Origin of the sequence: Flavobacterium hiemivividum (assembly GCF_004349145.1) — a bacterium.
Classification (GTDB): domain Bacteria; phylum Bacteroidota; class Bacteroidia; order Flavobacteriales; family Flavobacteriaceae; genus Flavobacterium; species Flavobacterium hiemivividum.
Window position 1 is genome coordinate 1 of record NZ_SMFO01000014.1, and the last position, 57671, is coordinate 57671.

Annotated in this window: 59 protein-coding genes (1 of these 59 running past the window's edge); 39 read left to right on the plus strand and 20 right to left on the minus strand. The window is 34.8% G+C overall.

Features of this window, described 5'->3' with window-relative positions:
- The coding region (locus E0F98_RS14155; protein ID WP_165929331.1) for an ATP-binding protein at positions 1–210 on the plus strand (210 nt) is incomplete at its 5' end.
- Between the two features lie 34 nt (positions 211–244).
- On the opposite strand, the gene E0F98_RS14160 is transcribed toward E0F98_RS14155, so the two are convergent.
- Positions 245–550, minus strand: a complete 306-nt coding sequence (locus E0F98_RS14160; RefSeq protein WP_132112603.1) for an alpha/beta hydrolase family protein — start codon at positions 548–550, stop codon at positions 245–247.
- Positions 551–883: 333 nt separating this feature from the next.
- On the opposite strand from E0F98_RS14160, the gene E0F98_RS14165 reads away from it, so the two are divergent.
- Together E0F98_RS14165 and E0F98_RS14170 are read left to right on the plus strand one after the other, a co-directional pair.
- The gene (locus E0F98_RS14165; RefSeq protein WP_132112605.1) at positions 884–1468 is read left to right on the plus strand and encodes a fasciclin domain-containing protein; all 585 of its coding nucleotides are present in this window, start codon (positions 884–886) and stop codon (positions 1466–1468) included.
- Between the two features lie 287 nt (positions 1469–1755).
- Positions 1756–2265, plus strand: a complete 510-nt coding sequence (locus tag E0F98_RS14170) for a GNAT family N-acetyltransferase (RefSeq protein ID WP_132112607.1) — start codon at positions 1756–1758, stop codon at positions 2263–2265.
- A 53-nt stretch (positions 2266–2318) separates the two neighbouring features.
- Here E0F98_RS14170 and E0F98_RS14175 read toward each other — a convergent pair whose 3' ends face one another.
- The 3 genes from E0F98_RS14175 to E0F98_RS14185 all read right to left on the minus strand — a co-directional run bounded on the left by E0F98_RS14175 (position 2319) and on the right by E0F98_RS14185 (position 4422).
- Positions 2319–2702: a DUF3037 domain-containing protein gene (locus E0F98_RS14175; RefSeq protein WP_132112609.1), complete on the minus strand. Its 384-nt coding sequence runs from the start codon at positions 2700–2702 to the stop codon at positions 2319–2321.
- On the minus strand, positions 2680–3474 hold the full coding sequence (locus E0F98_RS14180; RefSeq protein WP_132112611.1) for a HipA family kinase: 795 nt from the start codon (positions 3472–3474) through the stop codon (positions 2680–2682). Before E0F98_RS14180 ends, E0F98_RS14175 begins: the two co-directional genes overlap by 23 nt.
- 75 nt (positions 3475–3549) lie before the next feature.
- Positions 3550–4422, minus strand: coding sequence for an NAD(P)H-hydrate dehydratase (locus E0F98_RS14185; RefSeq protein WP_394345852.1), 873 nt, complete (start codon positions 4420–4422; stop codon positions 3550–3552).
- 152 nt (positions 4423–4574) lie between these two features.
- On the opposite strand from E0F98_RS14185, the gene E0F98_RS14190 reads away from it, so the two are divergent.
- The 22 genes from E0F98_RS14190 to E0F98_RS14300 all read left to right on the plus strand — a co-directional run bounded on the left by E0F98_RS14190 (position 4575) and on the right by E0F98_RS14300 (position 24318).
- Entirely contained in the window at positions 4575–6110 is a 1536-nt protein-coding gene (locus E0F98_RS14190) for a S10 family peptidase (protein ID WP_132112613.1), read from the plus strand.
- A gap of 42 nt (positions 6111–6152) precedes the next feature.
- Positions 6153–7550, plus strand: coding sequence for an alpha/beta hydrolase family protein (locus tag E0F98_RS14195; protein ID WP_132112615.1), 1398 nt, complete (start codon positions 6153–6155; stop codon positions 7548–7550).
- 167 nt (positions 7551–7717) lie between these two features.
- Positions 7718–7963: an AbrB/MazE/SpoVT family DNA-binding domain-containing protein gene (locus E0F98_RS14200; RefSeq protein WP_132112617.1), complete on the plus strand. Its 246-nt coding sequence runs from the start codon at positions 7718–7720 to the stop codon at positions 7961–7963.
- Complete coding sequence (locus E0F98_RS14205) at positions 7954–8277, plus strand: type II toxin-antitoxin system PemK/MazF family toxin (RefSeq protein WP_132112624.1); 324 nt, start codon at positions 7954–7956, stop codon at positions 8275–8277. The genes E0F98_RS14200 and E0F98_RS14205 overlap by 10 nt, the downstream gene beginning before the upstream one ends.
- Before the next feature lie 139 nt (positions 8278–8416).
- On the plus strand, positions 8417–9133 hold the full coding sequence (locus E0F98_RS14210) for an AAA family ATPase (protein ID WP_132112626.1): 717 nt from the start codon (positions 8417–8419) through the stop codon (positions 9131–9133).
- Positions 9134–9445: 312 nt separating this feature from the next.
- Positions 9446–10528, plus strand: a complete 1083-nt coding sequence (gene gcvT, locus E0F98_RS14215) for a glycine cleavage system aminomethyltransferase GcvT (RefSeq protein ID WP_132112628.1) — start codon at positions 9446–9448, stop codon at positions 10526–10528.
- Between the two features lie 233 nt (positions 10529–10761).
- A complete protein-coding gene (locus tag E0F98_RS14220) occupies positions 10762–12795 on the plus strand; it encodes a S41 family peptidase (RefSeq protein WP_132112630.1) in 2034 nt (677 codons plus the stop codon).
- Between the two features lie 105 nt (positions 12796–12900).
- Positions 12901–13614: a YebC/PmpR family DNA-binding transcriptional regulator gene (locus E0F98_RS14225; protein WP_132112632.1), complete on the plus strand. Its 714-nt coding sequence runs from the start codon at positions 12901–12903 to the stop codon at positions 13612–13614.
- A gap of 126 nt (positions 13615–13740) precedes the next feature.
- On the plus strand, positions 13741–14598 hold the full coding sequence (locus E0F98_RS14230) for an EamA family transporter (protein ID WP_132112634.1): 858 nt from the start codon (positions 13741–13743) through the stop codon (positions 14596–14598).
- A gap of 299 nt (positions 14599–14897) precedes the next feature.
- Positions 14898–15428 (plus strand): CIA30 family protein, encoded by a 531-nt coding sequence (locus E0F98_RS14235; RefSeq protein WP_132112636.1) that lies wholly within the window; start codon positions 14898–14900, stop codon positions 15426–15428.
- Positions 15429–16244: 816 nt separating this feature from the next.
- Complete coding sequence (locus E0F98_RS14245) at positions 16245–17924, plus strand: CoA-disulfide reductase (protein WP_132112640.1); 1680 nt, start codon at positions 16245–16247, stop codon at positions 17922–17924.
- Positions 17925–18250: 326 nt separating this feature from the next.
- On the plus strand, positions 18251–18844 hold the full coding sequence (locus tag E0F98_RS14250) for a cysteine hydrolase family protein (protein ID WP_132112642.1): 594 nt from the start codon (positions 18251–18253) through the stop codon (positions 18842–18844).
- 7 nt (positions 18845–18851) lie between these two features.
- On the plus strand, positions 18852–19442 hold the full coding sequence (locus E0F98_RS14255) for a Crp/Fnr family transcriptional regulator (protein ID WP_132112644.1): 591 nt from the start codon (positions 18852–18854) through the stop codon (positions 19440–19442).
- A gap of 116 nt (positions 19443–19558) precedes the next feature.
- Positions 19559–20011, plus strand: coding sequence for a GlcG/HbpS family heme-binding protein (locus tag E0F98_RS14260; protein WP_394345853.1), 453 nt, complete (start codon positions 19559–19561; stop codon positions 20009–20011).
- A gap of 6 nt (positions 20012–20017) precedes the next feature.
- Positions 20018–20431: a hydroxyisourate hydrolase gene (gene uraH / locus E0F98_RS14265; protein WP_132112648.1), complete on the plus strand. Its 414-nt coding sequence runs from the start codon at positions 20018–20020 to the stop codon at positions 20429–20431.
- A gap of 128 nt (positions 20432–20559) precedes the next feature.
- Positions 20560–21036 (plus strand): GlcG/HbpS family heme-binding protein, encoded by a 477-nt coding sequence (locus E0F98_RS14270; protein ID WP_132112650.1) that lies wholly within the window; start codon positions 20560–20562, stop codon positions 21034–21036.
- Positions 21037–21185: 149 nt separating this feature from the next.
- Positions 21186–21548 (plus strand): DoxX family membrane protein, encoded by a 363-nt coding sequence (locus tag E0F98_RS14275; protein WP_132112750.1) that lies wholly within the window; start codon positions 21186–21188, stop codon positions 21546–21548.
- 423 nt (positions 21549–21971) lie between these two features.
- Entirely contained in the window at positions 21972–22205 is a 234-nt protein-coding gene (locus tag E0F98_RS14280) for a thioredoxin family protein (RefSeq protein WP_132112652.1), read from the plus strand.
- 150 nt (positions 22206–22355) lie between these two features.
- On the plus strand, positions 22356–22619 hold the full coding sequence (locus E0F98_RS14285) for a DUF2024 family protein (protein WP_132112654.1): 264 nt from the start codon (positions 22356–22358) through the stop codon (positions 22617–22619).
- A 177-nt stretch (positions 22620–22796) separates the two neighbouring features.
- Positions 22797–23408 carry a MarR family winged helix-turn-helix transcriptional regulator gene (locus tag E0F98_RS14290; protein WP_132112656.1) on the plus strand — a complete coding sequence of 204 codons (612 nt, stop codon included), beginning with the start codon at positions 22797–22799 and terminating at the stop codon, positions 23406–23408.
- Positions 23409–23455: 47 nt separating this feature from the next.
- Complete coding sequence (locus E0F98_RS14295) at positions 23456–23821, plus strand: DUF2200 domain-containing protein (RefSeq protein ID WP_132112658.1); 366 nt, start codon at positions 23456–23458, stop codon at positions 23819–23821.
- Between the two features lie 137 nt (positions 23822–23958).
- Positions 23959–24318 carry a hypothetical protein gene (locus E0F98_RS14300; RefSeq protein WP_132112660.1) on the plus strand — a complete coding sequence of 120 codons (360 nt, stop codon included), beginning with the start codon at positions 23959–23961 and terminating at the stop codon, positions 24316–24318.
- A gap of 54 nt (positions 24319–24372) precedes the next feature.
- Here the strand turns inward: E0F98_RS14300 and E0F98_RS14305 are convergent, their stop codons facing one another.
- Positions 24373–24855, minus strand: coding sequence for a hypothetical protein (locus tag E0F98_RS14305; protein ID WP_132112662.1), 483 nt, complete (start codon positions 24853–24855; stop codon positions 24373–24375).
- Between the two features lie 331 nt (positions 24856–25186).
- On the opposite strand from E0F98_RS14305, the gene E0F98_RS14310 reads away from it, so the two are divergent.
- The 3 genes from E0F98_RS14310 (at position 25187) to E0F98_RS14325 (ending at position 30059) form a co-directional block, all read left to right on the plus strand.
- A complete protein-coding gene (locus E0F98_RS14310) occupies positions 25187–26932 on the plus strand; it encodes an APC family permease (protein WP_132112664.1) in 1746 nt (581 codons plus the stop codon).
- 214 nt (positions 26933–27146) lie between these two features.
- Positions 27147–28046: a mechanosensitive ion channel family protein gene (locus tag E0F98_RS14320; protein ID WP_132112666.1), complete on the plus strand. Its 900-nt coding sequence runs from the start codon at positions 27147–27149 to the stop codon at positions 28044–28046.
- 279 nt (positions 28047–28325) lie between these two features.
- Positions 28326–30059 carry a PAS domain-containing hybrid sensor histidine kinase/response regulator gene (locus E0F98_RS14325; RefSeq protein ID WP_132112668.1) on the plus strand — a complete coding sequence of 578 codons (1734 nt, stop codon included), beginning with the start codon at positions 28326–28328 and terminating at the stop codon, positions 30057–30059.
- Here the strand turns inward: E0F98_RS14325 and E0F98_RS14330 are convergent.
- The 7 genes from E0F98_RS14330 to E0F98_RS14360 form a co-directional block, all read right to left on the minus strand.
- On the minus strand, positions 30043–31098 hold the full coding sequence (locus E0F98_RS14330) for an o-succinylbenzoate synthase (RefSeq protein ID WP_132112670.1): 1056 nt from the start codon (positions 31096–31098) through the stop codon (positions 30043–30045). The genes E0F98_RS14325 and E0F98_RS14330 overlap by 17 nt on opposite strands.
- A 273-nt stretch (positions 31099–31371) precedes the next feature.
- Complete coding sequence (locus E0F98_RS14335; RefSeq protein WP_243699255.1) at positions 31372–32574, minus strand: tetratricopeptide repeat protein; 1203 nt, start codon at positions 32572–32574, stop codon at positions 31372–31374.
- A gap of 116 nt (positions 32575–32690) precedes the next feature.
- Positions 32691–33368: a metal-dependent hydrolase gene (locus tag E0F98_RS14340; protein ID WP_132112672.1), complete on the minus strand. Its 678-nt coding sequence runs from the start codon at positions 33366–33368 to the stop codon at positions 32691–32693.
- A 14-nt stretch (positions 33369–33382) separates the two neighbouring features.
- Positions 33383–34345 carry a 1,4-dihydroxy-2-naphthoate octaprenyltransferase gene (gene menA / locus E0F98_RS14345; RefSeq protein ID WP_132112674.1) on the minus strand — a complete coding sequence of 321 codons (963 nt, stop codon included), beginning with the start codon at positions 34343–34345 and terminating at the stop codon, positions 33383–33385.
- A gap of 55 nt (positions 34346–34400) precedes the next feature.
- Entirely contained in the window at positions 34401–35903 is a 1503-nt protein-coding gene (locus E0F98_RS14350) for a PH domain-containing protein (protein ID WP_132112676.1), read from the minus strand.
- A complete protein-coding gene (locus E0F98_RS14355) occupies positions 35904–36419 on the minus strand; it encodes a PH domain-containing protein (RefSeq protein WP_132112678.1) in 516 nt (171 codons plus the stop codon).
- Positions 36420–36502: 83 nt separating this feature from the next.
- Entirely contained in the window at positions 36503–37333 is an 831-nt protein-coding gene (locus E0F98_RS14360) for a 1,4-dihydroxy-2-naphthoyl-CoA synthase (RefSeq protein WP_074724270.1), read from the minus strand.
- Between the two features lie 256 nt (positions 37334–37589).
- On the opposite strand from E0F98_RS14360, the gene E0F98_RS16260 reads away from it, so the two are divergent.
- Positions 37590–37715 (plus strand): hypothetical protein, encoded by a 126-nt coding sequence (locus tag E0F98_RS16260; RefSeq protein WP_262709003.1) that lies wholly within the window; start codon positions 37590–37592, stop codon positions 37713–37715.
- Positions 37716–38063: 348 nt separating this feature from the next.
- Here E0F98_RS16260 and E0F98_RS14365 read toward each other — a convergent pair whose 3' ends face one another.
- Positions 38064–38918 carry a CvfB family protein gene (locus E0F98_RS14365; RefSeq protein WP_132112680.1) on the minus strand — a complete coding sequence of 285 codons (855 nt, stop codon included), beginning with the start codon at positions 38916–38918 and terminating at the stop codon, positions 38064–38066.
- A 324-nt stretch (positions 38919–39242) separates the two neighbouring features.
- Here E0F98_RS14365 and E0F98_RS14370 point away from each other — a divergent pair, with 324 nt between their 5' ends.
- The 6 genes from E0F98_RS14370 to E0F98_RS14395 all read left to right on the plus strand — a co-directional run bounded on the left by E0F98_RS14370 (position 39243) and on the right by E0F98_RS14395 (position 47792).
- A complete protein-coding gene (locus tag E0F98_RS14370) occupies positions 39243–40595 on the plus strand; it encodes a M20/M25/M40 family metallo-hydrolase (protein ID WP_132112682.1) in 1353 nt (450 codons plus the stop codon).
- A 314-nt stretch (positions 40596–40909) separates the two neighbouring features.
- Entirely contained in the window at positions 40910–41311 is a 402-nt protein-coding gene (locus E0F98_RS14375) for a hypothetical protein (protein ID WP_132112684.1), read from the plus strand.
- Positions 41312–41425: 114 nt separating this feature from the next.
- Positions 41426–42805 carry a TolC family protein gene (locus tag E0F98_RS14380; RefSeq protein WP_132112686.1) on the plus strand — a complete coding sequence of 460 codons (1380 nt, stop codon included), beginning with the start codon at positions 41426–41428 and terminating at the stop codon, positions 42803–42805.
- Positions 42806–42815: 10 nt separating this feature from the next.
- Entirely contained in the window at positions 42816–45974 is a 3159-nt protein-coding gene (locus E0F98_RS14385; RefSeq protein WP_132112688.1) for an efflux RND transporter permease subunit, read from the plus strand.
- Between the two features lie 16 nt (positions 45975–45990).
- Entirely contained in the window at positions 45991–47088 is a 1098-nt protein-coding gene (locus E0F98_RS14390; protein WP_132112690.1) for an efflux RND transporter periplasmic adaptor subunit, read from the plus strand.
- A gap of 83 nt (positions 47089–47171) precedes the next feature.
- Positions 47172–47792 (plus strand): TlpA family protein disulfide reductase, encoded by a 621-nt coding sequence (locus E0F98_RS14395; RefSeq protein WP_132112692.1) that lies wholly within the window; start codon positions 47172–47174, stop codon positions 47790–47792.
- 84 nt (positions 47793–47876) lie between these two features.
- On the opposite strand, the gene E0F98_RS14400 is transcribed toward E0F98_RS14395, so the two are convergent.
- On the minus strand, positions 47877–48218 hold the full coding sequence (locus tag E0F98_RS14400) for a DUF2853 family protein (RefSeq protein WP_132112694.1): 342 nt from the start codon (positions 48216–48218) through the stop codon (positions 47877–47879).
- 129 nt (positions 48219–48347) lie between these two features.
- On the minus strand, positions 48348–50009 hold the full coding sequence (gene menD, locus E0F98_RS14405) for a 2-succinyl-5-enolpyruvyl-6-hydroxy-3-cyclohexene-1-carboxylic-acid synthase (protein WP_132112696.1): 1662 nt from the start codon (positions 50007–50009) through the stop codon (positions 48348–48350).
- Positions 50010–50108: 99 nt separating this feature from the next.
- On the opposite strand from menD, the gene E0F98_RS14410 reads away from it, so the two are divergent.
- Together E0F98_RS14410 and E0F98_RS14415 are read left to right on the plus strand one after the other, a co-directional pair.
- Positions 50109–50606 (plus strand): GNAT family N-acetyltransferase, encoded by a 498-nt coding sequence (locus E0F98_RS14410; RefSeq protein ID WP_132112698.1) that lies wholly within the window; start codon positions 50109–50111, stop codon positions 50604–50606.
- A gap of 15 nt (positions 50607–50621) precedes the next feature.
- Positions 50622–51086, plus strand: coding sequence for a hypothetical protein (locus tag E0F98_RS14415; RefSeq protein ID WP_132112700.1), 465 nt, complete (start codon positions 50622–50624; stop codon positions 51084–51086).
- 42 nt (positions 51087–51128) lie between these two features.
- Here the strand turns inward: E0F98_RS14415 and E0F98_RS14420 are convergent, their stop codons facing one another.
- The 5 genes from E0F98_RS14420 to E0F98_RS14440 form a co-directional block, all read right to left on the minus strand.
- A complete protein-coding gene (locus tag E0F98_RS14420; protein WP_132112702.1) occupies positions 51129–51716 on the minus strand; it encodes a glutathione peroxidase in 588 nt (195 codons plus the stop codon).
- A gap of 161 nt (positions 51717–51877) precedes the next feature.
- On the minus strand, positions 51878–54091 hold the full coding sequence (locus tag E0F98_RS14425; RefSeq protein WP_132112704.1) for a TonB-dependent receptor: 2214 nt from the start codon (positions 54089–54091) through the stop codon (positions 51878–51880).
- Between the two features lie 9 nt (positions 54092–54100).
- Positions 54101–55399, minus strand: a complete 1299-nt coding sequence (locus E0F98_RS14430) for a tetratricopeptide repeat protein (RefSeq protein WP_132112706.1) — start codon at positions 55397–55399, stop codon at positions 54101–54103.
- A 159-nt stretch (positions 55400–55558) separates the two neighbouring features.
- Positions 55559–56158: a DUF4331 family protein gene (locus E0F98_RS14435; protein ID WP_132112708.1), complete on the minus strand. Its 600-nt coding sequence runs from the start codon at positions 56156–56158 to the stop codon at positions 55559–55561.
- Positions 56159–56186: 28 nt separating this feature from the next.
- Positions 56187–56840, minus strand: a complete 654-nt coding sequence (locus E0F98_RS14440; protein WP_132112710.1) for a DUF4331 family protein — start codon at positions 56838–56840, stop codon at positions 56187–56189.
- A gap of 243 nt (positions 56841–57083) precedes the next feature.
- Between E0F98_RS14440 and E0F98_RS14445 the strand changes: the two genes are divergently transcribed.
- Positions 57084–57614, plus strand: a complete 531-nt coding sequence (locus E0F98_RS14445) for an RNA polymerase sigma factor (RefSeq protein ID WP_132112712.1) — start codon at positions 57084–57086, stop codon at positions 57612–57614.
- A protein-coding gene (locus E0F98_RS14450) for an anti-sigma factor (RefSeq protein ID WP_132112714.1) crosses the window boundary here: on the plus strand, positions 57614–57671 show its 5' end (the start). The gene runs 728 nt beyond the window's last position; the window shows 58 of its 786 coding nt (coding positions 1–58); the start codon lies at positions 57614–57616; its stop codon lies beyond the right edge, outside the window. The genes E0F98_RS14445 and E0F98_RS14450 overlap by 1 nt, the downstream gene beginning before the upstream one ends.

The window sequence follows — 57671 nt, forward strand, 5'->3', positions numbered from 1 at the left end:
TTTGATAATCAGTCTAGGGAAGCTTTATTAGATATTGTTGATCAAAGACACAATCAAGGATCAATAATACTATCTTCTCAAATACCGGTATCTGCATACCATGACATAATTGGGAACTGTACTATTGCCGATGCAGTGCTAGATAGGATTGTAAATTCCTCTCATAGAATAGAACTAACAGGTGAGTCTATGAGAAAAGCAAATTTTTAAACTGAACAAACTTTTTGTATTATTGTAATATCTTTCAAAGTGGCACCATTTCAACCGAAATGGGTGGCACGGTCCCACCGAAATACCCATCGAGATCAGTAAATTCGACTGAATCTTCAAGTCCCATTCCGTTATGCGAAAAATTGAACTTTAAAAAGGCAAAACCATTTTTCACAAAATAATCGGCTATCATTGACCAACAACCCCAGTCTTTAAAGCCTTTGAACCCATGACAAAAAATAATTATCCCTTTTTGCTGCGGAGATTCAGAATAACTTAAATCCAATGCAAATTGCTCATCTAACGCCCCTTTGAGGATAAATTTTCTATTTAGTATCATTCTATTTCTTTTAAACTGCAATAAACAAAGATAAGGAGTTGGCGGAATTATAGCTCTCAAAAAATAATAGTAATCTAAAAAAAGAAGTTTTAATCATCTATATCAGTCTATAATATTACTAAATCAGGCTAAACTTTATGAAAATTTTAGAAAAAATTCTACAGGTTCAACCCATGAATAGTACTGCTTATTTCTAGTCATTAAAGAGCTCAATAGCAGTTATTTAAATACCATTAGTAATAAAATGTTTAATTTTTTGTTAATAATGTTAGACAAAAGATATAAAGAACTATATTTGAACCTATTAATTAATTTTAAACTAAAATAGTAACTATGAAATTAGCAAAAACATTTAGTACTCTTGTGCTAGTAGGATTAATCACTGCCTCTTGTGGTAAAAAAGAAAAAGAGGAATCAATGGAAATGACAGATTCAACAACCGTTGTAGTTGATACAATGGCTGTTGCAGAAACACCAAACATTGTAGGTGTCGCATCTGGTAATGCAGACTTTTCCACCCTTGTAACAGCAGTACAAGCAGCTGGATTAGTTGAAACATTAAGCAGCGAAGGTCCTTTTACGGTTTTTGCACCAAATAACGCTGCATTTGCAAAGCTTCCAGCAGGAACTGTAGATAGCTTATTAAAACCAGAAAGTGCTGATAAATTAAAATCCGTTTTGACGTACCATGTTGTGTCAGGAAAATTTGATGCTGCAACGGTAATCGATGCAATAAACAAAAATAACGGAAAATACACTGTTACAACTGTTCAAGGAGGTACCATTACCTTAAGCTTGAAGGATGGAAAAGTGATGTTGACTGATGCAAATGGAGGAACTGCAATAGTTATTCTTGCTGATGTAGCTGCTTCAAACGGAGTTATTCATGCAATTGATACCGTAGTTATGCCTAAATAAGGTTTTAACTCATTTTATTACAAACCGTTACAGCAATGTAGCGGTTTTTTTTTTGCTTCTAAGTTGGAACAAATTCTAATTGATGGTAATGAAATTGAGAAGTGAATTGATTAGTACAGTTTTTAGAATAGCTTTTACTCAATAAGAGCATTAGAATCGTAACAAAAATAGAAGCATCGAAAAAAACACATCACATCATAATAACTACAAAAATTCAAGATAATTAAGCCTTCATTTTTTTATCTTTGAAAATTATATAGCCACAGTACCGAACTTAGAAAACATACATGATTACAAAAGCGAAACCCGAAGATATTTCGAGCTTAAATAAATTAATCAACTCTGCTTACCGCGGCGAATCGTCTAAAAAAGGATGGACCACCGAAGACGAACTTTTGGAAGGCAGCCGTACTACTGAGGTGGAATTAGCAGAAATTATAGCCAATACGAACAACACACTACTAAAATTCACAGAGAAAAACCAGATAGTAGGCTGTGTTTTATTAATCGAAAAAGAGCAGCAATTGTATTTAGGAATGCTCACCGTTTCGCCCGAGATACAAAATAGCGGCATTGGAAAAAAATTACTGCATCAAGCCGAGATTCAAGCAAAAGCATTGGATTTACCCAAAATTGTAATGACGGTTATCTCTCTTCGAGAAGAATTGATTGCTTGGTACAAACGTCACGGTTATTTAGATACAGGAGCAAGAGAACCTTTTCCAGTAAGCGATGTTCATATTCCGATTTTACAAACACCTCTGGAATTTATGGTATTAGAAAAAATTATAATCTAATCAATATGATATCACTAAATTAATTACCAGATTTTCAAGGAGTTTATCTTTAATTATAAAACCATTTCTTTAAATAACCATTCTGTGGTATTTTCTAAATTATCACATAATCCAGGATGCGGTCTAGAGGTTTGAATCGCCGAACTACGCAAAGCCGTTAACCAACGAAAACGAGATGGAATATCAAATTGTGCAATGGGTCCGCCCTCTTTGCTTCCATGTGCTATTTTCTGGAAAGATTCTAGGTTTAACTGCAGCTGCTCTAGGTCTAACTCCCCACAAAACAATTGCATCTTTGCGACGTCAATGGTATAAAGCATTTTGATGAATTTTGCTTTCTTACAAAAAACAACAATCCCTACATTGAGGAACTCTTCACGTTCTACCCTTGGTACAACGCGGATTACCGAGTACTCATATAAGTGTTTCTCTTGCATTTTGGGCTTCTTTAATGAAATTTTGAGAGTGGTTCAGGCGCATAGATAGAAACTGAAGATACACCGCGCGTACTTCCTCAGGACTTTCGTCTGTATCTTGCCAATCAAGCCATTCTACAGGAATAAGGTTTACTATAGATTTCAAGGTTTCGGCTGTTAAAATCGTTTTGAATAAAGCATCTGCTTCTTGCAACATGGAAGCTTGTGGCAACAGCACATGGTCTTTAATCAGTACAAACGGACTTTGCGCATGCTTCTCCCAATTTGTCCACGAATGATGAAAATAGAAACTTGCCCCATGATCGATAAGCCATAATTCTTTATGCCAGATCAACATATTAGTATTTCTAAACGTGCGATCTACATTTGTAATAAATGCATCCAACCATACAATTTGAGAGGCTAGTTTAGCATCTACTACTGTAACAACAGGATCAAAATTGATAGCTCCAGATAGAAAATGCAAGGCAAGATTAAGACCTTGACTTCCTTGTAGTAAATCCTGAATCTCCTCATCGGCTTCAGTGCGTCCAAAAGCTTCGTCGAGATTAGCATACACTAACTCAGGAATCTGTAATTTTAAAACACGTGCAATTTCACCGCCTATCAACTCGGCGATTAGTGCTTTCACACCATGTCCGGCACCCTTAAATTTTAAAACATATTTAAAATCATCGTCGGCTTCCGCCAATGCTGGCAACGAACCACCTTCTCGCAAAGGGGTGATGTACCGCGTAACATTTACGGTTCTAAGATCGGATTTATTTTCCATAATCTATTATTAATTGTGCTAAAAGCAGGGATACAAACGTACGAATAACTACGACGAATTGTAGTACAAGCACAATTATTTATTACTGTTTTCTATCCCCAAAAATGCTTTACCTATATTTTCAATAATATCTGAAGCGATAAAAGCTTGAGTCCCTATTCCTGGCAAAGCAATATCTGCGGTAAATCCATGAAGATAGACCGCGAGAATCGCCGCGTCAATAGGCTCATAAGATTGTGCCAATAAACTGCAAATCATTCCCGTTAGTGCATCGCCGCTTCCGGCTGTAGCCAAGGCGGCATTTCCTGTGGTGTTCCTGTACACCGCTTCGGCATTAATAATATGCGTTGGAGCACCTTTCATAACAACAATCACATCGTACTGCATAGAAAAAGTAATGGTTTTCTCGAACTTTTCTTCCTCTGAATCCCAGGTTCCAATTAGTCGTTCTAATTCCTTAAGATGTGGTGTCAGAATTGTTTTAGATGGTAATAAGGCAAGCCACGACCTATTTTTCGAAAGAATATTAAGTGCGTCGGCATCAACAACTAGCGGAATGTTATTGGTGATTAGAAATTCGTGAAATGCCTTTTGCGTCGCTTCCTCCTGCCCTAATCCAGGACCAATTGCTATCGCTTGCGGTTTAATCTCGAATACAATGTTCGAAATGTATTTTTTTTCCGCATCCGTGATGACCATAACTTCCGGAATCGATATTTGAACAATATTGTAGCCACACTTAGGAATAAAAGCAGTTACAAGGCCACAGCCCGTTTTAAGACAAGCTTTTGAAGCTAAAACGGCAGCGCCAATTTTACCATAACTTCCCGCAATGATTAATGCATGGCCTTGAGCGCCTTTGTGGGTTTGGCTATCAATTGCTTTGTAGCGTTTGCGTATTTCTATTTCGTCAACAGTTATGAGTTTCATCGTGGAATTTGTTTGCATAAAATTACGAATTTTAAAATCAAACTAGTTGCGTCCAATAAAATATGCTATAGATTCTTACAAATATTGTAGTCGGTATTTGTTCTTCATTTAAAATATAATACTTTAGTAACTTCAAATTATACTTACCATTAAACCAGTTTTATAAGCTCATGAAAAAAACATTATTTTTATTAATCTTAGTTGGTTGCATCAGCACTTCGTATGCTCAACAAACTACAGTACAGTCTAAAGAATCAAAAGAACCTAAAAAAGAGAATAATTCATCTTCGAATCTCATTTTTAACCCCGACCAAAGTGTAGTCACTAATCATACTACCACTATAAAAGGTCAAAAAGTGCCTTATAAAGCAACGACGGGTACCATGCCTGTTTGGGATGAAGAAGGGAAAGTAATTGCAGGATTGTTTTATACTTATTATGAACGCTCTGACGTTAAAAATCGTGCCGCACGTCCTTTAGTAATTTCGTTTAATGGTGGCCCTGGATCTGCTTCCGTGTGGATGCATATCGCTTATACTGGTCCTGCCCTATTAAATATTGATGACGAAGGATATCCATTGCAACCCTATGGAATAAAAGAAAATCCATATTCTATTTTAGATGTTGCCGATATAGTTTTTGTAAATCCAGTAAATACCGGCTACTCCAGAATGACAAATAAGGAAACGCCTAAATCTACCTTTTTTGGAGTAAATGCCGACGTAAAATACCTTGCCGATTGGATTAGCGGATTTGTAACCCGCACGGAGCGCTGGGCTTCACCTAAATATTTAATCGGCGAAAGCTACGGAACAACACGTGTTTCTGGACTTGCACTCGAATTGCAAAACAGTGAATGGATGTATCTTAATGGTGTTATATTAGTTTCTCCTACAACCTTAGGAATAACTCGCGGAGTCGCTGCTGATGCTGCTCTTAAATTGCCTTATTTCGCCGCTACAGCATGGTATCACAAAATGCTGCCTGCCGATTTGCAAAGCAAAGACTTAACAGCAATGTTGCCCGAAGTCGAAGACTTTACAATGAATGAGTTACTACCCGCACTTAGTAAAGGTGGATTTCTAGAGGAAGGAAAAAGAAAAGAGATAGCAACAAAAATAGCACGCTACTCTGGACTTTCAGAGAAAGCGGTGCAGCAGAATAACTTAGATGTTCCATTTAATTATTTCTGGAAAGAACTTTTACGTGAGCAAGGATTTACTATAGGGAGACTCGATTCCCGTTACAAAGGAATCGATAGCAAGGACGCTGGAGACCGACCCGATTTTAACGCTGAGCTAACTTCATGGTTACACTCTTTTACTCCCGCCATTAATATTTATCTTCGAAATAATTTGAATTACAAAACCGACTTTAAATACAATATGTTTGGTCCAGTGCATCCTTGGGATAGATCAAATGATCAAACAGGAGAAAATCTTCGTCAGGCGATGGCTCAAAATCCATACTTGCATGTCATGGTGCAAGCCGGATATTATGATGGTGCCTGCGATTATTTTAATTCGAAATACAATTTATGGCAAATGGACCCCAGCGGAAAGTTGAAAGATAGAATGAGCTGGAAAGGCTATGAAAGTGGACATATGATGTATTTAAGAAAACAAGATTTAGAAACTGCTAATGAAGACATTAGAGAGTTCATAAAGCAATCATTGCCTAAAGATGGTCAGGCAGCGAAATATTAAGTTATTTCTTTCTAGGGAAAAAAAAAATTAAATTTAAATTACATGAGAACATTTTCAATTTTACTAATTATACTTTTATCCACATTTACAGTTAAAGCACAAGATATTACTGGACAATGGAATGGTGTATTAAAAGTGCAAGGAACACAGTTAAGACTTGTTTTTAATGTAACCAAATCAGACAATACGTTTAGCGCGTCAATGGACAGCCCTGATCAAGGCGCAAAAGGTATTCCTGTAACCAAAACAACTTTTGAAAACTCAAGAATTAAATTTGAAATTGCAAACGCCGGAATTGCCTACGAAGGAGAATTAAGCGAAAACGAAATCATTGGAACTTTTAAACAAGCAGGCCAAGAATTCCCAATGAATTTATCTAGAAAAGCCATCGATAAGGAAGTCGTAAAAAGACCACAAGAGCCTTCAAAACCGTACTCCTATTATTCTGAAGATATAACATTTGAGAATCCAAAAGCAAGCATCTCCTTAGCAGGAACCTTAACGCTTCCTAAAAAAGAAGGTGTCTTTCCTGTAGTGATTTTAATTTCTGGAAGTGGTCCTCAAAACAGAGATGAAGAATTATTAGGACACAAACCATTTCTAGTACTCTCTGATTATTTAACCAAAAACGGAATTGCAGTGCTACGATATGACGATAGAGGTGTGGGAAAATCCAAAGGAAATTTTAAAACCGCTACTTCTGCCGACTTTGCCACTGATGTTGAAAGCGCTATTAGTTATTTGAAAACCAGAAAAGAAATCAACAAAAAGCAAATTGGCTTAATCGGTCATAGTGAAGGTGGTTTAATTGCCCCTATGGTTGCTTCAAAATCAAAAGACGTTAGTTTTATTGTGCTTTTAGCAGGAACAGGAATTCAAGGAGACCAATTGTTATTACTACAACAAGCACTAATTGCAAGCGCAAACGGCGCAACAGAAACCGACATAAAAAAAACAATTCAGAACAACAAAGTACTTTTTGAAATGGTCGTAAATTCAAATGACAATCAAAAGCTAAAAACAGCACTGACAAACCAAATAAATGAACTTCTAAAAAATGATACTACTGCTAAAATTCCAAACGGAATGACAAAAAAGACCTATGTTTCGTTACAAGTAGATCAAATTACAAGTCCGTGGATGCAATACTTTTTAAAATACAATCCAGCGCCAGCACTAGAAAAAGTAAGATGTCCTGTTTTAGCTCTTAACGGCGAAAAAGACTTACAAGTTCCACCAAAAGAAAATCTCACGGCAATAAAAAATGCTTTGACAAAAGGAGGAAATAAAAACGCAACCACAATCGAGTTAGCTGGCTTGAACCACTTATTTCAAGAATCTAAAACGGGTTCTCCCGCTGATTATGCAACAATCGAACAAACATTTTCGCCTACAGCATTAGAAGAAATTACAAAATGGATAAAAGTACAAACGAAATAAATGTTTTGTGATTGGTGATTGTTTAGCTGAACTTAAAATATTAATATCAAGTCATTTAAAGAATAGATGAAATAATGATTATTATAATTACTATCAATACAAAATCAACTTATTAAATAGGATTTACAAATAAATGTAATAACTTTGTAACTACAAAATAAAGCATTATGGATATTTCTGTTGTTCAAATTGGAAATTCTAAAGGAATTCGTCTATCGAAAACTATTTTAGAAAAATATAACATCACCGATAAAGTGGAACTTATTCTTGAAAAAGGATATATCATTCTAAAACCGAAATTAGAACCAAGAAGCGGCTGGGAAAGTGCATTTAAAAAAATGCATGAAAATGGCGAAGATGGTTTGTTAATTGATGATTTTTTTGAAGATGAAAATTTAGAAGAATGGAGTTAAAACAGTACCAAATCGTTTTAGTAAATCTGGACCCAACAATTGGCAGTGAAATGAAAAAAACACGTCCTTCTATAATAATTTCGCCAAACGAAATGAATAAATTTTTACAAACAATTGTCATCGCTCCAATGAGGAGTAGTTCAAAAATGTATCCCACAAGAGTCGAAATTAACCACAATCATACCAAGGGTTGGATTGTTTTAGACCAAATTAGAACTGTTGATAGACAAAGAATAATAAAAATCTTGGGGGATTTGAATGAAAAAGAAATAGAGAAAGTAAAAAGTATTTTGAAAGAGACTTACGTAGATTAGATTCTATATTCGTCAATAGCTAACCTTTGCTATACATACAAAATAGCTACTACTTTTAGTCAAATTTTTAGATAGCTAAATAAATAATTCTGTTTGTTAATATTGTTTAAATTTGCAGCCAAAACACAGCATTACCACAATGGAGCTATTTAATCTTATCATCAACGACAAAGAAATTGTTTCTTTGGATGACGTTTTCCTTAACGAATACAACCAAAAGCAAATTCAGCAACTTGTCAAAGAGCATAAATATGTTGACGCCCTTACTAAATACGGCTTGCCTGTTAACAACAAGATACTACTAGAAGGAAACTCTGGCTGCGGAAAAACAACTACTGCTAAAGCAATTGCAAACGCGCTTGGCAAACCTATTCTCAGCTTGAATTTAAGTAATATCGTTTGTTCTCGAATTGGTGAAACATCGCAAAACATCAAGCAAGTATTTGATAAAGCTGGAAGAGAAAAAACAGTACTTTTCTTGGATGAGTTTGACCAAATAGGAAAAGCAAGAGGAAACGATGATAATGATGTGGGCGAAATGCGTCGATTAGTAAATACCATTATCCAATTAATCGATTATTTCCCTAAAAACGCCCTGTTAATTTGCGCGACAAATCACCCCGAAATTATTGATATTGCGCTAATGCGAAGGTTTCAATTGCGCATCAATTTTGAAATGCCTTCGGCTACAATATTAGACACATATTACGATAAATTGCTGGCTTCCTTTCCTATCGAAATGCAAAACATCGAACGCAAATATGCAATTTCCTTTGCAGAGGCAAGAGATTATGCTTTTACAATAGTTAAAGCTGCATTGATAGAAAAATTAGAAAAAGAGGAATCTTTCGAATAATTCATCATCGATAGAATTTTATTGTAAACTTTTTCAATTTTCGCAAATTCGCAATAGGAAATCCTGAGTTCAACTGAGCACCACTGCCCTAGCCCAGATAGAAATGGAAAGCCCACAGTCTCGTGGCGCCCTTTGGCGTGACGAGACGCGGACTTGCAATGGATAGCTGGAATAGCTCCAAAAAACAATTATATTGAAAAATTACTGCTGGTTTTCGAAAACGATTGAATCTTTCAACTTTGCTCCTGCTCTCCTTTGCCACTCCATAAAAAAGCAATAAATTAGCGACTTCAAATTTTATACAAACACACAATGAAAAATACTGCGATTACGCACATACACGAAAGTTTAGGAGCTAAAATGCTTCCGTTTGCTGGATACAATATGCCAATTACTTACGAAGGAGTGAATGCTGAGCACGAAACAGTGCGAAATGCTGTGGGAGTTTTTGATGTTTCTCACATGGGGGAATTCTTGCTTACTGGTCCAAATGCATTAGCTTTGATCCAAAAAGTTTGTTCTAATGACGCATCGACTTTGACAATTGGTAAAGCGCAATATTCTTGCTTGCCAAACAATGATGGCGGAATTGTAGATGATTTGATTATCTATAAAATGAAAGAAGAAGAGTATTTGTTAGTGGTAAATGCTTCGAATATTGAAAAAGATTGGGAATGGATTTCGGCTAGAAATGATGTAGGTGCTGACATGAAAAACCTTTCAGATGACTATTCTTTGTTTGCTATTCAAGGGCCAAAAGCAGTTGAAGCACTGCAACCTTTATCATCATTAGATTTAGCTGCAATTCCTTATTACCATTTTGAAGTGGGTGATTTTGCTGGTTTTGATAATGTAATCATTTCGGCGACTGGATATACTGGTTCTGGAGGTTTTGAAATTTACTGTAAAAATGACCAAGCAGAAGCAATTTGGAATAAAGTTTTTGAAGCTGGAGCAGCGTTCGGAATCAAACCAATTGGTTTAGCGGCACGTGATACTTTGCGTCTTGAGATGGGTTTCTGTTTGTACGGGAACGACATTAGCGATACGACTTCTCCATTAGAAGCTGGATTGGGTTGGATTACTAAATTCAACAAAGAATTTACCAATTCTGAGAACTTGAAAAAACAAAAAGAAGAAGGTGTTTCTAGAAAAATTGTTGCTTTTGAAATGCAAGAACGTGCAGTGCCAAGACATGACTACGAAATCGTAGACGCAACTGGAGCTGTAATCGGTATTGTAACTTCAGGAACAATGTCTCCATCTATGAATAAAGGAATAGGATTGGGTTATGTAACCGTAGCTAATAGTGCCGTGGATAGCGAAATCTTTATTAGAATTCGCAAAAACGATGTTCCTGCTAAAGTGGTAAAATTACCTTTCTACAAGAAATAAACCAGTACTTAATTCTAAACCGCTACTTCGTTATTTTTTCATTACATCTACAAAGGTGTCTTAGAAATTGACGAATTGGTGGTTTTTTTTATGTTCTTTCTTCACTTAATTTATATCTATATTTTTAATTAAATAAGACTTTAAAATTAGTTCTTGTCTAGCACTTTATGTAACTTTAGGTATAATCAAAATTATTTAGCTGCTTAGCTGTTTTTGAAATTAATAAAGTGAAGATGAAAAAAATAACTCTAGTCTTCTTCCTCGCTGCATTTTCGCTTTTTGGCCAGAATGATAGGGACGCATGTATTTTACTTTCGAAAATAAATACACTAATTCAGAATTACCATATACAGCCAAAACCGATAGACGATAGTTTGTCAACCTATGTATTTGATTCCTTCATCGACGGCCTTGATCCTTCTCGAACTGTTTTCCTAAAATCAGAATACGAGTCGCTTGCTCATAAATACCGCTTGCAGTTAGACGATTTAATTAAGGGAAACGATTGCTCCTTTAGCTCAGATATTGTCTCACTTTATAAAACTGGCCTTTTGAGAAACAGAACCATTTTAGAAAAAATGAAAACCGATGTGATTGATTATAGCCAAAAGGATACGATTCGGTTTTACAAAAAAGCATTTCCATTTTATCTGGAAGCAGACAAAGTTGAAACCGTTTGGAGAAAAAAAATTAAGTATGAGATTCTGGAAGAAATTGTTTCTCAAAACATCAAATTAGATTCAATTGAAGCTAACTTTTCCACATTAGAAAAAAAAACTAAATTTCTAATTATCGAAAATGAGATTTGTAAAATAAATGCGATACTCCAAAGAAAACCAGGATTAGAAGCTGGTGTATTTGATCACTTTTGCAGCTATTTTGATCCGCATACTAACTATTTTAACTTGGATACTAAATCCAGTTTTATGGCTTCGTTGTCCAAAGAACATTTATCATTAGGACTAAACGTAAGTTTGAACAGTCGCAACGAAATTATAGTTATCAAATTAGATCCCAACGGTCCTGCTTTTCAAACTGGAGCAATAAAAAAAGGGGATCAGATTATTGCGATTTCTAACCTCAAAGAAACATTGCAAGTTTCCTGTTCCAGTATTGAATCAATTTCGAATATGATTCTATCTGATGCTAATAAAAAAATAGTGTTGACGCTGAGAAGAAGCACAGGTAAAAACTTTGATGTACTAGTAGAGAAAAAACTCTTAAAAGATAAGGAAAATGCAGTTTATAGTTTTCTAATAACTCATAAAAATCGCAGCTATGGCTATGTTAAAATCCCCGCTTTTTATGCTGATTTTGAAGGAAACACCGGCAAAGGAAGTGCCGAAGATGTAGCGCTAGAAGTTCTAAAACTTCAAAAAGACAGTATTGAAGGTGTAATCATTGATTTAATAGACAATGGTGGTGGCTCGATGGAAGAAGCTATAAAACTTGCCGGAATGTTTCTCGATACTGGAGCTATTTCAGTTATTTTGGACAATAAAAAAGCGCAGATGATAATCAATGATCCCTATCCAGGAATGATTTATGAAGACCCAATTGTAATACTCGTAAATGGAAATTCGGCTTCAGCAAGTGAGTTTTTTGCCTCTGCAATTCAAGATTACAATCGGGCAGTATTGTTAGGTAGTGCGACAATTGGTAAAGCGACAATGCAGTCCATCGTTCCTTTAGACGATGATGAAGAGGAAAACTTTTTGAAAATTAGCATTAATAAATTTTATAGAATAACTGGAAAAAGTGTGCAAGCTATTGGCACAATTCCCAATGTCCTAGTCCCTGAAATTTATGAAACTATATATGACAAAGAGCGCAACTATCCTACTGCTTTTAAAAATGACAGCATAGTAACTTCTATAAGGTTTAATAAATTCCAAGAAAATAGCGTTATAGAAAAAATTGCTAAAAAAAGTAGCGATAGAATCGCTGCCAACTCGTATTTCAACGAAATAAAAGAACTCAATACTAAAATTAATAATTTAATGAACACGCCAAAAATCTCAAGACCGCTTACCCTAGCGAGCATCATTAATGACAAGGCTGAAATCAATGAATTATGGCAGGAAATAAATGCTTTCGATACAAAAACTAACAAATTGATTATCCATAATTGCCGACTTAATACTTACCTGTTAACTATTAATCCCACTGAAAAAGCAAATAATGAATTTCAATTACAGGACTTGAGAAAAAACCACTATTTGAATGAAGCCATTGCGATAATAGATGAATTGAAGTCAACAAAATGATAAAAAAAGGAAAAAAATATCCAAAATACATAAAAAGAACAGAACAGGTTTTTGGTATAAATACGGAATAACTGTATTTTTGCAACTCAATATAATAAATAAGAAATGGGAAGAGCTTTTGAATTTAGAAAAGGGAGAAAAATGAAACGTTGGTCAGCAATGGCTAAAGCTTTTACTAGAATTGGAAAAGACATAGTAATGGCCGTTAAGGAAGGCGGACCAAATCCTGAAGCTAATTCACGATTAAGAGCCGTTATTCAGAACTCTAAGGCAGCAAATATGCCGAAAGAGAACGTAGAACGTGCCATTAAAAAAGCAACCGATAAAGACACAGCCAACTATAAAGAAGTTTTATTTGAAGGTTATGCTCCACACGGAATTGCGATCTTAGTTGAAACTGCTACTGACAACAACAATAGAACCGTTGCTAATGTGAGAAGTTATTTCAATAAATGCAATGGAAATATGGGGACGCAAGGCTCTGTTGAGTTTATGTTTGACCATACTTGTAACTTTAGAATCCCGGCTGAAGGACTTGATCCAGAAGAATTAGAACTAGAATTAATTGATTTTGGTGCTGAAGAAGTTTTTGAAGACGAAGATGGAATCTTAATTTATGCGCCTTTCAACAGTTTTGGAACTATCCAAAAAGAACTTGAAAACCGCAATCTTGAAATCCTTTCGTCTGGTTTTGAAAGAATTCCTCAAATCACTAAAAAACTAACAGAAGCTGAAATGGCTGATGTAGAAAAATTGATTGAAAAAATGGAAGAAGATGATGACGTCATGAACGTTTATCACACCATGGAAGAAGCGTAATTCGTTTCTTCTTATACCTATAAAACTCCAGTACTGCTGGAGTTTTTTTTAGTTCTAAATTGACTATTTTATAAAACAAAAGAGCATTAATAGCAATTCACTTTTATAGCCACTAATTTTCAGTCTATGTTATTTCTTCTATTAAGTATTTTATGTAGCGTCACGGTAGGTGTAATTTTTAAATTATCCCGCAAATACAATATCAGCGTGATCCAAATTGTAAGTTGGAATTACCTGTTTGCAATAGGACTTTGTTTTCTGGTATTTAGTCCTGATTTAAGCGCCATAGATCACACAGCGCCATGGTCTATCTATGTTACGCTTGGAATTCTACTGCCTTCAATATTTATCTTTTTAGCCGCCTCTATAAAACACATGGGAATCGTAAAAACAGATGCTGCCCAAAGGCTTTCACTTTTTATACCGCTACTTGCAGCCTGGCTTATATTTAACGAAGAATTCAATCTATTAAAGATTACGGCCTTTTTGATAGGCTTTCCTGCCCTACTACTCATCCTTTCTAAACCAGCTGCCAATACCAGCAATAAATGGATTTATCCTGCTACAGTACTACTTGGATTTGGACTCATAGACATCCTTTTCAAGCAAATCGCTTTATCGACTGGTCTTCCCTTTACGAGTTCGTTATTAGTAATTTTTGCAATAGCGTTGACACTAATGATTGGAGCTGTTTTATATGATGTAATTGTTCAAAAAGCACGATTAACAGCCATCAATATTCTTTTTGGTGGACTTGTAGGCGCATTTAATTTTGGGAATATCCTTTTTTATCTAAAATCCCATAAAGCCTTTGCTGACAATCCTTCGACCGTATTTGCGGCAATGAATATGGGAGTAATTATTCTTGGGAGCATTATAGGAATTCTTGTGTTTAGAGAAAAAATGAGTGCCAGAAACTATGTAGGACTAGCATTGGCGTTAGTTTCTATTGTATTGATTGCGCTTTCGCAAATTTACATTTAGAATGCTGTTTTTATGGCTTTGGCCAAAATAGATTGCGAAGTCTCTTTTTCAATTATGACGATTTCTGTGTTTATATCACTTTAAGAATTGGCACACGGATGAAACGGATTTTGACCGATTTTCACTGATTAAAATAAAGCTTCCATCAGCAACTAAATACGAATACAATTAGCAATATTTAAATTACTTCCTGCGTTTTCTTCGCAAAAACACCTATCTTAGTTGGAGAAACCTAACTACAACGTCCGGAACTGAAGTTTTGCTTCCAAGTTTGGCTATTAATCAAAAGCCGCGTTATTATGAAACACTTAATTTGTATGATACTTTTATTTTCTTCCATCAGCCCAAAAGTAATTTTTGACTTCAACAAAAATTCAGATATTAACGACTGGACAATTGTAGATGATGCAGTTATGGGCGGCGTATCGTCCGGCATTTTTAAATTAAATTCAGATGGTTTTGGTGTTTTCCAAGGTAGTATTTCATTAGACAATAATGGCGGATTCTCTTCAGTGCGTTATAGATTCCCTAAAACGAAAGTAAAGGATTATACCCGCATTATTTTGAAAATTAAAGCAGATGGTAAAAATTATCAGTTTAGGATAAAATCTAATTCGGGAGATTATTACTCCTACATAGCACCCTTTTCTACCTCAGGGGACTGGCAAGAAATCGAAATTCCCCTAAAAGACATGTATCCATCTTTCAGAGGACGAAAGCTTGACCAAGCTAATTTTTCAAAAGATTATATTGAAGAAATCACATTTTTAATTGGCAATAAAAAAAGGGAAAACTTCAAGCTCATGATAGATAAAATAGAGTTAAAATAGCTCATTTAGATCCAACAATAAAAAACTCAGCTCGTACAAGAGCCTTTTAGTATACGAATTGGAATTTCTAATTAGCACGATAACGGATATCAAAATTGTAATTTTTAGTGAAAAGTAAAATGTAGAGAACGGGAATACAACTATTTTTACTAATTTAGATAGCCCTTATCAAGAGAAAGCTGTCTTAACAAATGATCTAATCCTTATATCCGCATGACACACTGTCCAAACTGTAATGAGAAAATTGAAGAAGGATTTGAGGTTTGCTGGAAATGCAATTACAGTCTGACCGAGCAAAAAATAATTGAATTTCCAGATGAGGATGCGAGCTCACGCAATCTTAATTGTTTAAGATGTTGTGTTTCTATGTTATATTCGGGAAAATTTAAGTTCCATGAAGGCGTGAATCCTGGGGTTTTCGGAAATATTTTTGAAATCTTCTTAAACCGTGAATCCTTTGATTTGTATAGTTGCCCCAAATGTGGCAAGATAGAGTTTTTTAGACCGCTTAATAAATAAAACCAAGAGTACTGAACCCATTACTCTAGGAATCTGAGTTTCTATTTTTCGATAGTTACTCCTGTTAACACTAAAGTTAGCTGAATTTATTCAAGGGATAATTAAAAAATTAGATCATTCTCCAATTCATAAAAACGCCCTATCATGCGTTGTACCAATTAAATCAGCTGAATCAATTTTTCTTCGATTGGAAAATTACAAAAAATAATTTTGCACAAAAAATAATTTCCTTATGTGACATTTCTCATACTTTACTCAAAGTAACTCCGCTAAATTTGTTTACTAAATTCGATAACAATGAAATACATTATTATAGGAGCAGTAGCCGGAGGCGCAAGTACTGCCGCAAGACTTAGACGATTAGACGAACATTCCGAAATTATAATGTTCGAAAAAGGAGAACATGTTTCCTATGCTAATTGCGGTTTACCATATTATATAGGTAACGTAATCAAGGAGAGGAATAAATTGTTAATTCAAACCGCGGCATCGTTTAAGGAACGATTCAATATCGACGTCAGAACGATGACAGAGGTTATAAACATTGATCCAAAATTAAAAACGATAACTGCCTTGAATCATATTACAGGCAATAAATATGTAGAAAACTACGACAAATTAGTTTTGTCTCCTGGTGCTGAGCCTTTGCGACCGCCTTTAGCTGGGATAAACAATACTGGTATTTTTACTTTACGCAATGTAAACGACACTGATCACATTAAAGATTTTATAAAGCAAAAGGAAGCCAAGAAAGCAGTAATTATTGGTGCTGGTTTTATAGGACTCGAAATGGCTGAAAATCTTTTTGATCTTGGCATGGAAGTAAGCATAATCGAAATGGGGAATCAAATTTTAGCTCCCTTAGATTATCCAATGGCGGCTATTGCTCAGCAACACATCCGTTATAAGGGAGTTCAATTGTTGCTCAATTCTGCTGTTACGGCTTTCGAAAAAAACAACAATTCGATAAAAGTACTATTAAAAAATGGCGATACTCTCGATGCCGATATTGTCATTTTGTCTATTGGTGTCAAACCAGACACTAGATTAGTGACTAATTCAGGCCTCAAAATTGGGGATGTTAAAGGAATTTGGGTCAATGAATATTTACAAACCTCAGACCCTGATATTTATGCAGTTGGTGACGCCATCGAATTTGCAAACCCGATCACAAATCAATCGATGAATACTTATTTAGCGGGTCCAGCAAACAAGCAAGGGCGAATTTGCGCTAATAATATTGTACTGGGAAATGTACAAAAATATCATGGAGCGATAAACACAGCCATCGTGAAAGTGTTTGACATGATCATTGCTACAGCAGGAATGGCATCAAAACATATAACTAAAGCAAACATTAAGCATATCGTTTCCACCATTCCTGGTGGTTCGCACGCCGGTTACTATCCCGGTGCCGAACAAATGAATATTCAAATTGTATTCTCTCCAGAGAACGGACAGCTGCTAGGTGCTCAGGTCGCTGGCTATAAAGGTGTTGATAAAAGAATCGATATTTTATCGTCAATCATACAAAATAAAGGGACAGTCTATGATCTATCCGAGTTTGAACATGCCTATGCCCCGCCCTATTCCTCCGCTAAAGACCCAGTGAATATGTCTGGCTTTGTAGCCGAGAATATCTTGCAGGATAGATTGCGCATATTCTATTGGGACCAGTTTTCACAGATTTCAGATGATGACATTCTACTTGATGTGCGATCTGAAACGGAATTTAATGCGGGTGCAATTCCAAATGCTATCAATATTCCAATAGATAATTTAAGAGATAGAATGACCGAATTAGATTTAAATAAAAATATTTATACCTATTGCCAGGCTGGGTTAAGAGGTTATTTAGCCCAACGAATACTAAGACAAAATAATTATAAATCAGTTTTAAATCTATCTGGTGGCTATCAATTATGGGAGACTTGTACCAAAGAAATGGAAACTAGTCAGGAAGCTGTACTTCTATAAAGCTAATATAAAAAACATCTTTCTGATTATTTTTTTAATTAACTCAAACCCGAACGGAATTTTCCTTTCGGATTTGTTTATTTTTTGGCATAACTCAACTATACAAGCAGAAACTGCAACTTTATTGAACTGCCATTTCACATTTTTGTTATAAAATTTTGCTTTTGTTGAACTAGTTCAACAAATTATAAACTACCTTTGTTTTATCTTTGTCAATAAATGTTAAACAAAATGTTAGGGCGGGAAAAAAATCTAGTACTATTTTTATTTTCCAGCCTTAAACACATCTTAATCAAACGAATACTAACAGTAAAAACAAAAATCGAATGGGACAAGAGACGACAAATACATTAAAAATTTCTGAAATAGGAAAAGCAGCATTACTAATTATAGATATTCAAAATGATTATTTTCCTGGAGGAACCATGGAATTAGTTTCGGCAGAGGAAACGGCAAACAATGCTGCCGCTATTTTATCTTACTTTAGAGAATTTGATATGCCAGTGATACACGTCCAGCATATCGCATTACAGGAAGGTGCAACCTTCTTTTTGCCAAATACAAAAGGTGCCGAAATCCATAATAGCGTGACACCTCTAGAAGGAGAAAAGGTAATAACTAAAAACTATCCAAATAGTTTTAGAGATACGGATTTATTAAATTATTTAAAGGCAAATAATATTACTAAATTAGTACTTTGCGGAATGATGACCGATGTTTGTGTCGCTTCTACAACTCGGGCTGCTATGGATTATGGTTTTGAAAACACTATAATTACTGATGCTGTTACGACTAGAAATCGAGATTTCGACGGCAAAGTAATTCCGGCAAAGCAAGTAACGGAATCCTTTTTGGCAGGGCTAAATGCCTTAGGTGGTCTTTATGCAAAAATAGAAACAAGCGAGAATTATGTAAAATAATAGATTTATGATCGAACATCCGTCTTTTCAAAATAACATTTTGAATTATGTTGATTTATCAAACGATGAATGGGCGCAGTTCAGCTCGTGTTATACTCTTGAAAAAGTGGATAAAAACACGGTTATCTTAAAAGAAGGAGACGTTTGTGAATATGAATCCTATGTTCTTGAAGGCTGTTTTAAGATTTTCTACCAAGACGAAAATCTTCGTGAATACATCCTTTATTTTGCCATTGAAGATTGGTGGGTGCTCGATATTGGGAGTTTTGTTTCAGGAAGTCCTTCTAAACTAAACATTCAAGCCTTAGAAGACTCGGTCATTCTAACAATAAATAGAGCTAAAAAAGAAGAACTTTATCGTACTATTCCTAAAGTCGAAAAACTATTCAGAATCATGAATCAAAAAACATTGGCAGCGACGCAGTTGCGAATGATAAGTATGCTTCATAAAACTGCCGATAGACGTTATTTAGATTTCAATGAACGATATCCCACGCTAGGGCAAAGAATTCCGCAACATCAAATTGCTGCTTATTTGGGAATATCACATGAGTTTCTAAGTAAAGTGAGAAAGAGAGTATTAAGAGATAAAAAATAAGGTGTACGTGTTAAAAATTTAATTCAACTCGGCTGCAGTCGTTTTGTAAAATAAGAGTGAAATTTAAAAAAAATATGAAAACAAGAAACGGTGTAATGACTGCATTACTAGTATTTATGAGCTACAGCATGTCAGCGCAATATATAGAAAAATCAAGCAGTCTAAATCAGGCGGGCGCGCTAAAATTAGCAGAACAAGCGAACCTACAAGCTCAAAAAATAGATAAAAATGTATCGATCGCAGTACTTAATTCCTCGGGCGTAACATTATTGTTACTAAAAGCTGATAATGTAGGGCCACATAATACAGAGGCTTCAAGACGAAAAGCTTTTACCTCCTTATCGACTAAAACTCCCAGTTTACAACTGATGCAAAACGCAGCAAGCAGCGAAAGTGCTAAAAACTTAAATACACTTCCTGAGCTTTTATTATTAGGCGGCGGAGTTCCCATCTGGAAAAACGGTGAACTTATAGGAAGTTTAGGCGTTTCTGGTGGTGGTAGCGGAGAAAATGATCACAACATTGCAGTACAAGCTGTAGAAAATTTAGAATTTAAAATCAATAAATAATTTACAATGAAAACAAAGAATTTTTTAATCGTGTTAATGCTTGCTTTTGCAAGTGTAAGTTTTGCACAAGAAGCAAAATACCAATTATCTAGTCATATCCTAGATGTTACGCAGGGAGAGCCGGCTCCAAATGTTAAAATAAGTTTGTCCAAACAAAAAGATAACGGAAAATGGACGACCATTGATGAGAAATATACAGATAGCAACGGACGTATAAAAGACTTTTTAAAAGAAGAAAAAGGTGAAGATAATAAAGGAATCTACAAACTAACGTATTATGTAGAACCTTATTTTACAAAATTAAATCAAAGCTCTTTTTATCCTTTTATCGAAGTGGTTTTTGAGATTAAAGACGAAAAACATTATCATGTTCCAATAACTTTATCTCCTTTTGGATATTCTACTTATAGAGGTAACTAATATATGCTCAAAAATAATAGTACGCAGTTACTATAAATTATAGTTTTTTTGTAAACGTTCAAGGTGTAAATAACATTTTGAACGTTTATATTTTGAATACTATTCTAATGCAGTAAAAAACATATTCGATGAAGAAAATAATCTTTATTATACTTACAAGTCTATCAGCTATGACATACGCTCAAAAAAATATCCCAAATGAACCTATCCTCACGGGAAATATGGCGGCAAAAATGATTCAAGCTGCCTTTTCAGAAGCCGAAAAAGACCAGCTCTATGTGACGATTAGCGTGGTTGATAAATCAGGGCAAACGCTTGCAGTTCTCAGACATCACAATGCTGGTGTACACACCATTAGAGCGAGTTATAAAAAAGCATTTACTGCCTGTTCTCAAAAACGAGAAACAGCTGAGATTGCTAAAGGTATTAAAGATGGTACTATCCCTGAGGATATTCGTTTTTTGGATGAAAATATTTTAGCTCTTGACGGCGGTATACCCATTTTCATTAATGGTAAAATTGTTGGAGGCATCGGCGTTGGTGGTGCCCATGGCAACGAAGACGTTAGAATCGCTAGAGCAGGCCTCAAGGCTATACAAGAGTAGTATCATTTTTAGAGCCAAAAATTTTCAGCTTTATTTAAATCGAATCAAACTTAAATAATTTTCTGATTTATAAAAGTTTGTCTTAAAATAAAAACATAAAATTAATTCTATAAGGTAACAAAAAAAGCAAATACACGAATTCAAAATTAATTTTAGTCCTTCGTATATTATTCAGTGCGTTTCTACTCTTTTTTGGGCTGGATCACTTCTTCAATTACATTCCTTTCCCAGAAAAGGCTCCGGAAGCCAATGCATACTTTGCTATACTTTTATCTACTTATGCCATGCAGCTTGTAGGTGTAGTCGAAATTGTTACAGGTCTATCATTCCTTTTCAACAGATTTGCTGCCTTGATGGCACTAATATTAATGAGTGTATCAATCAATGCGGTCCTTTTTCACTTATTCCTAGATCAACAGAAAATTTATGGCGCTTTACTCCTATTGATTTTAAACATTATTTTCCTCTTTCATAACAAAGAAAAATACGCCTCATTATTAAAGCAAGTCTAACTATTACCGTTATTGTGAATTAACGTACTTCAATTAGTTTCGAATAGCACTTTGTTACTTTGATTAATAAATAACTAAAAGCCTACAAAACATCGATTTGTAGGCTTTTATGATTTGTCTATAATCGACCCGCCTGGAGATAAACCGATACTATAAAACTCGTTTTATGGAACTAAAGATAAATTTTAGAATAGTATAAAATGAATACAACGATTGCTATGCTGCTGCTTCTACTCCAAGCGTTATTTACAAGATAGAAGAAAAAAAATTAGCTTAACAAAGACACTGCAACATTTTACAGCTACCTAAAACCTACATTTTCAGCTTATTATAAAAAAATAATGTTAATTATCTTTATTTAGTTCGTTATCCTAATTATATTTACACTAGCACTATTGCTATAACAATTTAATTTATAACAAGATGAACAAGTCAATTTTTTATCACGCTGGTTGTCCTGTATGTTTAAGTGCAGAACACGACATTATTAACTTACTTGGAGAATCAAATGTTGAGGTAGTACACTTTGGGAAAGACAAATCTAGAATTCCAGAAGCTGAAAAAGCAGGAGTAAAATCAGTTCCAGCTTTAGTGACTCCAACTGGAAACGTATTACATATCAATTATGGAGCATCGATAGCAGATGTAAAAGGTTAAAAAAAAACGCCTCACATGGTTAGGAAAACTACCGTTGTGAGGTGTTTTTCTATTTCATAATATAAACTACCTTGTATCTATCTGCTTTATATTCTGTTTTTCAATTTGGCAACACCTAAAAATAACTTTAAACTATAAATTACTAAAATAATGCAAGTATCAGTTTGGGACACCTATGTAACAAAAAAAGATGGTAGTACGATGCATTTTGATATAATTGTGCAATCTGAAGTAAAAGACACAACGGCTATTTACAACTATGGCAAAATATATCTAGAATCGAAGGGACAAGAGAACCAACCACTAAGCGCCAAAGAATGCAGCTTTTGTCACATTGAAGCAGTTAGTCCTAATTGGGAAGACGAGATCAATAAAAATGGTTGTTTTATTATCGAAATGGAAAATTGTAAATAAGAAAATCAGACAGTCCTTTCTAAGTATAGATAATACTATCAACAAAACTTTTATGACCTGAAAAATAAAAACAACTTCTTTTGTAATTACTATAGTTTAGCTATTTTTAGTAAAAACTGTAAGTAAAATCAAGAGCAGGAAATGGAGCTCCTTTAATGCAGTACAAAATGAAATACCATGAACAAATCTCCTTTTAACCTATCCCATCAAAATCAAAGTACCGAAAGCAAAATTATAGCCTCGCTGGAAAGAATTTCGCAAGTATTTAGAGTTTTGCTTTGGAATGAAAGTAAAGAACATTCTTTAAGTCCCATACAAATTCAGGTATTGATTTTTTTACTGCATCACTCTGATGAGAAACGCAAAGTAAGCTATTTGGCACAAGAGTTTAATATGACGAAAGCTACCATAAGCGACACTATTAAAACTTTAGAACTAAAAGGACTGATTGAGAAAGAATATGAACCTCAGGACAGCAGGAGCTATATTATTCAACTTAGTCCAACGGGGAAAATCATGGCAGAACAAACTTCTATGTTTACGGAACAGTTACAAATTCCTATTGACAATCTGAGTTCTGACGACAAGGAGAACTTACTCCTAAGTTTATTTAATATTATTCAGCACTTAAATCATTCAGGCGTTATTACGATTCAAAGAATGTGTGTAACTTGTACACACTATAAAAAACCAGAAAAGGGAGAACCGCATTTTTGTAACTTACTCAACCAGAATTTAGCAACCAAAGACTTGCGAATTGACTGTCCTGAACACCTTTTACTAGTATAAAAGAGTTTTTGTAAAAATCAAATCAAATTAGTGCTAAAAAATAAGATATGAACAACAGCAGCAATCACGATGAGCGTATAGCAAAAATGACATTTGCTTCGGTATATCCACACTACCTGACTAAAGTAGAGAAAAAAGGCAGAACAAAAGAAGAATTGCAAAGCGTAATTGAGTGGCTGACATCTTTCGATGAAAAAAAACTACAAGAACTGATTGAAGAAAAAGTAACTTTTGAAAAATTCTTCGAATATGCGACATTAAACCCGAATGCCTCATTAATTAGTGGTATCATCTGTGGTTATCGAGTGGAAGCAATCGAAAATACGCTAACACAAAAAGTTCGCTATTTGGACAAACTAGTAGATGAATTGGCAAAAGGACGTAAAATGGAAAAGATTTTGCGAGTTTCGTAGAAAGGCTATTTGGCTGTAAAGCGGCAATTATTACACTACATTTATTCTAAAATTAGATTGTAAATTTGCAGAGTAAAAAAAAAATATACTGTTACAATGTACTATTCATGTAGGAAATAAAATAATTTTAATAGAATATGAACATCGAAGACTTAATTGGTAACTTTCAAATTATAGGCAGCAATCAAGATGCTGAAGAAAACAATTATAAAGGAATACTCACTATAGCTATTGACAGCAATAATAGAATCAAAGCCAAATGGCTTATTAATAATGAGCAGGAACAACTAGGCACTGGTTTTTTTAAAGACGATATTCTTGTCATCAATTTTAATTACCAAGGAGAAGATCTCAAAATATATAAAGGAGTTGCAGTTTATCGATGTCTCTCTAAGGACTTGCTAGATGGCTTTTGGTCTGAAAAGCACGGAAACCCGCTCTATCTTGGTACCGAGCGTTGTTTTAGAATTATAGAAAAAAAGGAATGGCTTAATTAAACATTTTCTGTAAATCCCATAAAAAAAGGGAGATTGCTCTCCCCTATTAAATTCTTATTTTTCAACGCAGTCTACAGCGTTAAATTTATATTTCACACGATCAAATTCTATTGGCTCACCTTTTATAAAGTGAGTAGCTCCTAAGGTAGTTTGCAATTTACCGTTACCTAAAATAAGCTGGTCCCCACGTTTCAGCAAAGCCAATGGGTTTTTATATGTCTTTTTGGTATAACCGCCTTGCACAAATGTATAGCTAACAAATATGGTATCGCCATGAATTTCTCCGGCTAGTTCTCCAACTTTTTTTGGCATATCAGCAATTGCCATCTCCAAATCACCCGTTATTTTTCCATCTTCAAAAGTATTAATTTTCAAATCAAGTGTATCTGCCTCATAGATAGATTGATAACACACTACGCTTATCGATTTCGCAGCTTCGACTTTCTTAGTTTTAGTAGTTTTTTCAGTCTGATCATTTTTACAACTTCCGAATCCAATACAAGCAAATAGCACACAAATAAGACCTGAATTTTTCATAATGTTACGATTTCGTTAATAATTTGGCAATAGCCATTGCTAATTTACGCAAATACACTGTATTATTAAAGTTAATGTCTATATTTTTTTGGTTCGAAATTTCGAAATAAAACAACCGTATTGTCGTTAATTTTCTTAACAGCGCTTCGCTTTTGAGTCAATAATTCACAATTATACTGCCGCACACTTAAATCTCCATTTTTAAATTAACTATCACTTGATGTAGATTTTGAGTCTCATTCGAAAGAAAGGAATTCGTTTACTTAATTGGCATTTTAGCACAAATGCTTATATTGCAGTATAAATAGAAATTTTCCCAAATACTCTATCGATGAAAAAAGTACTGCATAAGAAGTTAAATGAGTTACAAGCAACAGCAATTTGTGGAAATGATATTAGTTCTTCTTGTTTGTACGTTTCGGCTCTTACCATTATGTATGCTGGACAATATGCATGGATTTCTTTACTATTTGTAGCTGTTGTTTTATTTTTATTTCGAAAGATATATGGAGAAGTTGTAGGAGCAATTCCGCTTAATGGTGGTGCGTATAATGTGTTATTAAATACTTCTACCAAGAAGATGGCTTCCCTTGCGGCAACATTAACGGTGTTATCTTATATGGCAACTGCAGTAATCTCAGCATCCGAAGGAATGCATTATCTCCATAGTATTATTCCAGGTATAAATATAACAATCACAACGGTTATCGTATTATTAACCTTTACCGGTTTAGTAATTCTAGGAATTGGAGAATCAGCATTTGTTGCGGTAATTATTTTTATTATCCACATAGCTACACTTTGTTTATTAGTTATTGCTTCAGGATGGTTTCTAGTCAATCATGGCTTACAGACTTTTCATATCAACTGGAACCTGCCAGTTTCGTCAGGAGGTATTGTTAATGCACTGTTTTTAGGTTTTTCGGCTGCGATGTTAGGGATTTCTGGTTTCGAAAGTTCTGCAAATTTTGTTGAGGAGCAAGAAAATGGGGTGTTTCCAAAAACACTTCGCAACATGTGGGCCATCGTCAGTTTTTTTAATCCAATGATCGCTTTCCTATTAATATGTATTATCCCTCTAGCAGAAGTGGGCGAACATCAACAATCCTTATTAGCCTTCCTTGGTAAAACAACAGGCGGTACTTGGCTTGCTTATATAATTTCCATTGACGCAGTTTTAGTTTTATGTGGAGCTGTTTTAACCTCTTTTGTAGGGGTGTCCGGTTTATTGAACCGTATGACATTAGACAGGATTTTACCAAATTACTTTTTAAAACAAAACAAACGAGGTGCACATTATCGAATAATTATTAGTTTTTTAATATTATGTCTTTCAGTTTTATTTGTTACTGGAGGTAATATTCTAACATTAGCTGGCGTATATACTTTCTCCTTCCTTGCCGTTATGGGATTATTTGGCATTGGAAATTTATTATTGAAGTTCAAGCGCAAAAAATTACCCCGACCAGAGAAAGCAAGAGGAATAGCGGTGGTAGCAGCCGTCGCTATGGTGGTTGTGGCTTTTATAGGCAATATTAAGTTGAATGTGGACTCCTTCTATACTTTTATAAATTATCTCGTTCCTTCGTTACTGTTTGTAGGAATCATGTTAAACAGGTCGTTTCTCATTCAACTAACTATAGACGCTTTAGAATACTTCTACAAACCAATGCGAAAAATGGTCATCTTCAGTAATCGCTATTTAATGAAATTGAATTTAAAAATAAACTCACAGGAGTTTGTGTTTTTTACTAAAGGAGATGACGTTGCTATTTTGAATAAAGTGATGCAGTACGTTCAAAATAATGAATCTACTAAAAAGTTAAAAATAGTAAACGTAAAATTGGAGGGAGCACCTTCTAACGAATCACTAATTATGGATCTTAAAGTTTTAGACCGCGCCTACCCAGATATTGATATTGAATTCATCGAACTTGAAGGCGTTTTTGGCCCGGAAATTATCGATGAGCTTTCAGAAAAATGGAAAATTCCAAAGAACTTTATGTTCATTGGTTCTCCCGGAGATCGCTTTTCTTATCGCGTTGCTGAATTAGGCGGAGTTCGCTTAATTATGTAACCTTAAGTTGTGGGAAATTAAAAACTAAGATTATCAAAAAGTAAAAAATAAAGTACATGAAAAAAATAGTCAACTACACACTCTTTAAATATAGTGATTGTTTCGCGTAGAAAACTTAATGAGAGAAATGAGAATTAAAATATTCGAATCTTTTAATGCTAACAATATTACAATTCCTTTCCCACAGCGCGTTGTTCTCATTAATAAATAACAAATGGAAGAGCAAATTCAAGAATACCTCTACAACCCAATAGTGGGTAAAATTGTAAGCTTCTTTATTGGACTAGCTGTTATTTGGATACTTATTAAAGCGATTCAAAAAAATCTGCTTTCTAAAATTGCTGACAATAATAATCGATACAAGGCAAAGAAATTTAGCAGTTTTACAGGTTATTTTTTAACTATAGTTCTTATAACGGTGATATTCAGTGACAAATTAGGGAACCTTACCGTTGCGCTCGGGGTTGCGGGAGCAGGTATTGCTTTTGCGCTTCAAGAAGTGATTGCTTCTTTTGCGGGATGGTTAGCGATCATGTTTGGCGGATTTTACAATACAGGTGATCGCGTACAACTTGGCGGAATCAAAGGTGACGTAATGGATATTGGCGTACTTAGAACCACCATAATGGAAACTGGACAATGGGTTGACGGTGATTTATATAATGGTCGAATTGTGTTGATTGCCAATAGTTATGTTTTTAAGGAGCCGGTCTTTAATTACTCTGGTGATTTTCCTTTCTTATGGGATGAAATTAAAATTCCTATTCAATATGGTAGTGATTATGCGAAAGCTAAAGAAATAATCCTCAAAGCCGGAATTGAAGTGGCTGGAGATTTAACTGTTAGATCAAAGGAAAAATGGAAAACACTACAAAACAAATACCGTTTAGAAGACGCACAAACGGAGCCAATGATTACCTTAGTTACAAATGACAACTGGGCAGAATACACCCTTCGTTACGTAGTAGGCTATAAAAAAAGAAGAAGTACAAAATCTGAATTGTTTACCAAAATATTAACCGAAATTGAAACTACGAATGGAGCTGTAAAAATGGCTTCAGCAACATTTCATTTGGTAGAAGCACCTGATTTTAATATTAATGTTAGAAAATAAAGAATAAAAGCCAAAACTATATCTTCGCACGAATGCTTTTTAGCTTTTAGCAATTGCAAAATATTGGCCCTTTAGAAATAAAAGTAATAGATTACAAACTCCATTATTTATAAACACGCATTGTTGAAAAGAAAATTACAAAAAAACTTACTTTTTAGAGTTTCTTATCTAATTATTATTATATTTATTAGTCCCCAATTTACGATTAACTAGACCTATAAATTTTTAAAAATTATACGGCATACATTTACCTGTATACCTAACTTGAATTTATTAGCGATGGATTATACGAATTTAAATACCACTAAAGTAGCCACCGATTTTTATAAACTACAACAAGATTACAAGGCATTAAAAGATCGATTTGATACCATAGTTGATCAATATCAAACTAATAAAAATCAAATTAATCACATTAATGAAAAACTCACTGTTTCTTTAGAAAACATGTCGGATGCATTTGTTGCCATTGACAATGACTGGAAATATACTTTTGTAAACCAAAAAGCCTGTCAAATGTTTGAAAAACAACCAGAAGACCTCATTGGTAAAAATGCTTGGGTTATATTTCCTGAAGCTGTAGGAAAACCATTCCACAAAGTATATTACAAGGCTATGAGAACCAAAAAGGAAATAATTTTCGAAGACTATTTCGTGCCATGGCATCGTTGGTTTGAAAATCGTGTAATTCCAAGTAAAGAAGGGATTGTTGTTTTTTTTCAGGATATAACAGAACGCAAGTTAGCAGAACAAAAATCGAAAGACCTGAATGCAAAACTCGAGACACGAAATAGAGAGTTGTACGAGAGCATTATACAAATTCAAAAAATCAATACTGAATTAATTCATGCAAAAGAGAAAGCCGAAGAAGGCGACCGATTAAAATCGGCTTTTCTAGCAAATATGAGTCACGAAATTCGCACTCCAATGAACGGTATTTTAGGCTTTACGGCACTTTTAAAGGAGCCTAAACTTTCAGGAGATGAACAACGGGAGTATATTCGTGTGATTGAAAAGAGTGGCGACAGAATGCTTAACATCATAAATGACATCGTTAGTGTCTCAAAAATAGAATCTGGACAAGTGAGTCTATCTTATAAAGAAACTTCAATTAAAGATCAAATTGAATCGATCTATATTATTTTTAAAAATGAAGCCGTACAAAAAAACATTCAGCTTAAAATAAACAATTCTATCGCTGAAAACGAGAATCTAATACGGACAGATCAAGAAAAAGTCCGAATTATACTTTCTCATTTACTAAGCAATGCCTTAAAATTCACTGCATCTGGATCCATTGAAATAGGTTGTTTTAAAAACTTAAACACGATCACTTTTTACGTTAAGGATTCCGGCATCGGAATTAATCCTAGTAAAAAAGATGTTATTTTCGAACGTTTCATACAAGAGGACGATTCTTTAAACAGAAGCTATGAAGGCGCAGGATTGGGTTTATACATTTCTAAATCCTACGTTGATCTTCTGGGTGGTAAAATTTGGGCCGAGAATAATAGTGACAGCGGAGCCGCCTTTTATTTTAAAATCCCCATTATTAAACCCCATGAAATTGACAAGGAATTCCAAACTCCGCTGCCGCAGATTCCTTACGTAACTCAACAATTGAAAATACTAGTAGCTGAGGATGACAGTATTTCGTTAAAGTTTATTTCTAAAATTTTAAAGATATTCGGTGAAAATTTATTGATAGCCAGAAATGGATTTGAAGCGGTCAATTTATGTAAAAACAACCCCGATATTGATATCGTTCTAATGGACATTCAAATGCCTGTCATGAACGGATACGAAGCAATTAAAAAGATAAGAGAGTTTAATCAAGACGTAATTATCATCACACAAAGCGCATTCGTGTTTACGGATGAAGCTGAAAAAGCAATTGAAGTTGGAGGCAATGGCTACGTTTCGAAGCCAATTGATAAGAAACAATTAATTGATCATATTAACGAACAAATAATGACTTCAAGAGTTAAATCGCTTGCTAAGAGTCTTTCCTAAATTCAGCTAAATTAAACTTCCAGCCAAGGTCTTTTTCATACCAAAGTTGCCCTTCTGAAACTTCTAGCGGACACTCAAAATTATTAGTATAAAGTGCGCCTGTTCCAAGTCCTTGCGGCATCAAATTAGCTTGTAAAAAGGTCCATTGTGCAATAGCATTCAAGCCAATATTACTCTCTAAAGCAGAGGTAATCCACCATCCAATTTGGTGCTTTTCGGCCAGCGATATCCATTCTTGTGTCCCTCGAAAACCGCCTATAAAGCTAGGCTTTAAAATGATATATTGCGGCTTTATTTTTTGTAGTAATCGCTCTTTTTCTTCGAATGAAAACACGCCAATCAACTCTTCATCTAAGGCAATAGGAAAAGGAGTCGTTTTACACAGTTCTGACATACTGTCAGTGTTATTTTTCAGTATCGGCTGTTCTATACTATGCAGCTTAAATTCAGATAGTTGCAGTAATTTATCTAAAGCTTCATTTAAAGCAAAAGCACCATTTGCATCTACCCTAATTTCAACTTGTTCTGGAGTAAAATGTTGCCTAATATAGCGCAATAATTGCAATTCTTTATCGAAATCTATAGCTCCTATTTTTAGTTTCACACAAGTGAATCCTTGCGCTAATTTTTCTTCAATTTGCTGCTTCATAAAAGCCGCTTCACCCATCCAAACGAGACCGTTAATTTGGATTGATTTATTGCCCTCAGTGAAGGCCGAAGGAAACAGTAAAAAAGGGGTTTCGCTTTGCAAAGATTGAAATGCCATTTCGACGCCAAACTGGATGGATGGAAACTCAATTAGCGCCTCCCACAGTTGGTCTTTTCCTAGATGAATATTTTCACAAGTCCATCGTATTTTCTCTTCATAATCTGGTCTGTCGTCAACACTCAAACCTCTCAAAATACCGCACTCACCTACTCCTGTTTTTCCACCTTTTTCAAGCACTAAAAACCAGGTTTCTTTTTCAGTCATCACGCCTCGAGAAGTTCCAGATGGACGTTTGAAATCGAGTATGTATTTATGATAGGTTGCTTTCATGTTTTTCTTAACCGCTAAGGGCACTAAGGTTTTCGCAAGGTTCGCTAAGTTTTTATTCAAAATTCTTTTCTATTGCACTTAAATAATCAAATTAGAATTTTAGTCTAATTAAAAACGATAATCCAACTAATAAAATCCCAAAAAGACACAGTATAAAAAATAAATAAGTTGGCCATGCATTGTCAAAATACATTTTAATATTTAAAATTATCCCTGTAATAAGTAAAACCAAACCTACAATTCGCATATAGATTATTACTTTATTCCTGTTTTTCAATTTGACAACAACTTCAAAACTCTCTCAAAATCATCATTTTTAATTCCTGCCTTTTTAAAAGAAGTAAAATCTTGTTTTATTTTTTGAGTCCAACTCAGGCTTTCGTTCACATTTTGAGATTGATATTCTTTGTAAATGGATTTTGCATTTCGATATTCATCATTCAACAAATAAGCGTGCGCCAAATTTAGTTTTACCAATAACTCAGTATCATCCAGCTTCTCGCCTTCCTGCAAGAATTTTATTGCTTTGCCGTATTGCTTGGTTATAATATATGCGTAACCAATATTTGCATAATCAATAGCTGTTGCTTTCTTATCGTTAATTATTCTGAGATACTGCTCAATAGCGCGGCCATATTCGCCTCTCTTAGTAAAAACTGCAGCCTGGGTACGCAAATCAGCATAAATACCGCTAGAAACGCCTGTTTCGTTAACACAGCTCTCCCCACTCTCTTTATACGCCTTCGCTTGCTCTATAGCAAGAAGATCCTGAAATTCCTGAAACTTATATTTCTTTTGAATTTTCTCTTGAATACAAATACAAAAATCATCAGAATTAGCCAATTTCCTGGCTAAGGCCGAGGTTTTACATTGATTGATCACAAATTTTCTATTTTCTAATGTCCAGCCTCTACTTAATTTAGTATCTACCCAGGGCACGACTTCTAGAACGATTTTTTGTTTCATAATCCAATTTGAACTTTCGAAACCAAACCATAAATTTCTAGTTGCGCTTTTTAAACACGATGATTTATCGATTGATAATCGTTTAGCATCCTTGCTCAGCGGCGATTCTTGCGCTAAGCAAGCCTGATCCATTTTACCGCTTTTTTGATAGGCTAACGCCAGTTCGTTTGACGAGAAAACAGCATACTTACTTTTGTCATCTCCTGAAATGCGAGAAAGCAAAAAAACTGCACCCGCAGAACCTTGACTGATCCCTGTAGGATCTGGAATAGCTTTTAAAACCGAAACTAAACTGCCGGCCATTTTCTGGTTGTCGTCTAAAAGTGTAATTCGATAGATCAACTCCGTGGTTCCAACAGGGAAATCGTCGGTTTTGATGACAATTCTGTCTCGGGCAGAAACAATAATTTCTTTTGTTGTCGCTCTGTCTTTGTCCCAATAACCGTCTTGCTGAGCAAATCCCGACTGATAAAAAATGCTAATCAATAGCAGAAAAACTATTCTATTCACTGGTGCTTCTTGTATTTAATTTACGAAACTAGCCCAGATGGAAGTGGAAATCCTTATGTGCCTGGGTTAGGCACATAAGATTGCAACGTACAGCTGGAAATAGCTCCTAAATCATTTTATAATTCGATGCTCTCGCCTATTTTTAGCAACATCAGATCTTTTCCTTTATTGAAAAACTTTTGAATGGCTTCTTTATGATCGATTTCGATATAACCAAAGGTATCATAGTGATAACCCAATACCTTATCGCATTCCACAAAGTCTGACGCTAAAATTGCATCCTCGACATCCATAGTAAAATTATCGCCTATAGGAAGAATTGCTAAATCAAGCTTGGTACGCATGGGGATCAACTTCATATCCATTGTAAGGGCAGTATCTCCCGCGATATAAATGTTTTTATGTTCGCCCTCAATTACAAAACCGCCCGGATTGCCTCCGTTAGAACCGTCTGGAAACGAACTAGAATGAACAGCATTTACATATTTCACTTTCCCGAAATCAAAATTCCAGCTTCCGCCGTGATTCATAGGATGTGCTTGCAATCCTTTAGTCGCATAATAACCCGCGATTTCCGCATTTGAAACGATGACTGCGTTTGTGCGTTTTGCAATCGCTTCTACATCCAGAATATGATCGCCGTGCGCATGTGTCAGCAAAATATAATCAGCCTTCAACGTACTGATATCGATATGCTCCGCTAATGGATTTCCAGAAATGAAAGGATCTACTAAGATGTGTTTTCCGCCTACCTTGATACCAAGTGCGGCATGTCCGTAAAATGTTATTTTCATAATTTATAGTTTAATTATCGCCCTCCTAAAAGAGTATTCACAATGATATCTGAAAAGAAATAAATCATACATAAGGCCAGCAATACCGAAAGCAAAAATGTGCTTAGCGCCAATTTTTTCAATTCGGGATCTAATGCCTTGGCATTTTTGTTTTTATAAACAGTAATTAAATGATTAGTTAAAGGAAGATAAGCCAGTAAAAACAAGTATTGATCAAATTTAAAGTTATTAATCAAAGCAAAAACTAATACTAAAATCATAGAAAAAATGACCAAAAAATAATGATACAGTTTCGCTTTTTTTCCACCCATTTTAACAACCAGAGTATTCTTACCTACTTTTCTGTCTGATTCTTCATCACGCATATTATTCAAATTCAAAACACCTACACTCAAGAATCCTATAGCCGCTGCTGGTAATAAGAGTTCGATATCGATTTGTTCTGAATATAAAAAATTTACCCCTAATGTACTCACTAGTCCAAAAAACACAAATACAAATACATCGCCAAACCCTCTATAACCATAAGCTTTTGAACCAATGGTGTATCGAATTGCTGATAAAATAGCGAGGATCCCCAATACCAAATAGAATAATGAGTAGTAAATATTGGTGTCAGTGAAAGCAAAATAAATCAACAATATTGCAGAAAGTAATGTTAGCAAGGCTGTAATTATAATTGCTACTTTCATTGCTTGTGGAGTAATCACCCCGCTTTGAATCGCTCTTTTTGGCCCTACCCTGTCCTCATTATCCGTTCCTTTTATCCCATCACCATAATCATTGGCAAAATTAGATAAGATTTGCAATCCGAGCGTCGTTAAAATAGCAAAACCAAAAATCCGCCAATTAAAAACTTCTGTTGGGGTAAGTATATTGTCTGTTGGGTTTGCCAATGCATACATACTTCCTACTATTATTCCAGAAACAGATAATGGTAATGTTCTAATTCGCGCTGCTTCAATCCAATGTCTCATTTTATTTTATTTAATTATATTTTTTAAATTTTTATTTTAAGCCTTTTTTAATGGCTTACATCCAGTTATTGTTAGATGTTTCTATCTTATACAACCACAGATTAACATAGTGTTTCACTGTGCTAAAATCACCTAATTGAAAAGCGAGATTTCCTCCTGCTGTATGTATTATTATCGAACCAATATCAGCCTTCTTGTGCCAAAACAACTGAGAAGTGGTAATGGCCTGGATTTTACTAGGTTCAATTATCATATTATCAATATCCCAAGCACCCACTTGTTTGATTATAAAATCATTGTTAATATACAGCCTATTGTTCTGAAATCCAAAATAAACAATTACGCCCACAAACAACAAGTACAATAAAACCCCATATGCATAATCAAAAAATGCGGGCTGAATATATTTTGCAAAAGCAAAAAAAGCGACTGTCGGCAGCACCATCGACAGAAATATCGAAAAGACTAGCTTGCGGTAATTTGGCTTTAAAACAACTCCTTTTTGAGGTATTTTACCAAATAATAAGTCAAAAATCGCTTCTTTTTCAGTTTTATTACAACCCGGAATTTCAATTACAGTCTTGCTATTCTCTTTATCACTACTGGTCGCTTGTTTAATTTTAATTTCGAGAATATTCATTTTCTTCTGAAAATAATTACTCGTTATGGTGGTAATCTGTACTTTTTCTGGTTTCACAATGGTATTCTTCGTACTCAATAAACCAAAAGTAAGCAGCAAAGAACCGTTTTGCTTCGCCACCTTATAGTCGAAATACTTAAAAACAACTCGAAGTAGATTTATAATTAATACCAAAGCAAACATTACAATAAAAAACAACACAATCGAACTGATAACGGAACGTTGGGCAACATAAGCATCAAACTGTTCTTCTTTAAATTCAGACTCGGCTAGAAAGTTTTTACTGTTTTCATAGACAGTCATGAAAAAAGCCAGTATTAATCCCAGCGTTTTTACATAATTAGAAGTGATTCCCACTTTCAACAAACTCAAAAAGCTAATCTTAATAAAAGAATCTTTCTCGGCACTTTCCGTTTCCAAAACAACCTGCTCCTCTGATAAAACGGTAGTTTTTTTATCGCTTTCCAATAATCTTCCCTTTAAAGCCAAAGCCAAGGAATGCGAAATTGCTTTAATCTTTCCTTCTTTTTCAGCACTTCCTGCTGTGTCGACATTCAATTCATAAACACCAATCAGTCGCTGTATCAAAGACTGATTTATATCTACTTGTTGAATTTTATCCAGCTGAATAATGGTCTTTGTTTTATTTAAAATTCCTTCGCTAATAATAAATTCCTCATTCTCCTTATCTAAATAAAAAGTAAAGTTTAGGTATTTTAAGTAGGCGACAATTCCAATTATGATCACCACTAGAATCGAACCTAACAATAAATATACTTTGTTGAGCTCATCGAATTTAAAAAGCCAAATCACCGCTATAGGCCACAAACCACGACCCCATTTTTGAACCGTATCAACAAAAAGAATCAAAATCCCAATAGAGGATTGCCGTTGAGGCTGGTATAAAAAATCCTCCATTTACAGTTGCTTTTGAATTTTCCCCATCAACAGCTGTTTGATATTTTCGGCCTGCTCTTTTTTAATTCCAGGAATTTCAATATCACTCGAACTACCACCCGCAGTAAAAACTTCAACTTTTGCTAATCCAAAATATCGAGATAGTAATCCTTCATGTAAAGCTACGTGTTGCACTCTATTATAAGGAATTACAACCGTATTTGTCGCTATTATTCCATATCTAAAAAGCACATCATGAGTCCTGAAAGCAAATCCTTTTCTCTTAAAGCTAATTCTCGAAAGCAACAAAACAACAGAAAGTAAAACAAAATAAGTCACCGAAATTTCGACTGCAAAAACCAATAGTTCTCTATTAAAAAACAGCAATAGCCCCAGACCTGTTCCTGCTATTAGAAAAAAGATAATTACATTTAACAGACTCACTTTCCAATAATCGGAATGTAAAACAGAAAATTGCACTTCTTCAAATTTAGGAAGCTGCGTAGTATCGATAGTCTCGTTTGAGAAGTTCTCCATTTATTATTTAATTAAAATTTAGCATTCAATAAATTGAAAGCCCGTTTTATAAACCAACTCTAAGCCTTAAATTCCAAACCTACTTACGGCAACCATTTCTTTTCAAAATTCGGCTTACGCTTTTCAAGAAATGCATTTCTGCCTTCTTTAGCTTCTTCAGTCATATAAGCTAATCGAGTCGCTTCACCAGCAAAAACTTGTTGACCTACCATTCCGTCATCAGTAAGATTCATGGCAAATTTCAGCATCTTGATCGCCATTGGTGATTTCCCTAATATCTCTTGCGCCCATTCATAAGCTGTATCTTCTAATTCAGCATGCGGAATAACAGCATTAACCATCCCCATATCCATTGCATCCTGAGCAGAATAGTTGCGTCCTAGAAAGAAAATTTCACGTGCTTTTTTCTGCCCTACCATTTTTGCAAGGTAAGCAGAACCATAGCCACCGTCAAAACTCGTTACATCGGCATCTGTTTGTTTAAAGATAGCGTGCTCTTTACTAGCCAATGTCAAATCGCATACAACATGTAAGCTATGACCGCCACCAACAGCCCAACCAGGAACTACCGCAATTACCACCTTTGGCATAAAACGTATCAATCGTTGTACTTCTAATATATTCAAGCGATGTTGACCGTCCTCTCCTACGTACCCTTGATGCCCTCTTGCGTTTTGATCTCCACCGCTGCAAAAAGAATAAACTCCATCTTTAGACGAAGGCCCTTCGGCAGAAAGTAAAACAACCCCGATGGAAGTGTCTTCTTGCGCATCATAAAATGCATTGTAAAGTTCCGCCGTAGTTTTTGGACGAAATGCATTGCGCACATCAGGTCTGTTGAACGCTATTCTGGCAACTCCATTGCATTTTTTATAGGTGATATCTTCGTATTCTTTTGCAGTTATCCAATCCATTATAATTGTTTTAAATTATTGAAGTGTAAAAATAAATCATTTTTTACATTATATACTATTCTAGTTGGGAAGCTTTGGAAATCCTTCTAGAAATAAACGGCTGTAAAGTGTTAAAGTTTCAAAAAAAACTAATTATTAACAACTACCAATTGATATAATTACTAATTTTAAACCAAGATAATCAGTAGGATACAATTAAATTCTACTTCTTTATTTTAAAAAATTCACTGATTTATTAACCTAAAAAAAGAATAATTTGAATTCGATTAAAATTTTTGTCGCTCCTTGTTCTATGGTACTAAATTATACTACTAATTCTACATCCTTGACAATCGAGCAAATGAGAAAATCATTTATTTCGTCAGCAATAGATAAAGAGTAACACCGACGGTTAAAAAAGAAGAATTCATTTCTCGATTGCTTAATTTGTAAGCTTATGAATAATAGAGAAATAATCTTTAAATATATATACAAAACCAATGGCTTTTAATGTGAAATTAATTCTTTGCTACTAAGTATATGTTTTCTACATCTAAAGACAAGTATTCATTGAAGTACTTTTATGCTTAAGTCAATATTTTAAAAATAGTGTTTATAATAAACTACTATGTACAAAAGCAAAAAGTTACACTAAAAAATGAAATTGTAATTATTTTGGTGCCGTTTTATATTTTACGAAACGACACTTAAAAGAGAAAGACTAACCGTTTTCGATTAGTCTTTCTTTTTTTTATTCCTTAATCAGGTATATTCCGTCTTCTTTGATTTCGATTAGTTTTTCTCTATAAAGAGCACCAATTGCTTTCTTGAACGTTTTCTTACTCATTTTCAAAACGGTCTTAATGTCTTCTGGGTGGGAGTTATCAGTTAGTCTTAAAAAACCACGACTTGCTCTTAATTCATCCAAAATTATATCTGCATTGGGTTCGATGCTTTGATATCCTTGTATTTGCAACGAAACATCAATTTTATTGTCAGGACGAATGTTTTTTATGTACCCGCGCATACGATCTCCCGTACGAATCGCATCATCATAAACCTCATCTTTATAAAGCAAACCTTTGTGACGTTCGTTGATAATTACGTTAATTCCTATCTCGGTAATATGCGAAACTATTAATTCAACTTCCTCACCTTTTTCAACCGTAAGTTCTTCGTTTTTAAGAAATTGATTCGTCTTACTTGAAGCTACTAATCGATTGGTTTTTTCATCCATATAAAGGTACACCAAGTAGCGCTTACCTTTTTCCATAGGACGAGCTTGCTCTTTAAACGGAACCAAAATATCTTTTTCCATTCCCCAATCCATAAAAGCACCTATTTGATTGGTGTAATTCACACGTAATAGTGCAAATTCATTCAATAAAATATAAGGCTCTAAAGTGGTAGCTACAGGACGTTCTTCATGATCTAAATAAACAAATACAATCAACTCCTCACCTATCTCAAATTCGTTAGGTACATATTTATTAGGTAAAAGTATGTCGTGTATTCCCTCAGGATCTGTCTCTGGAGTACCCAGAAATAAACCAACTTTTGTGTCACGAAGTATTGTAAGCGTATTGTATTTTCCTATTTCAATCATTTTCTTGTATTTTCTAAGCCGCAAAGGTACGAAGTTTGAAAATAGTAACCCCATTCCTTCTTATAATTCCCTTGTATTTTCCTTTTTTGAAGCAAAAAAAAGTATCACTCTCAATAACGATTAGTCCCGCTATCCGTAGTATCTTTTGGGCTAAACCCCAGCCCAAAAAGGATACTTACTGCTATCGGGGCTAGATTACAGCGTTTTGTTCCTTAGTAAACCAATAAAAAATTCATTAAACAACTATTAAAATTAATTTTACTAGCTATTAACTTTCTTTTTTTACCTAATTTTAAATTCTTTAAATAAAACACCAAAAAATAAATGAAACTAAATCCTCTTTATTCCCTCTTTGCTTTATTGCTTTTCACTCAAATGAGCTTCGCCCAAATAACCGTTGACGATCCCGAAATCAAAAAAATGATTACTGAAATCAAAGCTGAAAACCTTGAAAATACAGTAGTAAAACTCGTTTCTTTTGGAACTAGACATACTTTAAGCGATACTAAAAGTAAAACGCGCGGAATTGGCGCAGCTCAACGATGGGTACAATCTGAATTCGAAAAATATGCATTAGAATCAAACGGAAAATTGACTTCAAAAATCGATTATTTCACCATAAAAGCAGATGGAAGACGCATAGCAGTCGACAGCCAACTAGGAAATGTTATGGCGACATTAAAAGGAACAGATTCTAGCGATGATCGCGTACTGATTATCAGTGGTCATCTCGACTCCCGAGTTTCGGATGTTATGGATACGAAATCAGATGCACCGGGCGCTAACGATGATGGTTCAGGTGTCGCGGCAATGATGGAACTAGCTAAAATTATGAGTAAAAGGTCATTCCCTTACACTATCATTTTTGTTGCGGTAACAGGCGAAGAACAAGGATTGTATGGTGCCAGACACTTAGCAGAACTTGCCAAAAAAGAAAACTGGAATATTGTGGCAATGATCAACAACGACATGATAGGAAACAGCTTGTCTAGCGGGACAAACTTAAGAGACAATACTAAAGTAAGGGTATTTAGCGAAGCAACTCCCTACCTAGAAACGGAGGAAGAAGGAAAAATGCGAAAACTAACTAATCGAGACAACGACAGTCCTTCTAGATTACTTGCCCGATATATTAAAACGGTAACGGATCAATATGTTGACCAATTAGAGGTAAACCTTGTCTATAGAAACGATCGTTTTTTACGTGGTGGAGATCACACTCCCTTCAGTCAAAATGGATTTACTGCTATACGTTTTTGCGAAATGAACGAAAACTACAACCACCAGCATCAAGATGTACGTACCGAAAACGAAGTTAAATATGGTGATTTAGTTGAATTTATGGATTTTGAATACCTTCGAAAAATTTCTGCATCCAATTTAGCCACATTGGCTAATCTAGCTTGGGCACCAAAAGCACCTACAAACGTAGGAATAGAAGTAAAAGACCTGACTAATTTCTCAACTCTGATTTGGAAAGCAGCTGAAAACACAAAAGTATACGGCTACCAAATCCTGATTAGAGAAACATCAGCAACAAACTGGGAAAAAACAATATTTGTAAAAGATACAAAAGCAACAATACCTTATTCTAAAGATAATTTCCTGTTTGCAGTTCAAGCAATAGATGAATTAGGACATGCCAGCTTACCTGTTTTCCCAACACCAATTCGTTAAAGAGTTTTGCACTTCAGGATAGAATGGATGCTGTAGCACCTAGCTGCTCTACCAAAAAATTCGCCACGAATTTCACAAACCTTCACTAATTAATTAGTGCTACTTAGTGAAATTCGTGGCGAAATACATTTAAAATACTAATGTAAATAGTTTCAACTATATTCTGAGGCCTATAAAGTTTTTTGATTTTCCAAAAAAACGAAAAAATTACAAAGACATCCAAATAGTTACCGAAAAGTTAGAGAGAAGTTAAAAAACGCTTAAAATATTGATTGCGGTTTGTGTTTGCTCTCAATAAACATATCTTCGCGACAATGAATAGGACTTTACAAAATAGTGCGAAATTAATATTGCGACATTTTTTTACATTTGTTGCAATAACCGTAGTACTATTTTCTAGCTGTTTCATAAAAAATGAAATAAAGGAAATTATCGGAATTCCAATCGCTTTAGAGCAAATGGGAAACCAAAGAACTACTCTTTTTTCTAGCAGCGTTACAAATTTCTGCTCGCAAACCTTAGCTTCCGATTTATTACAATCCGTAAAAATAACCTCGATTACTGCTAATTTAGTAGCAATTGCTACCTTGGCTGCAATTGTATTTCTTCTTTTTTCTGTTTCTGAAAAAGAAAAGAGAAAACACCCTTTTTACAATAGCTTAAAAATAAGCGATTCTTTCCCCATATTTTTGCTTTACCGCAAACTGATCATTTGATACCCTAATAGTTTTTAGAATTGCCATTGCGAGACCTTTCGCTATGGTATCTTTCTGTACATCAATTTTTTAATTAGTTGATCAAAATCTGATCTGAAAATCTATTATTTTATTATGGTCAAACCTCTTTTGACGGTCACATTTGTGTGGCTTGTCATGGGAATATCATTTCCCTTATATGCACAACAATCTCCCGAGACATTGGGAACTTTATGGAAAAACGTAGAAGATAATTACGCTGGAATTAAAGCCAAACAGTCTTCTGTGGATGCTGCAGCGTTAAATGAGCGCTCCGTAAAATCGAATATGCTGCCACAAGTCAAAGCTCAAGCACAAAGCACTTATGGAACGTACAACGGCGGTGGTGGCGCTTTTTTTCCGCAAGCCGGTTTTTTTAACGTTAGTGGTGACGCTTCTCTGCATGGCGCTTCTCTATCTTCAAACTCCTTTGGATCTGCAGTTGCAGATTGGGAAGTTTTTTCTTTTGGTAAACTTCGAAAAGAAAATCAAGCCGCTCGCGCAGTAACAAATAGAAAAAATAGCGAAAAAGGCGCTTATTTACTAAGTCTAAAAAAGCTTTTATCTGAAAGGTATATCACGCTTTTATACAACAAAACTAAACTTACCTGGAATGAGAAAACAGTGGAACGCTTAGACGAAATTCGGGTAATCACTTCTGGCTTGTCAAAAGCGGGGCTGAAACCTGCCGCTGACAGTTTGCTGGCTTCTTCTGCCCACACGCAATCACTTGCCGAAAACTATAAATTAGAAGGAAACAGCGGTGCTGCCTTGATTAAGCTAAAGGAGCTTTCTGGTAAAGAAGTTTTTGAACTCAATAGTTCGCTTAATCATTTCTCTACTCCAGTTCCTTATCTTGAACATAGAAGTGGATTAATTGAAAGTTCACATCCTATTCTTACAACATTAAAACATCAAGCTGACTTTTTTACTTCTAAAAGTGCTGTTGAAAAAAGCGCTGCGCTGCCATCAGTACATTTTTTAGGTGGATTATCTTATAAAGGTACTAGCATTAACAACGACGGCTATGTTTCTGGAAAATGGGAAGATGGTTTTTCGAATAATGCCAATAATTTTCTAGCAGGCGTTGGAATAACATGGAACATTTCAAATTTGCTAACCAATAGCTATAAAAGTCAAGGATTAACAAAGGAAGCCGAAAGCGTAGAAAATCTTCACGCACAGTACGAACAAGCAATGCAAGCAGATTTAACAGCTGTGCAAGTTAGAATTAGTCAACAATTCAAACAAATCGAAAAAACATCTTCTGCTGTAAAACAGGCTAGCGATGGATATACGATGTATTTATCTCGTTACAAAAGTGGTCTTATAGGTTTGAACGAACTGCTGCAAATACAACAATTATTTGAAGTTTCCGAAAATTCACATTTAGAAGCGGCACGAGAATACTGGATGCTAGTAGTCTATGAAGCAGAGCTCACTTCGAATTTTAATTTTCTCTTTACTAATCTTTAAATCTACTTAGATGAACTTAATAAGATTTGCGCTAAGAAGACCCATATCAGTAATTGTTGCTGTTATTGCAATTGTTTTCTTATCCATTACGTCAATAAAAAAAATAAATGTCGATATATTTCCTGAAGTAGAACTTCCTGCAATGTATATTGCGATGCCATACGGCGGACTTTCTCCGGCTTATATGGATGGTTTCATGGCCAACGAATTTCAAAAAGTCCTTTTATTTGTCGGCGGAGTAAAAAGTATGGACTTCAAAAGTATTCAAGGATTGACCCTAATGAAACTGACTTTTTATCCTGGAACAAACATGGCACAAGCCGCGGGTGAAGTCTCGACCTCTGTTTCCAGAGCAATGGGCTTTCTACCGCTGGGAGCAGTTCCACCAATGGTAGTTCGATTCGACGGAAGCTCGCTACCTGTTGGTCAATTGGTTTTCGAAAGTGACCAGCGTTCCATTAACGAAATTCAAACTTTAGTACTTACAAAAGTACGTCCTATGTTTGTTGCCATTCCGGGGATAACCGCGCCGGCGCCTTTTGGTGGAAACGCACGTTCGATCGTTGTCAATATAGATCCGCAAGCAATGCAAGCCAACGGTTTGAGTGCCGAAGAAATTACTATTGCCATTACAAAAAATAGTTTACCATCGCCAGCAGGGAACATTCGCATTGGCGATGAAAATTTAATGGCTCCTATTAATTCAATGGCAAAGAGTCCAGAAGAATTTCTTAACACCCCCATAAAAACAAATGATTCGCGTACCATTTATGTAAGAGATGTTGCGAACGTTCAAGATGGAGCGGACCAAACGGTAGGATATGCTTTAATTAATGGGAAACGTTCAGTCTATCTTCCTATTATAAAAAAAGCAGATGCCTCTACACTTGATGCTGTTAAAAATTTGAAAGCATCTTTACCTATGTTGCAGGATCAAATTCCTGAAGATGTAAGTATAAAGTATGAATTCGATCAGTCAAAATACATCGAAACTTCATTATCTAATCTAATTCACGAAGGAATACTAGGTGCTGTCTTTACAGGATTGGTGATTTTTCTATTTTTAGGTGACACTCGAGGTGCAATAATTGTGGTGCTAACGATCCCAATCGCTATTTTAAGCGCGGTTGCTGCGCTGTATTTCTTAGGCGAAACAATAAATATAATGACCCTAAGTGGACTAGCCCTTTCCATCGGAATATTAGTAGATGAGGCCACCGTGACCATTGAAAATATCCATCAACACATGGAAATGGGCAAACCCAAACAGCGGGCGATTAGCGATGCACTTATTGAAATTTCGATACCAAAACTCCTAATTTTACTTTGCATTCTAGCCGTGTTAACTCCGGCGTTTATTATGACAGGAATACCAAAAGATATGTTTATGCCTTTATCAATGGCAGTAGCTTTTGCCATGGTTGCATCTTTTATCGCCTCTCAAACATTTGTTCCAATTCTGGCAAACTGGATGATGAAAATGAAGAAAAATGAAGTCGCTAATACTCCTAGAAAACGTGCTTTTTTCGAAAAGTTCCGTGTTAATTATTCGTATCGAATGCGTAAATGGTCCACAAAAGCGATCTCACTTTTTCTACTTTATATATTTGTGGCCGTAGGTATAGTAGCACTATTGTTACCCAATGTAGGTACTGATGTTATGCCTCTATCAAATAGTGGTGACTTCCAACTTCGCATCCAAGCTCCTACAGGAAGTAGATTGGAAAAAACGGAGCAAATCGTAAAAGAAGTTTTAAAGGAAATTAAAACACTAGTTCCTGAAAATGGCGTGGTCATATCATCGGCATTTGTTGGGATGCAGCCAGCAACTTCACCTATTAATCCGATTTTTACTTTTACGAACGCTTCTCATGAGGCTATTCTACAAGTATCAATTGATAAAGAATTATACACTGGATCAATCCAAGATTTAAAGGAACAAATTAGAATAGCGGTAAAGAAAAGCCACCCGCAAGTGGCTCTTAATTTCGAACCCATGGAACTTACTGAAAAGATTATGGGACAAGGTACCATGACTCCTATTGAAGTAAAAGTGGGCGCCGGACAATTAAAAGCCGCTTTTGCTTTTGCCTCTAAAATTGAAGCCAATCTAAAAACGATTCCGTACTTGCGCGATGTACGAATTGCCGAGCCTGTGGCTTATCCTACTTTAGAAATCGAAGTAAATCGAGATCTTGCAGGCCAATTTGGCTTGACCGTTCAAGATATTACTAAGAGCTTGATTGCTGCGACTTCCTCCACTCGTTTTACCGATAAGAATTTATGGATCGATCCTAAGTCAGGGCTTGTGTTTCAGGTACAAGTGCAAATTCCTGAAGCAGCTATGTCATCGGAGCAAAAGTTAAAATCTTTACCATTGAAGAAAGGCAGTACGAGACCTGTTCTGGAAGATGTTGCGACGGTAAGAAGAGTAAGTACTCCTGCACAAGTAAATCGACAAGGTGCCAATCGATACGTAACAATAATTGCGAATTTGCACGAAAAAGATTTGGGGACTGCCTCAGCTGCTGTAAAAGAGGCAATTAAAGAAGTTGGAGAGCCACCGCGTGGAGTTAAAGTTTGGACCGAAGGTACCATTCAGCTATTAGATGAAACATTAAGCAATTTAATAGCGGGATTAGGTGTGGCAATTATTGCGATATTTCTAATGTTAGCGGCTTATTATCAGTCGTACAAAATACCACTAATTATTCTCTCTGTCGTTCCAGCAGTTGTAGCAGGAAGCTTGCTAATTTTATTTTTAACACAAAGCACGCTCAATCTGCAATCATATATGGGAATCATTATGTCAATTGGTGTATCTGTATCGAATGCCGTTTTACTGGTCAATCAAGCTGAATTTTATCGAAAAGACTTGTTGCTTAAACCAGCAAATGCAGCGCGTCTCGCTGCTTCGTCAAGACTTAGACCTATATTAATGACGGCAGCCGCTATGCTTGCAGGAATGTTGCCAATGGCAATTGGATTTGGTGATGGTGCAGAACAAGTTGCTCCTTTAGCCCGCGCTGTAATTGGTGGACTAATAGCTTCTACAGCGACAATACTATTATTGGTTCCGCATTTCTTTTCGTCCATGCTAACCAGAACTGTGATTAAAAATCCTTCCCTCGATCCAGATGATGAAGAGAGTCAATACTTTGTAAAATAACTTCTTAATAAAAAAAATGTACGATATAAATAAAAAAATAGAAACTGTCGCGATTGTAACCTTCTCTATACTTGTTTTTGCAGCCTGTTCTGATAAAAAAGAAGAGAACACAAAAAAAGTTGAAGTACCGATGTTAAAGGCACAAAATCTTAAGACAGCGGTGATCCAACATATAAAACCAGAGTACGAAATATCATTACCGGCAGAATTGCAAGCTTACGAAGAAGTGGCGGTTTACGCAAGAGTGAGTGGTTTTGTTCAAAAAATATTTGTTGAACGCGGTCAAAAAGTCAAAAAAGGACAATTATTAGCGGAGCTTGTGGCTCCAGAAATGAACCAAAAACACATTTCGGACAAGTCATCTGAGCAAAAATCATACAGTGATTACTTGTATGCAAAACAAGCTTATGACCGAATGTTAGATGCTTCAGAAACGGCTGGAGCTGTTGCGGCAATAGAATTGGAAAGATCAAAAAGCGCAATGCAAAGCGCGCAAGCTTCTTATAAAAGTGCTAGTGCAGGAACGGCAGGAACAGCGCAACTTCAAAAATATTTACGCATCACTGCCCCTTTTGATGGGATAATTACTTCTAGAAATGTTTCTATTGGAGCTCTAGCTGGAACAGGTTCAAGTGATCCTTTGTTTATGATTGCACAAGGTAATCGCTTGCGATTAACACTCTCACTTCCTGAAAAACACGCTGCTTCTATAAAGGAAGGAATGCCTGCCACTTTTTCGATAAGTTCGCAGCCCGGAAAAACTTTCAAAACAACGCTGTCACGTAGTTCAGGTTTTTTGAATAGAGACGATCGCTCTTTAACTATAGAATTTGATGTTGATAATGCTTCTGGAGAATTACAAGGTGGCGATTATGCCGAAGTAAACCTTAAATTACAAAGAAAATCACCATCGTATTGGGTGCCAAATGGAAGTATTCTTAACACTCAGAGAGGAACTTTCGTTCTTACCCTAAGTAATAATGAAATTAAAAAAGTCGTTGTAAAAGAAGGTATTAAATTAGATACCTTGTCGGAGGTATTTGGAAATTTTTCAAATGAAGATCAAATAATTCTCAAACCTTCAGAAGAAATGAAAGAAGGAATCATTAAATAATAATTTTTTGAAAACCAAGTAACAAGTTGTTATTTGGTTTTCTTAAACAGTATTCTAGAAAATATAATTTAAGATAAATAACAATGAACGAAAACAATAAAAACGAGAAACAACCTACTAATCTTATAGTTATTAATAAAATAAAGAAACACTTTTCATCAATTTTAATGCTAATTGTCTTTGGACTTCTAATATTCAGTCCAGATGCAAAGTCATTTTTAATTAAGCAGTTGCTGTTCACCGGCCTCTTTAACGCTGAAATTTCGGAGGTTAATTCTACAGATAACAGACTCGAAAATCATTTTGATTTTAAGGATTACGAAGGTAATATTCGAAGTACAGCTGACTTGAAAGGGAAAGTTGTTTTTATCAACTTTTGGGCATCCTGGTGTCCACCGTGTATTGCCGAATTCCCTTCTATCGAAAAGTTTCACTCGAAATTTAAAAACGATGGCAACATTGTATTTTTAATGATCAACATGGATGATGATATCGCCACGGGCGAAAAGTTTTTTGAGAAGAAAAACTACACAATGCCAATAGCGCAAGCGGTATCTCAGGTTCCCGAAGAAATTTATTCTGGCTCATTACCTACTTCAGTTGTATTAGATAAAAAAGGAATCGTTAGAATGCGCCATACTGGTTTCGCTGATTATAACAGTGAAAAATTTCACGTTCAGATACAACAGATTTTGGAGGAATAAATTTAGCATAATCGAAATGTTATTTATCCATGGCACAGAAATAAAAAAGCGCCATAAGGCGCTTTTACTATTTAAAATATACTGTTAATTGTAGATACTTTCTTTTTTAAAGTGAACTGTTAATAAGTAATAAACGACAGCTCTATATTTATTTGCATTAGAACGCCCGTATTTTTCCATTACTGCGTCAATTCCAGCATCTAAATTTGCTCCATCTGCTAAACCTAATTTTTTGATTAGAAAATTATTTTTAACCGTATCTAATTCTGCTTGCTGACTTCCGGCTACCGTTGCAGCATCTGAATTATATATTGACGGACCGCAACCAATGGTAACTTTTTTCAATAAATCCATACTTGGATTTACACCACATTTATCTTTTAAATCTGCAGCATACTTTTCAATTAATTCGTCTCTTTTGCTCATAAATAAAAATTTAACATTTTGGTTAATAGCTTATTACAATCTCAAATTTAAACATTAATTCGAAACACCCCTAATTTTTAAGTAAAAACTACAAAAGTAGAGCGCTATTTAATCCCTTTTTGAACAAAGTCAGAGCAACTCCTTAAAATACTGTAGTAGCACAGAATCGTTTTTAAGCGTTGGTGTAAAAATTTCTAGTATTCCCGGTTTTTCATTTTGACTGTATAAATTTGCTAACCCTTTTTCTAAACTTAGTTCATCACTTGCAATGGCATAGTCAAATCCATACATGCTAGCTAAATGTTCTGCAGTTAAACAGTGGGAAGTTTCAAAGAAAGTATTGAAAACAGCCGTTTCTTTATGGCCAGGTAAAATTCTAAAAATTCCACCACCGCCATTGTTTATCAAAATTATTTTAAAATTTTTCGGAATATAATTGTTCCATAACGCATTGCTATCGTATAAAAAACTAATATCTCCGGTGATAAATACCGTTTGTTTTTCATTGGCTACAGCCGCACCTATAGCGGTTGAAGTACTACCATCGATCCCGCTAGTCCCTCGATTGCAATAAACTTCTATTGAAGGATGTATATCAATAAGCTGTGCATAGCGAATAGCCGAGCTATTACTGATTTGCAACTGAGAGTTTAATGGCAAACTCGGAATCACTTTTTCGAATACTTTAAAGTCTGAAAACGGAATCTTATCCAAGTAGATTTTACTTTTTAGCTTTCTGACTTTATTAATATTATCCAGTTTTTTGAAATAATCACTTTGCACTGATTTTGTGAGTGGTAAGAAAGCATCGAAGAACACATTTGGCTCTACCTCAAAATGTTTTGTCAATGCATCGAATGTATCGTAGGCACGCAAAGAATCGATATGCCAATGGTGGTTTGGTTTGTATTTTCGTAAAAAAGCTTTGATTCGTTTCGAAACAATCATTCCTCCAAAAGTGACTAAAATTTCAGGTTGGAAATCCTCAAAATCTTCGTTATTGAAAGGCGTAATTAAAGTATCAATGGTGTTGATAAATGTGGGATGATGTAAGTTTGAAGTCGTTTCAGTCAATACCACCACCGATTCATCAGAAGCTAAAGATTCAATACTATTTTCACTAATTACATCGGGGTCATTCACGCCTACTAACACCATTTTTTTTGTGGCTTTATTCCAAATATTCGCAAACTCAACTACCTCATCGTTGGAAAATGACTTCGTATCATTCGCGGAAGCGGTAATAACAACATTCACCGAAAGATCAGTGGTCGTTTCATACAAAGGCTCTTCGAAAGGCGCATTAATATGTACGGGCCCTTTTTGAGCAATTGCAACAGCAATCGCTTCATTAATTTTAGTATCGTTTTCGAGGGAAACTATTTCATTCAAATTGGCATTGTATAAAGAATGATTTGCAAATACATTCTCTTGACGGATGGTTTGTCCATCCCCAATATCGATTTTACTTTGGGGTCTATCTGCCGAAATCACGATTAATGGAATCTGACTGTAGAACGCTTCGGCTACTGCGGGATAATAATTCAATAAAGCAGAACCGGATGTACATACTAACGCGACAGGCTGCTTTGTTTGTTGTGCGATTCCCAAACCAAAAAAAGCGGCTGCACGTTCATCGGCAATACTATAGCATTTAAAGTCGGGATTACTTACAAAACCTATGGTTAAAGGTGCATTTCTGGATCCAGGTGAAATTATTATATTGGTAATTCCTTTGGCAAGGCAAATTTCAATTATGCTTTGCGCTAAAGGTATTTTAGGGTAAATCATTGTCTATTTTTCTGAGTAACAAAGATACAAAGTTGTAAGGGTTTTTATCTAATCTAAAAATAGTTTTATTAAATTTGGAATCAAAATTCACTAATCAAAATGGAAATAAAAATTAGATCGTATCATACTGAAGATACTCAAGCAATTTTAGACATCATCAACTACAATATTTTACATTCAACGGCCTTGTATGATTATAATGTAAGAAGCTACGAACAGCAAAAGGCCATCTTAGATGACAAAATCAACAAAGGATTCCCAGTAATTGTGGCTGAATTAATTGGTGTTGTTGTAGGCTTTGGTATGTACAGTGAATTCCGATTTAGAGAAGCGTATAAATATACCGTAGAACATTCTGTTTATGTGAGTAATGATTATCACGGCAAAGGAATTGGAAAACTATTACTCCAGGAATTAATTATTTTAGCAAAAAAACAAGGTTTGCATACAATGATAGGGGTTATCGACGCTGAAAATCAAAGTAGTGTAGTGTTTCATGAAAAATTTGGATTTAAAACGGTAGGAACCATAAAAGAGTCCGCTTTCAAATTTGATCGCTGGTTGCATTCAGTTTTTATGCAGTTGATTTTGAAGTAACATTAAAACACCATTATGAACAAAGCAAAAGTTACAATTATTAAAATGGAGACTATATCGGTATTAGCTGCAATTGCATCTTGGTTTATATCGATGCTGCTGTTTGCACTAATTTTTAATGTTAGTAATCACCTTTTTTTATACCTATCTTTTTTAGTACTGAATTTTGTTTCGTTTTATGGTGCATTAAAATATTTTACAGGGACGTTTGAAATCACCTTTAATGAAGAAGAAAACACAGCGACTGTGCGCTGGGAGAAAAAAGTTATTCTCTCGAACATTAAAGAACAAACAATAGACCTAAATTTAGCAACTAAGCATAAAGTATGGTCTGGACGGGCTAACGATCGTGTGAAATTATATTTGAATGATGGTTCTACCGTAACATGGGACATCAGTAGCTTCCTAAATGCCCGAAAAAACGGAACAGCGCAAGATGCTTTAATTAAACTTTTGAAAAAATATACCGCTAAAATTTAAAAAATAAAAGAGCCATTATAAGGCTCTTTAGCTTTCTATCTATTACGCTTTAATCCAATCAATAACTGAAGCATCAGTAGGCAATGTTTTTGGTGCGATCACTTTATCTAACTCCCCATTTTCATTGATTAGGTATTTTTGAAAATTCCACGCTACTTCCGAATCTTGCAATCCATTTTTTGACTTTTGGGTCAGGAATTGATATAACGCACACATATCGTCTCCTTTTACCGATACTTTATCCATCATTGGGAAAGAAACACCATAATTTTGCTGGCAAAAAGTAGCGATTTCTTCGTTTGTCCCCGGTTCTTGCGATGCAAAATTGTTTGCTGGAAAGCCTACAATCACAAAACCTTTAACTTGATATTCTTTATAAATTGCTTCCAAATCTTTGTACTGTGGTGTCAATCCACATTTGGATGCAGTATTCACAATCATGATCTTTTTACCTTTTAAGCTAGCGAAATCAAATTCATTTCCTGATAGATCTTCGACCTTAAATTGATAAATTTTTTGTTTTGACATAGGGTTTTCACTTATAATTTTGTTTGCTTTTTTACTTTGAGCTTGACTCAGATTTCCACAAAGCAATAGCGATGCGCAAGCCAATACTATTATTTTTTTCATTTTTATATTTTTTATAAAATTACGTAAACTCACAATTATAGCAGTCCATTCTCTACAATTATTTTAGTTGAACAAATGTTAAAACAAAAAGCCTACCAGAAAATAGAATATGAAATACTATTTCAGGCAGGCCTTTCTAACAAAACAAACAAATTTTTAAACTAAAATTTATAAGCTATTTTAGCTTTCATGAAAAACGGTGTTCCAGGTGTAAAGTGAATTTCCTCTACACTGTTTGTTTCGTCCTTCAACCTTGATTCCGTGGCAAATTGGGTTTCATTCCATTCTGTATTCAATAAATTCTCTACTGAAACTCCAAAAGTAACCGACTTGTACTCGTAACTCACATTCATATCTGTTACAAAATAACCTTTGGCCACGATCGAATTATCTTCGTTTGCTGGTCTGTTTTTTAAGTATCTATAACGAAGACCTCCTGAAAACCCATTCCAATTTTGAAAACTCAATCCGCCAGTAGTTGTAAAATCTGGTGCTAACGGAATATAATCTTGTCCTTTTACTTCATCGATACTCCTTGCATAGGTATAAGTCGCATCAGTATCAAAGTACAACCAGTCATTTAATTGATAACGCAATCCCAAATCAGCTCCCATACGTTTTGTCTTTCCGCTTGGTTCAATGATTCCCGCGTCGCCTACATAGACAAACTCTTGTTCTAAGTACAAATACCAAAGTGCCGAATTAACAATTAACTTAGGAAACGGTTTCCAAATTGTACCTACATCTGCTCCAATTGAACTTGGTAATATTTGTTTTCCATTATTTTCAACCACAACACGAGTATCATTCGAATGAAACCCTATTCCGGATTTTACAAAAAATTGTAAGTTGTTATTTTGAGAATAAATAAAGTTCAATTTTGGTGACACTTTCACTTCAGTTTCTGATTGACTCTTATAAACAGACGCTAATTTATCTTTGTAATTAAACTTGAAATAATCCAATCGTACAGCTGGATTTATCATTAGTTTACCAAACTTTAGCTCTGTATTTAAGTAGGTAAACATATTAGTCTCATCGATATCTCCCAGTTTAATATTTTCTAAGATGATACTTCTATTTAAAGTGTGTGAAAGCTCAGTGTCAATAGTAGCATCAGCTCGAAAACCTACGCCTAATTGAAACGAAGCATCCCAATCACTCATTTTTACTTTTTTATTTAATTCTGCATTCATCCCATAAATAGATCGGTCTTCTTTTTGCTTTATTTGGTCTCCATTAACAGGATCTTCTAAGAAAAAAGTAAAATTAGAGTACAATTCAAAATCATATTTGGAATAAAAAGCATTCGCTTTCAAGAATGTGTTTTCATCAATGGGTTTGCTTAGCGAAGCATTAAAATTTGTTCTGGATGTTTTGCCTCCTTCGGTATCATCAACTGCTCCAAATCTGGAAATAGTTCCATTATCTACTAATCGCTGTGGTATTTGTCCAGAGGCATCCCAAGTACTAGAAAAACGAGAAGCCGATACTGAAAACTTACTATTGTCATTAAGTATCGCCGAGTATTTCCCTAATAGATTAACCCTATTAAAATTTTGAGGAGAATCAAATGGACCGTCTGTTAAAATATACTCGGTAGCGATATATGCAGCCTGTTTTTTTTGGTTTCCCAAAAGATTAAATAGTCCTACTGTTCTTAAACTGTTAAACTGGCCTGCTTCTACACTTATACTGCTTTTATCTAACTTTTCTTTAGTTTGGAAAGCGACGTACCCTGCTGTAGCAAAATCCCCTTTACTCGCATAATACGCCCCTTTTCCAAAATCTATCTTCTCCACTGTTTCTGGAATGACAAAATGTAAGTCGGCATAGCCTTGACCATGTGCGTGAGACACCATATTCACTGGCATTCCATCTACTGAAATCGCAATATCAGTTCCGTGATCAATATCAAAACCTCTAAGAAATATTTGTTCTGCTTTTCCTCCGCCAGCATGTTGTCCTATAAATAATCCAGGAACTTTTCTCAAAATTTCCTGTGAGGAATTCACCGGAGTGGTTTCCAAATCTATTTTTGAAATAACATTCAATGCCGAAAGTTGCTGTTGGATCACAATTTCATCTAGTCTAAAGATATCGCCTTCTAAAACAATGCTAACTTCTGAACTGTTTACAGTAAAGTTTAGTTTCTTGTATCCTAAAGCAGATACTTTCAAAACATTACCCACTTGTGATTTATCCACACTAAACATTCCCAACTCATTTGTATGGGCATGTGAATCTGTGTTACTATTTACGATATACGCGTTCTCAATTGTATTCCCAAATTCGTCTACAACAACTCCCTTTGTGGTTTGGCCATAGGAAGCCATTCCCATGAGGGAAATTAGAATAATATAAAAATGTTTCATGTAATAGTTTTATAGTTGCTTTATTTTTTCTTCCATGTTAGGTCCTAATTCATAAATGCTAGAAAGTAGTTCTTTTTTTATGGGTGCTACTTTGTTCATTTCATTATTCGACTTGTAAATCATTGCCAAATGATATTGCACATTAGGTTCATAAGTTTTACCTACAACATGTTTATTTACTATTTCCAACGCTTTTTTATTATCTCCCATATTTAAATAAGACCAAGCTAATAGATTATAAGAATCTGGAGTAGGCCTATGATCCACTTCAATTTTTGCAATTTCTAAAGCTTTGGAAGCCGTTTCTTTCGAATCAGCATAAATTAAAGTATTGTACTTATTATACATTGCTCCATAATTGTTTTTTTCGAGCATTGCAAAATAGGCATTTTTATTCACTAATGCTTCTCTTTCATTTCCTTCAAATTCAGCAATCTCCGATTTCAGTAAATAAAAATCTGGTGTATTATGTGTCAATTCGATAGCTTCTACAATTCTGTTTGCTTCTTTGGTATTTCTTTCATGAGAAAACACAATCCAAGCAATTCCTTTTAAAGCGTAGGAGTAATTGGGATCTATTTCTAATGTTTTTAAATAGTTATCATAAGACTCTTGCAATCTACCAGCGTGACCATAAAAATCACCCAAATTAGAATACGACCATATTTTCAGGGTTTTATTATCTTCCTTTTCAGCAATATCTCTGGCTTTTTCCATGAAACTGATTGCAGTATCCAGATCTCCAATATGATCATTCCATTTAGCCAAACGAATTAAATAATCAAAATCATTCATATCCTTTATAGCATTTAAGTTTGCTAGAGCTTCAGAATAATTTCCTAGTTCCATCTGGACATCAAAAAGTAGTTTTTGAGATTCTTTAAGGCCTTCGCCAATTGCTAAAGCTTTATTAGCTAAAACTAAAGCTTCTTTAAATCTATGTTGCGATATATAGTTTCTTCCTAATGATCTTAAATTTGACACTCTTGAGTAGTTATTGTCAACATTCACTTTAGTCAATAACTCTTCGGTTTTATATAAATTTTCGATATCTCCTGTATATTCAAAAACTGTAGCATAATGTGAAGCCATTAAACCTAGGTAAGTATCTTGATTTGGAGCTGCATCATATTTTTTTTGCCAAAAATCAATTTCCTTTTTAGCAAAATCCAATGATTTATTTCCTTCAATATTCAAGTACTTATTATAATCAGAACTATTTGTAATTTGGTTTTGTTTTTTAGTATCGCAAGCGAAAATAAAAAGGATTGTAAAAACCAACGCGGGGATAATTTTGTAAGGTTTCATAATCTAGTTTTGTTTGTTTGTTTGTTTGTTTGTTTGTTTATGCGTAATAATTCAAAATCTAAAATATTTATCTGATTGTATATTTATTTGTAAAAAAAAAACAGAGTACTATCATTAATCAAAAAGAAAGCACTCTGTTTTGTTTAAGTTACCTACTTACTACCAAGCCGCAGCTAAATAAGGAAATGCAGATAGAAAAGGGGCGTCGTTTGCTCCTACGTTATCTTTTGTAAGTCCAGGATTAGAAGCGCCTGTTGGACCACCAAAAATCAATAGTAACTCAACATCAATAACATCATCTGCTAATGCTCTACCTGTTAGTACATTTGTACCATCAAAAAACGTAGTTGTACCAGACGTTTTAACATTTAATACATCTGTAGCCAAAAGTCCTGACAACTGATCTGCAGTTTGAGTCAAAGCATTTGTAGTATATGCCGAATTTAATGCTAATAATCTTGCCTTAAATACACTCGTATAACTTGCACCCATCATGGATGGAACAGTTGCATTAAAATTATCTTTTGGTGTTCCTGACGCAATAAACACAGTATTAATTGCTGGTCTAGCCATTTGATCTTGTTGAACATAAGTTCCTGAAAAATTAGCACTTGCTGCAGGAGAATCGTTATTATTATCGTCACAGTTAACTGAAACAAATGCAGTTACAACTGCTAATGCTATCATTTTAAATTTATTTGCTTTACTCATGATGTTTATATTTAATTTTTTTCGGAATTCGTGAACTTGTCGTTTCATAATTTTTAATTTTAGAAGTAATACTTAATTATTGTTTTTTCTTAGTTTCAGCCCAAGTGTTTAAAGTTGCCGCAGTACCTAACATTGTTTTAGGAACTTCTACTACAATAGATAGAACATTTGTTCCTTTGAATGTGTCAGTACCGGGATTATTAAATCCTTGTGGTGCTGTTCCGCCTAGAATTTTTTGGAATTGACCTAGATCAAAAAAGAAAGGATCGTCCCTTGGTCCTGCAAAGAATTTCATTCCTGCTTGTGTAGATGTTATTGGAGTTGCTTTATAAGCTGAAATATCTACAGATCCAGAAGCTTTACTAATATCAATTGTACTAGAAGTACCTGCAGCTGATGGTTTGTATGGTCCAAAGAAATACATTTTATTTCCTCTTTTGATTGCTTGAATAACCAAGTCTTCTACATTGTCTCCCGTATTATCAATATTAACTTCAACCATTACATTTTCATTAAATGTTGCTGCAGCCGTCGCATTCGGGGTCAATAACCCTTGAGTGTTCACTACAAATACCATGTTGTTGTTGTCTTGTCCTTGGAAAGCATAAAAATCTGTAATGTCTGCTGCATTACCTGTTACTGCCGGAGCATCAATGTGATCCGCTGCTACTAAGATTAAGCCTGAAACCGCCACTAGCGATAGACCTAATAACATTTTTGTTTTTTTCATTTTGTTATAATTTAAAAGGTTATAAAGTCATTTACGGGATTGTTTCCGTTATGGTTTTAAAAAATCTTAAATAATTCTAAATATTTTTAAAAAAAATCCGTAAACACTTAATATACAAGGTATTAATTAACAAATAAAAGAACTAAATAATTAACATTTCATGTTTTTTTATACTAAGTTTAGAGCTATTATCTTAATTGTTGATAAGAATGTATATGTTTGTATAACTAAAATTAATTAATTATGACCCAAGACGAATTATTGGTATTAATATATAAGAAGGACGATAAGGCATTTACTCACTTGTATGATATGTATTCGAAAAGTTTATTTTCAGTAATAAATGTCCTTGTAAGAAACCGAGAAGAAGCAGAAGATGTTCTTCAAGATGTATTTGTTAAAATCTGGAAAAATATAGATTCTTATCATGAGAGTAAAGGCCGTTTCTATACTTGGATCTTAAACATAGCTAGAAATACCTCGATCGATAAACTACGTTCTAAAAATTTTAATAACAGTCAAAAAAACCTTTCCTCAGATAATTTCGTACATCTATTAGACAGCAGCAGCAATCTATCCAATAAAATGGACACCATTGGAATTCAAGAGTTTGTAAAAAAACTGAAACCAAAATGTATTCAAATTATAGATTTATTGTTCTTTAAAGGTTATACACAACAAGAAGCGTCGGATGAGTTGGAAATTCCTTTAGGTACTGTCAAGACGCACAATAGAAATTGTATTAATGATCTAAGAAATTATTTGAAAGTATAATGGAAACAAAAGAATATATCGACTCCGGAATTTTAGAACTTTACGTTTATGGTTTAC

Bases quoted from the DNA above. Each gene is read 5' to 3' on its own strand.
- E0F98_RS14250 (WP_132112642.1), top strand. From the start codon at position 18,251: ATGGGACAAGAGACGACAAATACATTAAAAATTTCTGAAATAGGAAAA.
- E0F98_RS14190 (WP_132112613.1), top strand. From the start codon at position 4,575: ATGAAAAAAACATTATTTTTATTAATCTTAGTTGGTTGCATCAGCACT.
- E0F98_RS14370 (WP_132112682.1), top strand. From the start codon at position 39,243: ATGAAACTAAATCCTCTTTATTCCCTCTTTGCTTTATTGCTTTTCACT.
- E0F98_RS14440 (WP_132112710.1), bottom strand. From the start codon at position 56,840: ATGAAAAAAACAAAAATGTTATTAGGTCTATCGCTAGTGGCGGTTTCA.
- E0F98_RS14400 (WP_132112694.1), bottom strand. From the start codon at position 48,218: ATGAGCAAAAGAGACGAATTAATTGAAAAGTATGCTGCAGATTTAAAA.
- menD (WP_132112696.1), bottom strand. From the start codon at position 50,009: ATGATTTACCCTAAAATACCTTTAGCGCAAAGCATAATTGAAATTTGC.
- E0F98_RS14220 (WP_132112630.1), top strand. From the start codon at position 10,762: ATGAAAAAAATAACTCTAGTCTTCTTCCTCGCTGCATTTTCGCTTTTT.
- E0F98_RS14270 (WP_132112650.1), top strand. From the start codon at position 20,560: ATGAAGAAAATAATCTTTATTATACTTACAAGTCTATCAGCTATGACA.
- E0F98_RS14205 (WP_132112624.1), top strand. From the start codon at position 7,954: ATGGAGTTAAAACAGTACCAAATCGTTTTAGTAAATCTGGACCCAACA.
- E0F98_RS14175 (WP_132112609.1), bottom strand. From the start codon at position 2,702: ATGCAAGAGAAACACTTATATGAGTACTCGGTAATCCGCGTTGTACCA.
- E0F98_RS14180 (WP_132112611.1), bottom strand. From the start codon at position 3,474: ATGGAAAATAAATCCGATCTTAGAACCGTAAATGTTACGCGGTACATC.
- E0F98_RS14395 (WP_132112692.1), top strand. From the start codon at position 47,172: ATGAACGAAAACAATAAAAACGAGAAACAACCTACTAATCTTATAGTT.
- E0F98_RS14280 (WP_132112652.1), top strand. From the start codon at position 21,972: ATGAACAAGTCAATTTTTTATCACGCTGGTTGTCCTGTATGTTTAAGT.
- E0F98_RS14340 (WP_132112672.1), bottom strand. From the start codon at position 33,368: ATGAAAATAACATTTTACGGACATGCCGCACTTGGTATCAAGGTAGGC.
- E0F98_RS14195 (WP_132112615.1), top strand. From the start codon at position 6,153: ATGAGAACATTTTCAATTTTACTAATTATACTTTTATCCACATTTACA.
- E0F98_RS14210 (WP_132112626.1), top strand. From the start codon at position 8,417: ATGGAGCTATTTAATCTTATCATCAACGACAAAGAAATTGTTTCTTTG.
- E0F98_RS14285 (WP_132112654.1), top strand. From the start codon at position 22,356: ATGCAAGTATCAGTTTGGGACACCTATGTAACAAAAAAAGATGGTAGT.
- E0F98_RS14385 (WP_132112688.1), top strand. From the start codon at position 42,816: ATGAACTTAATAAGATTTGCGCTAAGAAGACCCATATCAGTAATTGTT.
- E0F98_RS14225 (WP_132112632.1), top strand. From the start codon at position 12,901: ATGGGAAGAGCTTTTGAATTTAGAAAAGGGAGAAAAATGAAACGTTGG.
- E0F98_RS14360 (WP_074724270.1), bottom strand. From the start codon at position 37,333: ATGGATTGGATAACTGCAAAAGAATACGAAGATATCACCTATAAAAAA.
- E0F98_RS14230 (WP_132112634.1), top strand. From the start codon at position 13,741: ATGTTATTTCTTCTATTAAGTATTTTATGTAGCGTCACGGTAGGTGTA.
- E0F98_RS14355 (WP_132112678.1), bottom strand. From the start codon at position 36,419: ATGGAGAACTTCTCAAACGAGACTATCGATACTACGCAGCTTCCTAAA.
- menA (WP_132112674.1), bottom strand. From the start codon at position 34,345: ATGAGACATTGGATTGAAGCAGCGCGAATTAGAACATTACCATTATCT.
- E0F98_RS14390 (WP_132112690.1), top strand. From the start codon at position 45,991: ATGTACGATATAAATAAAAAAATAGAAACTGTCGCGATTGTAACCTTC.
- E0F98_RS14200 (WP_132112617.1), top strand. From the start codon at position 7,718: ATGGATATTTCTGTTGTTCAAATTGGAAATTCTAAAGGAATTCGTCTA.
- E0F98_RS14255 (WP_132112644.1), top strand. From the start codon at position 18,852: ATGATCGAACATCCGTCTTTTCAAAATAACATTTTGAATTATGTTGAT.
- uraH (WP_132112648.1), top strand. From the start codon at position 20,018: ATGAAAACAAAGAATTTTTTAATCGTGTTAATGCTTGCTTTTGCAAGT.
- E0F98_RS14375 (WP_132112684.1), top strand. From the start codon at position 40,910: ATGAATAGGACTTTACAAAATAGTGCGAAATTAATATTGCGACATTTT.
- E0F98_RS14260 (WP_394345853.1), top strand. From the start codon at position 19,559: ATGAGCTACAGCATGTCAGCGCAATATATAGAAAAATCAAGCAGTCTA.
- E0F98_RS14330 (WP_132112670.1), bottom strand. From the start codon at position 31,098: ATGAAAGCAACCTATCATAAATACATACTCGATTTCAAACGTCCATCT.
- E0F98_RS14430 (WP_132112706.1), bottom strand. From the start codon at position 55,399: ATGAAACCTTACAAAATTATCCCCGCGTTGGTTTTTACAATCCTTTTT.
- E0F98_RS14295 (WP_132112658.1), top strand. From the start codon at position 23,456: ATGAACAACAGCAGCAATCACGATGAGCGTATAGCAAAAATGACATTT.
- E0F98_RS14185 (WP_394345852.1), bottom strand. From the start codon at position 4,422: ATGCAAACAAATTCCACGATGAAACTCATAACTGTTGACGAAATAGAA.
- E0F98_RS14365 (WP_132112680.1), bottom strand. From the start codon at position 38,918: ATGATTGAAATAGGAAAATACAATACGCTTACAATACTTCGTGACACA.
- E0F98_RS14350 (WP_132112676.1), bottom strand. From the start codon at position 35,903: ATGGAGGATTTTTTATACCAGCCTCAACGGCAATCCTCTATTGGGATT.
- E0F98_RS14435 (WP_132112708.1), bottom strand. From the start codon at position 56,158: ATGAAACGACAAGTTCACGAATTCCGAAAAAAATTAAATATAAACATC.
- E0F98_RS14320 (WP_132112666.1), top strand. From the start codon at position 27,147: ATGGAAGAGCAAATTCAAGAATACCTCTACAACCCAATAGTGGGTAAA.
- E0F98_RS14245 (WP_132112640.1), top strand. From the start codon at position 16,245: ATGAAATACATTATTATAGGAGCAGTAGCCGGAGGCGCAAGTACTGCC.
- E0F98_RS14415 (WP_132112700.1), top strand. From the start codon at position 50,622: ATGAACAAAGCAAAAGTTACAATTATTAAAATGGAGACTATATCGGTA.
- E0F98_RS14165 (WP_132112605.1), top strand. From the start codon at position 884: ATGAAATTAGCAAAAACATTTAGTACTCTTGTGCTAGTAGGATTAATC.
- E0F98_RS14290 (WP_132112656.1), top strand. From the start codon at position 22,797: ATGAACAAATCTCCTTTTAACCTATCCCATCAAAATCAAAGTACCGAA.
- gcvT (WP_132112628.1), top strand. From the start codon at position 9,446: ATGAAAAATACTGCGATTACGCACATACACGAAAGTTTAGGAGCTAAA.
- E0F98_RS14310 (WP_132112664.1), top strand. From the start codon at position 25,187: ATGAAAAAAGTACTGCATAAGAAGTTAAATGAGTTACAAGCAACAGCA.
- E0F98_RS14410 (WP_132112698.1), top strand. From the start codon at position 50,109: ATGGAAATAAAAATTAGATCGTATCATACTGAAGATACTCAAGCAATT.
- E0F98_RS14445 (WP_132112712.1), top strand. From the start codon at position 57,084: ATGACCCAAGACGAATTATTGGTATTAATATATAAGAAGGACGATAAG.
- E0F98_RS14425 (WP_132112704.1), bottom strand. From the start codon at position 54,091: ATGAAACATTTTTATATTATTCTAATTTCCCTCATGGGAATGGCTTCC.
- E0F98_RS14170 (WP_132112607.1), top strand. From the start codon at position 1,756: ATGATTACAAAAGCGAAACCCGAAGATATTTCGAGCTTAAATAAATTA.
- E0F98_RS14235 (WP_132112636.1), top strand. From the start codon at position 14,898: ATGAAACACTTAATTTGTATGATACTTTTATTTTCTTCCATCAGCCCA.
- E0F98_RS14325 (WP_132112668.1), top strand. From the start codon at position 28,326: ATGGATTATACGAATTTAAATACCACTAAAGTAGCCACCGATTTTTAT.
- E0F98_RS14420 (WP_132112702.1), bottom strand. From the start codon at position 51,716: ATGAAAAAAATAATAGTATTGGCTTGCGCATCGCTATTGCTTTGTGGA.
- E0F98_RS14300 (WP_132112660.1), top strand. From the start codon at position 23,959: ATGAACATCGAAGACTTAATTGGTAACTTTCAAATTATAGGCAGCAAT.
- E0F98_RS14380 (WP_132112686.1), top strand. From the start codon at position 41,426: ATGGTCAAACCTCTTTTGACGGTCACATTTGTGTGGCTTGTCATGGGA.
- E0F98_RS14305 (WP_132112662.1), bottom strand. From the start codon at position 24,855: ATGAAAAATTCAGGTCTTATTTGTGTGCTATTTGCTTGTATTGGATTC.
- E0F98_RS14160 (WP_132112603.1), bottom strand. From the start codon at position 550: ATGATACTAAATAGAAAATTTATCCTCAAAGGGGCGTTAGATGAGCAA.